This is a genomic window from Nostoc sp. WHI, from assembly GCF_015714725.1.
Classification (GTDB): Bacteria; Cyanobacteriota; Cyanobacteriia; order Cyanobacteriales; family Nostocaceae; genus Nostoc.
In genome coordinates, this window is record NZ_WBKM01000118.1 from 12,501 (window position 1) to 70,171 (window position 57,671).

The 57,671-nt window shown below is 41.8% G+C and carries 50 protein-coding genes, 3 tRNA genes, 2 pseudogenes and 1 other annotated feature (2 of these 56 cut by a window edge); of the genes and pseudogenes, 26 read left to right on the forward strand and 29 right to left on the reverse strand.

All coding sequences use genetic code 11. The annotated features are described in order from the left end of the window. The 6 genes from F8S12_RS11525 to F8S12_RS11550 form a co-directional block, all read left to right on the forward strand. Positions 1–419, forward strand: partial view of a Uma2 family endonuclease gene (locus F8S12_RS11525; RefSeq protein ID WP_230967954.1) — the 3' portion only. The gene continues 301 nt to the left of window position 1, outside the view; only the last 419 of its 720 coding nucleotides appear in the window; its start codon lies off the left edge, out of view; its stop codon occupies positions 417–419. A gap of 129 nt (positions 420–548) precedes the next feature. Beyond that, entirely contained in the window at positions 549–1,043 is a 495-nt protein-coding gene (locus tag F8S12_RS11530; RefSeq protein ID WP_196516419.1) for a DUF6174 domain-containing protein, read from the forward strand. Positions 1,044–1,393: 350 nt separating this feature from the next. Next, positions 1,394–1,930 carry a hypothetical protein gene (locus tag F8S12_RS11535; RefSeq protein ID WP_196516420.1) on the forward strand — a complete coding sequence of 179 codons (537 nt, stop codon included), beginning with the start codon at positions 1,394–1,396 and terminating at the stop codon, positions 1,928–1,930. A 99-nt stretch (positions 1,931–2,029) separates the two neighbouring features. Then, complete coding sequence (locus F8S12_RS11540; RefSeq protein ID WP_196516421.1) at positions 2,030–2,344, forward strand: hypothetical protein; 315 nt, start codon at positions 2,030–2,032, stop codon at positions 2,342–2,344. Next, on the forward strand, positions 2,334–2,702 hold the full coding sequence (locus tag F8S12_RS11545; protein ID WP_196516422.1) for a pentapeptide repeat-containing protein: 369 nt from the start codon (positions 2,334–2,336) through the stop codon (positions 2,700–2,702). Before F8S12_RS11540 ends, F8S12_RS11545 begins: the two co-directional genes overlap by 11 nt. Before the next feature lie 81 nt (positions 2,703–2,783). Further along, positions 2,784–2,930, forward strand: a complete 147-nt coding sequence (locus F8S12_RS11550) for a hypothetical protein (protein ID WP_196516423.1) — start codon at positions 2,784–2,786, stop codon at positions 2,928–2,930. Positions 2,931–3,122: 192 nt separating this feature from the next. On the opposite strand, the gene F8S12_RS11555 is transcribed toward F8S12_RS11550, so the two are convergent. The 10 genes and pseudogenes from F8S12_RS11555 to rplS all read right to left on the reverse strand — a co-directional run bounded on the left by F8S12_RS11555 (position 3,123) and on the right by rplS (position 8,776). Further along, the gene (locus tag F8S12_RS11555; RefSeq protein ID WP_196516424.1) at positions 3,123–3,671 is read right to left on the reverse strand and encodes an HNH endonuclease; all 549 of its coding nucleotides are present in this window, start codon (positions 3,669–3,671) and stop codon (positions 3,123–3,125) included. A gap of 81 nt (positions 3,672–3,752) precedes the next feature. Beyond that, positions 3,753–3,962 (reverse strand): hypothetical protein, encoded by a 210-nt coding sequence (locus F8S12_RS11560; protein ID WP_196516425.1) that lies wholly within the window; start codon positions 3,960–3,962, stop codon positions 3,753–3,755. A gap of 199 nt (positions 3,963–4,161) precedes the next feature. After that, the gene (rplL, locus tag F8S12_RS11565; RefSeq protein WP_196516426.1) at positions 4,162–4,551 is read right to left on the reverse strand and encodes a 50S ribosomal protein L7/L12; all 390 of its coding nucleotides are present in this window, start codon (positions 4,549–4,551) and stop codon (positions 4,162–4,164) included. 399 nt (positions 4,552–4,950) lie between these two features. Further along, positions 4,951–5,496: pseudogene (gene rplJ, locus F8S12_RS11575) on the reverse strand (50S ribosomal protein L10); the annotation flags it as partial. 61 nt (positions 5,497–5,557) lie between these two features. After that, positions 5,558–5,726: a sequence feature (ribosomal protein L10 leader region), on the reverse strand. A gap of 47 nt (positions 5,727–5,773) precedes the next feature. Then, the gene (gene rplA / locus F8S12_RS11580) at positions 5,774–6,487 is read right to left on the reverse strand and encodes a 50S ribosomal protein L1 (RefSeq protein ID WP_196516427.1); all 714 of its coding nucleotides are present in this window, start codon (positions 6,485–6,487) and stop codon (positions 5,774–5,776) included. Between the two features lie 116 nt (positions 6,488–6,603). Continuing rightward, on the reverse strand, positions 6,604–7,029 hold the full coding sequence (gene rplK, locus F8S12_RS11585; protein WP_196516428.1) for a 50S ribosomal protein L11: 426 nt from the start codon (positions 7,027–7,029) through the stop codon (positions 6,604–6,606). 6 nt (positions 7,030–7,035) lie between these two features. Further along, positions 7,036–7,680: a transcription termination/antitermination protein NusG gene (nusG, locus tag F8S12_RS11590; RefSeq protein WP_196516429.1), complete on the reverse strand. Its 645-nt coding sequence runs from the start codon at positions 7,678–7,680 to the stop codon at positions 7,036–7,038. Next, positions 7,680–7,901 carry a preprotein translocase subunit SecE gene (secE, locus tag F8S12_RS11595; protein WP_196516430.1) on the reverse strand — a complete coding sequence of 74 codons (222 nt, stop codon included), beginning with the start codon at positions 7,899–7,901 and terminating at the stop codon, positions 7,680–7,682. The genes nusG and secE overlap by 1 nt, the downstream gene beginning before the upstream one ends. A gap of 285 nt (positions 7,902–8,186) precedes the next feature. Continuing rightward, positions 8,187–8,259: transfer RNA gene (locus tag F8S12_RS11600), tRNA-Trp, on the reverse strand. Positions 8,260–8,413: 154 nt separating this feature from the next. Continuing rightward, the gene (gene rplS / locus F8S12_RS11605) at positions 8,414–8,776 is read right to left on the reverse strand and encodes a 50S ribosomal protein L19 (protein ID WP_196516431.1); all 363 of its coding nucleotides are present in this window, start codon (positions 8,774–8,776) and stop codon (positions 8,414–8,416) included. A 151-nt stretch (positions 8,777–8,927) separates the two neighbouring features. Between rplS and F8S12_RS11610 the strand changes: the two genes are divergently transcribed. Further along, on the forward strand, positions 8,928–9,872 hold the full coding sequence (locus F8S12_RS11610; protein WP_196516432.1) for a glycosyltransferase family 2 protein: 945 nt from the start codon (positions 8,928–8,930) through the stop codon (positions 9,870–9,872). 106 nt (positions 9,873–9,978) lie between these two features. On the opposite strand, the gene F8S12_RS11615 is transcribed toward F8S12_RS11610, so the two are convergent. Then, on the reverse strand, positions 9,979–13,044 hold the full coding sequence (locus F8S12_RS11615; RefSeq protein ID WP_196516433.1) for an ExeM/NucH family extracellular endonuclease: 3,066 nt from the start codon (positions 13,042–13,044) through the stop codon (positions 9,979–9,981). A gap of 532 nt (positions 13,045–13,576) precedes the next feature. Between F8S12_RS11615 and F8S12_RS11620 the strand changes: the two genes are divergently transcribed. Next, complete coding sequence (locus F8S12_RS11620; RefSeq protein WP_196516434.1) at positions 13,577–15,265, forward strand: S-layer homology domain-containing protein; 1,689 nt, start codon at positions 13,577–13,579, stop codon at positions 15,263–15,265. Between the two features lie 6 nt (positions 15,266–15,271). Here the strand turns inward: F8S12_RS11620 and F8S12_RS11625 are convergent, their stop codons facing one another. Beyond that, positions 15,272–15,715 (reverse strand): VOC family protein, encoded by a 444-nt coding sequence (locus tag F8S12_RS11625; RefSeq protein WP_196516435.1) that lies wholly within the window; start codon positions 15,713–15,715, stop codon positions 15,272–15,274. Positions 15,716–15,834: 119 nt separating this feature from the next. On the opposite strand from F8S12_RS11625, the gene F8S12_RS11630 reads away from it, so the two are divergent. Further along, positions 15,835–16,593: an MBL fold metallo-hydrolase gene (locus F8S12_RS11630; protein WP_196516436.1), complete on the forward strand. Its 759-nt coding sequence runs from the start codon at positions 15,835–15,837 to the stop codon at positions 16,591–16,593. 166 nt (positions 16,594–16,759) lie between these two features. Here the strand turns inward: F8S12_RS11630 and F8S12_RS11635 are convergent, their stop codons facing one another. Next, positions 16,760–17,089, reverse strand: coding sequence for a hypothetical protein (locus tag F8S12_RS11635; protein WP_196516437.1), 330 nt, complete (start codon positions 17,087–17,089; stop codon positions 16,760–16,762). A 146-nt stretch (positions 17,090–17,235) separates the two neighbouring features. Here F8S12_RS11635 and F8S12_RS11640 point away from each other — a divergent pair, with 146 nt between their 5' ends. The 4 genes from F8S12_RS11640 to F8S12_RS11655 all read left to right on the forward strand — a co-directional run bounded on the left by F8S12_RS11640 (position 17,236) and on the right by F8S12_RS11655 (position 23,806). Continuing rightward, positions 17,236–18,153, forward strand: a complete 918-nt coding sequence (locus F8S12_RS11640) for a histone deacetylase family protein (RefSeq protein WP_196516438.1) — start codon at positions 17,236–17,238, stop codon at positions 18,151–18,153. A gap of 50 nt (positions 18,154–18,203) precedes the next feature. Next, entirely contained in the window at positions 18,204–18,575 is a 372-nt protein-coding gene (locus tag F8S12_RS11645; RefSeq protein WP_196516439.1) for a hypothetical protein, read from the forward strand. A gap of 220 nt (positions 18,576–18,795) precedes the next feature. Further along, complete coding sequence (locus tag F8S12_RS11650; protein WP_196516440.1) at positions 18,796–23,295, forward strand: translation initiation factor IF-2 N-terminal domain-containing protein; 4,500 nt, start codon at positions 18,796–18,798, stop codon at positions 23,293–23,295. A 304-nt stretch (positions 23,296–23,599) separates the two neighbouring features. Further along, entirely contained in the window at positions 23,600–23,806 is a 207-nt protein-coding gene (locus F8S12_RS11655; protein WP_196516441.1) for a hypothetical protein, read from the forward strand. A gap of 185 nt (positions 23,807–23,991) precedes the next feature. Here F8S12_RS11655 and F8S12_RS11660 read toward each other — a convergent pair. The 3 genes and pseudogenes from F8S12_RS11660 to F8S12_RS11670 form a co-directional block, all read right to left on the reverse strand. Continuing rightward, positions 23,992–24,244, reverse strand: a pseudogene (locus F8S12_RS11660) (transposase); the annotation flags it as partial. 71 nt (positions 24,245–24,315) lie between these two features. After that, positions 24,316–25,713 carry a hypothetical protein gene (locus F8S12_RS11665; protein ID WP_196516442.1) on the reverse strand — a complete coding sequence of 466 codons (1,398 nt, stop codon included), beginning with the start codon at positions 25,711–25,713 and terminating at the stop codon, positions 24,316–24,318. A 23-nt stretch (positions 25,714–25,736) separates the two neighbouring features. Further along, positions 25,737–26,006, reverse strand: coding sequence for a hypothetical protein (locus F8S12_RS11670; protein WP_196516443.1), 270 nt, complete (start codon positions 26,004–26,006; stop codon positions 25,737–25,739). 366 nt (positions 26,007–26,372) lie between these two features. Here F8S12_RS11670 and F8S12_RS11675 point away from each other — a divergent pair, with 366 nt between their 5' ends. From F8S12_RS11675 to F8S12_RS11705, 6 genes are all read left to right on the forward strand, one after another. After that, a complete protein-coding gene (locus tag F8S12_RS11675; protein ID WP_196516444.1) occupies positions 26,373–28,205 on the forward strand; it encodes a hypothetical protein in 1,833 nt (610 codons plus the stop codon). Positions 28,206–28,393: 188 nt separating this feature from the next. Continuing rightward, a complete protein-coding gene (gshA, locus tag F8S12_RS11680; RefSeq protein ID WP_196516445.1) occupies positions 28,394–29,533 on the forward strand; it encodes a glutamate--cysteine ligase in 1,140 nt (379 codons plus the stop codon). Between the two features lie 435 nt (positions 29,534–29,968). Beyond that, positions 29,969–30,430 carry a tRNA (cytidine(34)-2'-O)-methyltransferase gene (locus F8S12_RS11685; protein ID WP_196516446.1) on the forward strand — a complete coding sequence of 154 codons (462 nt, stop codon included), beginning with the start codon at positions 29,969–29,971 and terminating at the stop codon, positions 30,428–30,430. A gap of 825 nt (positions 30,431–31,255) precedes the next feature. Next, a complete protein-coding gene (locus tag F8S12_RS11695) occupies positions 31,256–33,517 on the forward strand; it encodes a peptidoglycan DD-metalloendopeptidase family protein (protein WP_331001386.1) in 2,262 nt (753 codons plus the stop codon). A gap of 164 nt (positions 33,518–33,681) precedes the next feature. Beyond that, positions 33,682–33,755: transfer RNA gene (locus F8S12_RS11700), tRNA-Met, on the forward strand. A gap of 241 nt (positions 33,756–33,996) precedes the next feature. Continuing rightward, positions 33,997–34,284 (forward strand): hypothetical protein, encoded by a 288-nt coding sequence (locus F8S12_RS11705; protein WP_196516449.1) that lies wholly within the window; start codon positions 33,997–33,999, stop codon positions 34,282–34,284. Between the two features lie 107 nt (positions 34,285–34,391). On the opposite strand, the gene F8S12_RS11710 is transcribed toward F8S12_RS11705, so the two are convergent. From F8S12_RS11710 to F8S12_RS11725, 4 genes are all read right to left on the reverse strand, one after another. Next, a complete protein-coding gene (locus F8S12_RS11710; protein WP_196516450.1) occupies positions 34,392–34,994 on the reverse strand; it encodes a hypothetical protein in 603 nt (200 codons plus the stop codon). A 438-nt stretch (positions 34,995–35,432) separates the two neighbouring features. After that, positions 35,433–36,236, reverse strand: a complete 804-nt coding sequence (locus tag F8S12_RS11715) for a TIGR01548 family HAD-type hydrolase (protein ID WP_196516451.1) — start codon at positions 36,234–36,236, stop codon at positions 35,433–35,435. A 40-nt stretch (positions 36,237–36,276) separates the two neighbouring features. Continuing rightward, a complete protein-coding gene (locus tag F8S12_RS11720) occupies positions 36,277–36,747 on the reverse strand; it encodes a DUF29 domain-containing protein (RefSeq protein WP_196516452.1) in 471 nt (156 codons plus the stop codon). Between the two features lie 126 nt (positions 36,748–36,873). Further along, a complete protein-coding gene (locus F8S12_RS11725) occupies positions 36,874–37,347 on the reverse strand; it encodes a DUF29 domain-containing protein (RefSeq protein ID WP_196516453.1) in 474 nt (157 codons plus the stop codon). 138 nt (positions 37,348–37,485) lie between these two features. On the opposite strand from F8S12_RS11725, the gene F8S12_RS11730 reads away from it, so the two are divergent. Then, complete coding sequence (locus F8S12_RS11730) at positions 37,486–37,785, forward strand: 30S ribosomal protein PSRP-3 (RefSeq protein ID WP_196516454.1); 300 nt, start codon at positions 37,486–37,488, stop codon at positions 37,783–37,785. A gap of 9 nt (positions 37,786–37,794) precedes the next feature. On the opposite strand, the gene F8S12_RS11735 is transcribed toward F8S12_RS11730, so the two are convergent. From F8S12_RS11735 to F8S12_RS11755, 5 genes are all read right to left on the reverse strand, one after another. Next, on the reverse strand, positions 37,795–39,588 hold the full coding sequence (locus F8S12_RS11735; RefSeq protein WP_196516455.1) for a serine/threonine-protein kinase: 1,794 nt from the start codon (positions 39,586–39,588) through the stop codon (positions 37,795–37,797). A 206-nt stretch (positions 39,589–39,794) separates the two neighbouring features. Then, positions 39,795–39,868, reverse strand: a tRNA-Pro gene (locus F8S12_RS11740). A 51-nt stretch (positions 39,869–39,919) separates the two neighbouring features. After that, entirely contained in the window at positions 39,920–40,285 is a 366-nt protein-coding gene (locus F8S12_RS11745) for a DUF1818 family protein (protein ID WP_196516456.1), read from the reverse strand. A 56-nt stretch (positions 40,286–40,341) separates the two neighbouring features. Continuing rightward, the gene (locus F8S12_RS11750) at positions 40,342–40,989 is read right to left on the reverse strand and encodes a hypothetical protein (RefSeq protein WP_230967956.1); all 648 of its coding nucleotides are present in this window, start codon (positions 40,987–40,989) and stop codon (positions 40,342–40,344) included. A 119-nt stretch (positions 40,990–41,108) separates the two neighbouring features. Then, positions 41,109–41,345, reverse strand: coding sequence for a DNA-directed RNA polymerase subunit omega (locus F8S12_RS11755; RefSeq protein WP_196516457.1), 237 nt, complete (start codon positions 41,343–41,345; stop codon positions 41,109–41,111). Between the two features lie 195 nt (positions 41,346–41,540). Between F8S12_RS11755 and F8S12_RS11760 the strand changes: the two genes are divergently transcribed. Continuing rightward, positions 41,541–42,401 carry a poly-gamma-glutamate hydrolase family protein gene (locus F8S12_RS11760; RefSeq protein ID WP_196516458.1) on the forward strand — a complete coding sequence of 287 codons (861 nt, stop codon included), beginning with the start codon at positions 41,541–41,543 and terminating at the stop codon, positions 42,399–42,401. A gap of 204 nt (positions 42,402–42,605) precedes the next feature. Here F8S12_RS11760 and F8S12_RS11765 read toward each other — a convergent pair whose 3' ends face one another. Further along, a complete protein-coding gene (locus tag F8S12_RS11765) occupies positions 42,606–43,055 on the reverse strand; it encodes a hypothetical protein (protein ID WP_196516459.1) in 450 nt (149 codons plus the stop codon). Between the two features lie 202 nt (positions 43,056–43,257). Next, complete coding sequence (locus tag F8S12_RS11770) at positions 43,258–44,487, reverse strand: aminotransferase-like domain-containing protein (protein WP_230967957.1); 1,230 nt, start codon at positions 44,485–44,487, stop codon at positions 43,258–43,260. A gap of 704 nt (positions 44,488–45,191) precedes the next feature. On the opposite strand from F8S12_RS11770, the gene F8S12_RS11775 reads away from it, so the two are divergent. Together F8S12_RS11775 and F8S12_RS11780 are read left to right on the forward strand one after the other, a co-directional pair. Further along, positions 45,192–47,186, forward strand: coding sequence for a serine/threonine phosphatase (locus F8S12_RS11775; protein ID WP_196516460.1), 1,995 nt, complete (start codon positions 45,192–45,194; stop codon positions 47,184–47,186). A gap of 80 nt (positions 47,187–47,266) precedes the next feature. Then, on the forward strand, positions 47,267–48,550 hold the full coding sequence (locus F8S12_RS11780; protein WP_196516461.1) for a protein kinase domain-containing protein: 1,284 nt from the start codon (positions 47,267–47,269) through the stop codon (positions 48,548–48,550). A 41-nt stretch (positions 48,551–48,591) separates the two neighbouring features. Here F8S12_RS11780 and F8S12_RS11785 read toward each other — a convergent pair whose 3' ends face one another. Next, entirely contained in the window at positions 48,592–48,810 is a 219-nt protein-coding gene (locus F8S12_RS11785; RefSeq protein WP_196516462.1) for a DUF4327 family protein, read from the reverse strand. Between the two features lie 891 nt (positions 48,811–49,701). Here F8S12_RS11785 and F8S12_RS11790 point away from each other — a divergent pair. Genes F8S12_RS11790 through F8S12_RS11800 form a run of 3 tightly spaced genes read left to right on the forward strand, consistent with a single transcriptional unit; the run spans position 49,702 to position 55,534 of the window. Continuing rightward, positions 49,702–50,100 carry a tetratricopeptide repeat protein gene (locus tag F8S12_RS11790; RefSeq protein ID WP_196516463.1) on the forward strand — a complete coding sequence of 133 codons (399 nt, stop codon included), beginning with the start codon at positions 49,702–49,704 and terminating at the stop codon, positions 50,098–50,100. Positions 50,101–50,129: 29 nt separating this feature from the next. Next, positions 50,130–53,864 (forward strand): class I SAM-dependent methyltransferase, encoded by a 3,735-nt coding sequence (locus F8S12_RS11795; protein WP_196516464.1) that lies wholly within the window; start codon positions 50,130–50,132, stop codon positions 53,862–53,864. After that, positions 53,861–55,534 (forward strand): O-linked N-acetylglucosamine transferase, SPINDLY family protein, encoded by a 1,674-nt coding sequence (locus tag F8S12_RS11800; RefSeq protein WP_196516465.1) that lies wholly within the window; start codon positions 53,861–53,863, stop codon positions 55,532–55,534. The genes F8S12_RS11795 and F8S12_RS11800 overlap by 4 nt, the downstream gene beginning before the upstream one ends. 80 nt (positions 55,535–55,614) lie before the next feature. On the opposite strand, the gene F8S12_RS11805 is transcribed toward F8S12_RS11800, so the two are convergent. Beyond that, a protein-coding gene (locus F8S12_RS11805; protein ID WP_196516466.1) for an O-linked N-acetylglucosamine transferase, SPINDLY family protein crosses the window boundary here: on the reverse strand, positions 55,615–57,671 show its 3' portion. Its footprint extends 163 nt past the window's final position; the window shows 2,057 of its 2,220 coding nt (coding positions 164–2,220); its start codon lies off the right edge, out of view; it ends in the stop codon at positions 55,615–55,617.

Below are 57,671 nucleotides of genomic sequence, written 5' to 3' on the forward strand. Positions count from 1 at the left end.
TAAAGCGAACTTATCCGCCAGGAAAATGGTTTTTCTATGAGCAGATTTTGCAGATTCCTATCTACATAATTTTTAACCCAGATGGCGGTTTGTTAGAATTTTATCAACTAGAAAATGAACGCTATGAGTTAAAGCAACCCGACGAAAATGGTTGTCATTGGGTTGAATTAATGAGTTTGTTTTTGGGAACTTGGCAAGGTACAAAAGAAGCCAGAAGTGGTTATTGGTTGCGTTGGTGGGATACGGCTGGTAATTTGTTACCTTGGGCTGTGGAACAAATTGCACAAGAACGTCAACAAAAAGAACGATTGATTGCTTATTTACAATCTCAGGGTGTTGATCCAAATAATTTACCCTACAAATATTGGGTGGTGCTGATGAGGTTTGTTTGGATCAAGCGATCGCATCTTTTATTCTAGGAAATGCTCTGAGGATTTTGCTATTCGCCTTCATCTATCCATTAAGTGAGTTTAACCAAAAGATAAAGTTTATTTAAATAAGTAAATCCATTAATATATTTAAGGGTTTTGAAATTATAATGGATTGAAATGCGTTTACCTATCATTATCAGTGCCAGTTTGCTGCTATCTGTAAGTCTGAATCTACCAGTAATGTCCCAATCTTCCATAGAGATAGCACAGTCGCCAGAAAATAATAATTTGAATTCCAGACGATTAAAATTTAATCGCAATTTGTGGAATCAGCAAAATATTTCCAACTATCGCTATACCTTTAGCAACGGTTGCTTTTGTATACCAGATGCTAGAGGGCCAGTAGTTATTGAAGTACGTAACGGTCAAACAACTTCTATCACTTCTGTGGCTACCGGTCAACCAGTTGATCCACAATACTTCCAAAAATACAGTACAATTCCCAAGCTTTTTAACCTGATTCAGGACGCTATTGCCCGTCAAGCGTCCAGCTTGAGTGTACGTTATGCTCCTAGCCTTGGCTATCCAACCCAAATCGATATCGATTACAGTAGTCAGATAGCTGATGAAGAACTATATCTCACAATTGAGAATTTTGAGGAAATTCAATAGAGACTAAACCAATTATCAAGGAATAACAATACAAATAGGGTTAAAGGACTAAATCTTGCTCTGGATTTGGTGCTTTAATCCAGATTAACTAATTTTAGCTGGTGCGATCGCTTTAATTATTGAGTATGCAAATATGCAAGTGTGCGGTAAAATCGATGCTTATAACAAGAGTTAATCTCTAATCTGATCAGATATTTTTAATCAAAACTTGTTACAAATCGAAGGATTTTCCTCGCATAGGAAAAGATAATTGTAGAAAAATTCAAGATAAAGTTAAAAATGTCAGTGACCCGGAAAACAGATCGGATTAGTTGAATAACTACCGAAAGTCTGACAGGAAAACCATACTAATGAGAATTTGGGCTACTATTGCTGTGCTAGTTTCTTCTTGGCTAATATCTGGGGTCATAGCTTCTGAGCCGATGAATGGTACTTCTGTTTTGGTAGAAAATATCATATCGTCTCCTGCGCCAACGAATGCGAAACAGATTACTGTCATTAACGCTGAGTTCGGGTTGAAAAGAGTTGACTCTAAAGGTAATATTACCATTTTCCAGACAACAAGAGTGCCACTTCAGGAAGGAAACGCCTACGGATGGCGGATTAAACTCAAAGACTACCAAAGTGAAGTGAAATGGCGCGAAGTTTTGCGTTTACCAAAACCTCCAGAAACTTGGGGTACAGCTAACGGGGAAGATTTTTCAATATCAGCAGACGGCACTACATCTGTGACGCGGCGCACAGAGTCGCCTCAAAACGGTGTGATTGAGAATTTTTGGACGATCGCTCCTGGCGATCCGGTTGGCAAGCATAAAATAGAGGTATATATTGATGACCGTTTGATAGGAACTTTCGAGTTTGAGTTGATTCCAGTCAAGCAGATATGAAAAGGCTTAGGCAGTGGGGACTGGGGGACAAGGAATGCCCAATGTCCAAACTAAGGAGTATCTTAGAGATAGAAGTTTGATTCTTGTTGGGTGGCGATCGTGAATACAGAGGAATTCCTGCGATTGATCGGAAAACAGCGCCCATGTCCTCAGATATTGCCAAAAGCGCTGCAAGCAATGTGGTATGACAAGAAAGGTGATTGGAGCAAAGCTCATGAAATAGTTCAAAATGCCAGCGATGCCGACAGTGCCAGGGTTCATGCTTACCTACACCGCAAAGAAGGAGATTTGAGCAATGCCCATTATTGGTATCAACGCAGTGGTCAGCTAGAGTTTGCAGGAGAGCTAAATCAGGAATGGGAACAAATAACTTCTGTATTGCTGAAGAAGGTCAACGCGACACATGAATGCTGATGAATTGAAACGGCGTTTTGCCGCAGGGGAAAGATATTTTCCAGCAGTCAACTTAAGTAGGGACAAGCTGATTGGAGCCTATTTGCCTGGAATCAATTTATGGGGATCTGACCTGAGTGAAGCTAACCTAGCTAAAGCTAAACTCTGGGGAGCAGATTTGAGTAGAGCTAACTTAGCCAAAGCGAACTTGACTAGAGCGAATTTGAGCGGTGTTAACCTGAATGAAGCGAATCTGCGGGGAGCTAAACTTAACTATGCCAAGTTATATGGAGCAAATCTGACTGGTGCTTACTACGATGAAAGCACTCGCTTTTCTAGAGGTTTTGACCCCATTAGTAACAATATGCGGAAAGTGTGAAGGTGATTGGGGACTGGGTTTCTAATAGTTAACCTGTTCGCTACGTTCACCACCATATTCACTACAACTAAGCAGTATCTTATGAATATTACGAGCAGTAGTGATGAAGATGTACCTATTTTTTCTCATATTAGTGATGGCAATGAATCTGAGAAAAGCAGATTTCCGTTTGATAGAAAGCGATCTGACATCAATCAACATCGTCAAAGCACGACGGTCGAATCCTAGTAACTACAATGCCTATGCTTGATTAATTCGACTGGGATTAATGCCGTTGCGATCGCTTATTTCAGTGTACCTTGCCTCAGCTTATTGCCAGGTTTGTAATTTCCTTGCTGTTTACCTTTTGTTGATTTGAGAAAATTTTGCATTATACAGTAATCCTAAAATCAGTTGTGAAATTAAGAATTATTGCTTTTTTTACTCAGCATTCAGCACTGTTTCAGTAAGGCGTTGTGCATTCCAAAATTGTTCTGCAAATGCAACTGCTGGGTGAATTGGGGATTTAGGCTTAGTTTTAAGTACCATTCCAGCTTCATGAACTAGGCGATCGCCTTTAGTTGAGTTGCACTTCTCGCACGCAGTCACTACGTTATCCCAACGGTGCTGTCCACCTTTGGAACGGGGAATTACATGGTCAAGGGTTAGACGCTTGGTGCTGCCGCAGTATTGGCAGGTATGATTATCTCGTTTCAAAACTTCACGTCGATTCACTGGAGGTACTTTCCAGTGCCGTTCTGGATTACCCACCGTCAAGCGGATATGTTCAGGCACTTGTAGTACGATACTAGGAGAACGGACTTCCCAATGCTTTGTAGTGCCAAAATTTAAAGATTCTGCCTGACCCGTAATTAACAGTACTATTGCTCGTTTGATGTTGACGCGTGCTAGTGGTAAGTAGTTCTTGGAAAACACTACTACCGAATTTTGTAGTATATGTGGTTGCAGACTTGGTGGTTGAGCTTGCATCTAAAAAAACTCCTTAAAAATAACTCCCACCTCTGGTTCTCAGGAGCGGGGGTCAAGCAGTTGAAGTTGATACTTTTTCCACTATATCGGTGTTGCGATCGCTCTACACCTCCCGCTCTGGATTAATTGCTCTGGATTCAGCCAAAGCGCTAACCCTGTCAAAATGCTTTCGTCAACAGATTTACTGTCTAAAAAACTATATGTTCCCTCAAAACCAAACAGCACAATTGCTCTGCCTGAAACCCAGCAATGCACTGCACTATTTAAGTTTAAGAATAATCTGCGGCTCATCGAATTTTTGTAGTACTTGTAGTTAATAGTATTTTTTATATTACACTTATAGTATATATTTGTCCAGTAGCTTGAGGAGATTAGCGTAGCTGGATTGCACCTTTAGTTTTAAGGGAAAGCTTAAAAGGCAACTGATTTGATATAAAAAAAAGAGCCTGACTTAGGCTCTTTAATAAAACAACTACTAATGTAATTGTGACTACTTCACAGTCACCTTACCGCCAGCTTCTTCGATCCGCTTTTTAGCATCTTCAGCAGCATCCTTAGCAATACCTTCCTTAACTGCCTTGGGTGCAGCTTCCACCAAGTCTTTTGCTTCTTTGAGACCAAGACCAGTCAATTCCCGTACAATTTTCAGCACAGCAATCTTCTTATCAGCTTGAACTGATTCTAGAATCACATCAAACTCGGTTTGCTCAACTGCTTCCTCAGCAGGAGCAGCAGCACCAGGAGCCATCATCATCATACCGCCAGCTGGTGCAGCAGCACTCACGCCAAAGGCTTCTTCAATTTGCTTAACTAATTCAGCTGCTTCCAGTAAAGACAGAGCTTTTAGTTGTTCTAAAATTTGATCGGTTGCAGTAGACATTGATATAACTCCTGTAATTTTGATTATTTATTTGTCATAGGTCATTGGTCTTTAACTATAGACTTTTGACTCTTGACTGATGAACCGCTAAGTCTATTCAGTAGCGGTTTCGGTGCTGCCATCTTGTACAGCAACAGTTTCAGCGCTGCCATCTTGTACAGCAACAGTTTCAGCGCTGCCATCTTGTACAGCAACAGTTTCAGCGCTGCCATCTTGTACAGCAACAGTTTCAGCGCTGCCATCTTGTACAGCAACAGTTTCAGCGCTGCCATCTTGTACAGCAACAGTTTCAGCGCTGCCATCTTGTACAGCAACAGTTTCAGCGCTGCCATCTTGTACAGCAACAGTTTCAGCGCTGCCATCTTGTACAGCAACAGTTTCAGCGCCACTATCTTGTACAGCAACAGTTTCAGTGCTGCCATCTTGCTTTTGGTCGGCCACAGCCTGGAAAGCACGAGCCAGTGAACCAGGAACTTCGTTAATACCCACAGCAATCTTGGTAGCCAAAGCATTGATAGCTCCAGCAATTTGCGCTATGAGTTGTTCCTTGGATGGCAAGTCTCCCAAAGCCTTAACATCCGGTTCTTTGAGCAAGCGACCTTCCATGACACCACCACGAAGTTCTGTCTTCTTGGTAGCTTTCTGGAAGTCTTGATATGCCTTAATTGCCGATGAAAAATCTTCTTTAACCAGCAAAAAGGCTGAAGAACCCTTGAGTAATTCCGACATGGGTTGCCATTTTTTATCACCTTCAATGGCAATACCCATCAGAGTATTTTTAGTCACCTTACAAACAGTGCCACTCGGACGCAGCCGCCGCCGCAAGTCAGTAATTTCTGCAACGGTTAGCCCCTGATACTCTATTACCAGTGCCAAAGTTGACTCACTCAAAGTTTCTTTGAGATCAGCTACTATCTCTTTTTTATTTTCTAGTGTTCTACCCATTCCAGTCTCACCTCCTTAAAAAATAGGCGATTTCCCTACTTGTGCGTTTTTTCTAAACCTGAATCAAAACAACAAACCCCAGCTGATTTAGCCGGGGTTGGGTAGTAAAACTCTTGATGCCATAGTTATCACACTTTTACGCATGGTAATTTTGACAATTAGAATTTTCACCTCGGCAGGATATTTAAGCTATTAGCACCTGCTGTCTCCGGCTTTGCTTATTCAATTTCTCAGGGGGACTAAGGTAATTATTTTATTCCCTAATCCCTACTGGCTTTTACGCTGCTTCGCTCAGTTTCAAATCTCGTAGGGCGCTGACATCAACTTTAATCGATGGCCCCATTGTGGCAGCGATATAAAATGTGCGCCAATAACGACCTTTAGCTCCTGAAGGACGGTTACGATCAATTGTCTCCTGCAATGCCTTCAGGTTGACTAACAAATCTTCAGGCGAGAAGGTTGCCTTACCAAACATAACATGGACAATACCAGTTCGATCAGCTCGAAACTCTAATTTACCAGCTTTGAATTCTGCGATCGCACCTGCTAAATCAAATGTCACGGTTCCACCCTTGGGCGATGGCATCAAACCACGCGGCCCAAGCAACTTACCCAGCTTTGCCACCTGTGGCATCACATCGGGTGTGGCAATCAGCTTGTCAAAATCCATCCTACCTTTCTGGATTTCGTCAATCAGTTCTTCTGAACCTACTATATCAGCACCAGCGTTGCTTGCTTCGTTTACTTTTTCGCCTCTAGCTATCACCGCCACCCGAACGATTTGTCCTGTACCTTTGGGCAGTGCTACCGTTGTCCGTAACTGTTGGTCTGTATACTTGGGGTCAATTCCCAATCGGATATGGGCTTCAGCGGCTTCGGCAAATTTAGCTGTTGCTGTGTCTTTCAGAAGGGCTAAAGCCTCTAGGGGTTGATAGTCCTTGTCTTCTACTTTTGCTTGCAGCGTCTGCAAACGACGCGATATTTTTGGCATTTTTTTCTCCTGGGGTAATTCCGAAGCTTCGCCTCTCCCCCGATAATTTTTTAGTTATGAGTACTGAGTTATGAGTGCTGAGTAAAGAGTGCCAAGTAATTATCCTGGACTCTTGACTAATCTGTGATTGTTACACCCATATTCTTAGCTGTTCCTCCCACAATCTTCATTGCCGCGTCTATGTCGTTAGCATTGAGATCGGGCAGTTTCGTTTGGGCTATTTCTTGCAATTGTGCTTTGGTAATTGACCCAACCTTCTTTTTGTTAGGTTCGTTCGATCCTCGTTCGATTTTCGCCGCCTTGCGAATCAGTTCTGATGCTGGTGGCGTCTTGAGTATGAATGTAAAACTCCGGTCTTCAAAAACCGAAATTTCTACAGGTATCACCATTCCAGCTTGATCTGCTGTTTTGGCGTTGTACTCTTTGCAGAACATCATGATATTGACGCCGTGTTGACCCAATGCGGGGCCCACTGGCGGTGCTGGATTGGCTTTTCCAGCATTCAGGGCCAGTTTGATGACCGCTACTATTTTCTTCGCCATTTGTATTTAGCTCTGTTTCTCTACCTGATTAAATTCCAATTCTACTGGTGTATCCCTGCCGAAAATTGAGAGCAAGGCTTTGAGCTTACTCCGTTCTGGAGAGACTTCAATCACTTCGCCTTCAAAGTCTTTAAATGGACCAGAAAGCACCATGATCTTATCACCAGTAGCCATGTCAATTTTGAGAACCGGCTCCTGTTCGCTGGTTTGTTTGAATATTCGTTCGACTTCTGAAGAACTCAGTGGTATGGGGTGCACATGACCTCGACCCTTACTGCTGCTACCACGTTTTTGTTCTGAACCAACAAAATTAATTACATGGGAGGTGTTTCGTACCACCTGCCAAGTATCATCATCCATCATCATCCGTACCAGCACATAGCCAGGGAAAACCTTTTCTTCTGTATGCTGGCGACTGCCATCTTTGCGGATTTTTACCGATGGCGTCTGTGGAATTTCTACCTGGATAATTTTGTCAGCTACATCAAAAGTTTGAATGCGTTGCTCTAAGTTAGTTTTTACACGCTTTTCACAGCCTGAGGCTACTTGCACTGCATACCAGCGTGCTTCTTTTGACGCTGCTTCTGCTGTTTCTGCTGCTTCCTCCGACTGCAACATTGAGTTGCGTGGTTCATCTGTTGCAAAAGTCATCAGAATACCTGTTTTGCTGCCCAAGCAAACAATCCATCGACCAAGTATATCAAAGATGCGGAAAGTGCCACCATTAACAACACAGCGGCGGATTCGCTCACTATCTGCTTCCGACTGGGCCAAACTACTTTGTCAAGTTCTTCTTTGGTTCCCTGTATGAAGTTGCCGAAGCTAAATCCATTTGTGGTTTCTGGCAATTCTGCTTCACTTTTTTTGGCCACGGCCGTTTACCCCCCGTTTATAACTCAATTTTGGATTTTGGATTTTGGATTTTAGATTTACCTTATGCCTTAAGGCAAAGGCGTTTAATTTTAGATTTTGGTTTGTCGATTTTAAATTTCTTCTCAATCCAAAATCCAAAATTCATTCAGGTTTGCAGCTTCGACTCTATTTCACTTACTCAAGCAAAACAACTGCAAATACAATAAGTTTACCCGAAATTATTAGCGCTAACTGCTATATTAGCAGCTGCGTAATTATTTCGGGCTTTGTTTTTTGCTCTTGAGCGCGCCCTGGAGGACTTGAACCCCCGACATCAGGTTTTGGAGACCTGCGTTCTACCAACTGAACTAAGAGCGCACAAGCTGTTTTTGATTTAGTTATTGCGCTGAACTAAATTTCAGTTTAACGCAATATGCGATTTCTATCATACCTCAATTTTGTTTAGAGAACAAGTCTAGCGGCAGATGCCGCTTGAGGCTTGAGATTTCTCCCATACTTTTGAACGACGAATCTACAAAGGGCGGTCAAACCGTTGCTTAATTCGGGTTGCCTTACCGACGCGATCGCGGAGATAATACAACTTAGCACGGCGGACTTTACCGCGACGTAATACCTTGATACTGTCAATCCGGGGAGAATGCAATAAAAACACCCGCTCTACGCCTACACCTTGAAAAACCTTACGGACTGTAATAGTTTCGTTGATGCCGCCATTGCGTCTGGCAATTACTACTCCCTCGTAGGGTTGTACGCGGGATTTTTCGCCTTCCTTGATTTTCACTCCCACTTTTACTGTGTCGCCCACGTAAATTTCGGGCAGATTCGATTTTATCTGTTCTGCTTCAATTGAGCGGATAATCTCTTGAGCGTTCATAGTCTTTCTGTCTACTTAAAAAACTCACAATCATCAATTGTAAATCGATAATCCTATTTCAGTCTACTTGTTAGGATTGATAATTTTACCGATACAACAGCCTAAAGATCAAAGCTATATTGCAGAATGCTGTACCACAGGGGTGAAATTTATGAAATTTAGCGTTGTCATCACTACCTATAATCGCTTGAACTTGCTGCAAAGAGCAATTGATTCGGCTCGTAACCAAACAATTGAGTGTGAGGTGATTGTTGCCGACGACTGTTCATCTGATAATACCCAAATATATCTCAAAAGCTTAGGGGACAACGTTGTTTACCATCGTAACGAGGTGAACCTTGGTCATGCGGCAACGGTAAATGCTGGAGTTGCCAAAGCTAGCGGTGACTGGATTAAGTTTTTAGATGATGATGACTATTTGGCTCCCAACTGCATAGAAGAGATGACTAAGGCGATCGCCCTTCGTCCAAATGCTGTAATCTGCTCTTGTGTCGCGGCTCAGGTGGATAGTAATGAAGTTGAACTCAGTCGCACCCCACAAGTTGGCCCTGGTTTAGCTTTTTATATCCCCCAAGCCGATATTCACTACGGTATGCTCTTAGAGGTTGTACCTTTTGGTACACCTGTACAAGTAGCTTGTCAGCGTGACGCTTTCCTGCAAACTGGTGGTTGGGACTCTACACTTGATGCTAACTGTGATGACATCGATTCGTGGATTCGGATTGCCCAGTTTGGCGATGCCATTTTCTTGAATCAGTGTCTTGCTTATCGGACTATCTGGCCCGGTGCGTATAATCAAAAGTTTTCTTTTTCTCGGCGGTTAGCTACAAATATTTTGATGAAGGAGAAAATTTACGCCTTGGTAGATGACCAACATCGCTCCAAGATTCCTGTCTTTCAGGATATAAAAAATTACCTGAAACTCCATTGGATTTTAGTAGCGTTGAAGCAAAAAAATATCAAGAGTTTTCTTTCAATGATAGATCCGTCTATACTTTCTCCTCGCTCTTGGAAGTTTTTAGTAACTGCTGGATTATCACGCCGTTCTCAGGGGAACAATTCTCAGATTCGTAAACTTATATTGATTGAGTCCTAGCTTTTAAGTGTTGGCGATGGTTTTACGGATTACGCAAAGGGACTTTTATCGAATGTTGTTTTGCAAAAAAAAGGCGGATATTACCCGCCCTTTTTTATGCTTTAAATTAGGCTGCGATGAAATCGCTCGTCGTAATTGTGTTTGCTAGAACGCCGTTTAGGGTCGCCAGTAGCTCGTTTGTTTCTGTGATGCGGATGAGGGTGTTTTTGCCATTTCCCTGGATCGACAGTTGACCGAATATCAGACCACCCGACAGAGCAATTAAATCTGTGCCGTTATTGAAGTCCTGAATCGTATCTGAGCCTTCGCCTGCTGCCAACACGAAGCGATCGCTACCATTACCGCCAAGTAGGATATCCTGACCTTGACCGCCATTTAGCAGGTCATTGCCATTAGCACCACTGAGGCTATCGTTGCTGACCCCACCCAGCAAAATGTCGTTGCCGTTGCCACCGTTGAGGGTATCGTTGCCATTGCCACCGCTAAGGGTGTCGTTCTCATTGTTACCGTTGAGGATGTCTCTACCAGAAGTGCCAGTGAGTGCATCCTTGCCAGTGCCGCCGTCAAATACGCTGAGGTTACTCGCTAATTGGGCACCGATTACAACCGGATCGTGATCTGAGGAGCGATAAGGCGTTGGCTCATAGAGTCCAGGGGGGTTAAATTCCTGGTTGTAATCCAGGATTCTGGGTTCGTCGGCGTTGATATGCCATTCGGTTGCTCCCGTCACCTGGGCACTGAGGCTGGAAGTGCTTAGGGCATGATCCAGTCGTCCAGACTGCCCATCAAAGATAAAGGAGTAGGGGTCTTCGACATATTTGCCGAGTTCATCTAATAGTCCGCCATTTCGCAACACATCAATCGGATCTTCTTCACCATAAGCATTCAGATCCCCCAGGACTAATACATCGCTGTCGCCTGTGGTGGTCTTAAGCTCATTAACAAAGCCAAGCAAGGCTTCTGCCTGCTGAACCCGCGTGAAGTTAAAAGCACCTTGTCCATCGCCCTGGTCTACGTCTAACCCTGTGCCTGTACCAGCCTTTGACTTGAAATGGTTAATTACAGGGGTAAAGGTTTCGCCGTTGGAATTCAGGGCAAAGGTTTGAGCGACGGGTTGGCGATTGTAAACAGTGTCAGGATCGCTGAGGGAAGCACCAACTGGGGTCACTATTCCTGGCTTGTAGATGAAGGCAACTTTAATCTCGTCAGTTCCTACTCCTGTAGCAGGATCACGAATGTAGTCATAGATTTCTGCACCCAAAGATGTATTCAGCCGATCTACCAGTTCTGCGATCGCAGAATTAGCACCATCGCCATCATTTTCGATTTCAATCAGACCCACCACATCGGCATCGAGGGCAGAGATTGCGCTGACAATCTTGGCACTTTGTCGCTCAAACTCTGCTACATTGTCTGCTCCCCGCGAGGTCGGGAAGCCGCCACCCAAGCCGTCGCCATTGAAGTAATTCAGTACGTTAAAGCTAGCAACCTTAACGTTGCCGCCCACCTCATCGGGCGCAGCCGTCCGGGGATTAGAATCGATAAAATTGGGTGTTGCGGTGGGTTGGAGTCGGTAGCTGCCAAATCCGAAGCCCAGTACACCTGTAAGAGATGCAACCGTGCTACCTGCGCGCAGCGTGCCGTCATTTAAGAAGGGAACCGTTACGGGATTTTGGGTGTTGCTGCCATCGTCGAGCAGAATCTGACGCAAGTCGTTTGCGTTTTGTTGTGCTGTCACCGCAGCAACGTTGTTTTCGTCGTTCTCGGTTCCAGTAGTCGGAATATCGGTGGGGTCAATGAAGTTTGTGGGGTTAAACAACCGTCCCTCTGAAGATAGCAACACCTCACCAAACCGACCCAGGTTAAAGGTTTCAGTTACCGTCAAGGTTTCGGGGAATGTGACTAACATTCCCTCATAGCGCTCCAGAACGGTTGTTGCAGTCACAGGTAGATCAAGCACTGTAGGGGCAATTAAGCCTGAACCCACGATGCTCAGTCCACTAATATTGCTGATCTGAGTTTGAGTAAAGCTCTCTCCAACGGTTCCGGTCAGCCGCACGGTTTGACCCACACTTACGTCTGTACTGTTAGGCGCAAAGATAAATATTCCGTCTGAGGTTGCAGTATTGCCATCTCCAACTGCTTCCTGTACAAAAAATCCATTCAGCCCACTGCTACCCTGAAAGTCGCCAACAACTACTGCCTCAATTGCCACTGTCTGCCCGACGAAAGGACTGATTGCACCACTTCCCTGAATTTCGTAAACCTCTCTGAGAGCAACATCGTTGTCAAGGATATTGACGTTGAGGTTAGGAATAGGCGTAAGTGTGTTGGAGTATGTCGGATCAGCACTGCTGGTGATCGTATGGGTAATTACTCCCGTGTGAGGAGATCCTTCGGCATCGAAGTCATTTACTGCTCTGACGGTAATCGTCCTGGAAGTAGCATTTGTCAAGCTTAGGGTGACGGAGTTAAAGAAGTTTATTCCATCCGTACTCACTTGAGTTTCTGCATCTGCGGCGATCGCTACATTTACTGCACCTGTAGGTGTGGTCGTGAGGGCGATCGTGTAGGTATCAGTTGTCTCATTCTGCTCATCCACATCAGTACTGTTGCCAGATTGAACGATGATTACTCCCGCTCCCGCTCCAGTTCCCGGATTAACGGTGTGGTTTCCTAATCCGCCAAAGGTGTCAACAGCAAAGCCGTTCCACTGCACACTCGGATCAAACGCATCGTTGGGATTGCTATCGCCAGTGGTGATACTACTGTTGCGGCGCAAGGTGTTGTCTGCTGTGCTAATTAGACCAGTTCCCCACTCAGTACCGGGGTCAAAGCCAATCTGACCGATTGAATCAAGGAGCATCCCACTAGCGCCGCCTTGCCGTAGCACGATCGCATCATCTCCGTTAAACCAGGCCGCACCGCTTGTTTGGTCTGCCTGCGCCAAAATTGGTGCGCTGGCGCTGCTTTGAGCTAGCACGAACACATCCCCATTTGCCACCGTGCCTGTTAAAGGAATGGTTAATCCTGCCGTGGTGCTGCCATTGAAGTAAAACTGAACCACATAATTTCCAGCAGTTAAATCGATCGTTGCACCAGTGCTGTTGTAAATCTCTAGGGCTTTATTGTTGCTGCTGCCCTCAATGTATTCCGAAAAAAATAATGCCATTGAAATCTCCGTAAAAGTCGCGAATTTAATGTTAGTTGATCAGGTGGACTGAGGCGATCACCCTTCAGTATGAATATCACTCATAAACTCAGTAGAGTTTATGCGCTAAAAACTCTAGTGGTTTTAGGCGATCGCTGGACTAGCAGGTGAATGTTTATTAATTCAAAAGCTTTAATAAGTTGTGGCTAGCAGATCCAATTTGGAAGTTTATCATAGCGACATTAAGGGATTAATATCCTTGGTTTAAACAATACCTTCGCCACAATGCCCTCACTCTAGAAAAGTGGGGCTAATACTTTTTGGTTAAGCAGAAAAGCTATTTGTTGAGGCAAGCTGCTCTTGAGCGGGAAGAGAAAGAATTACTGAACAACAACCCTCTTTTTTCTCCAGCCTAAAGAGCCGATCCGAAAAGTATTGGGGCTATTCCTAACTCAGTACTAATTAGATGTTAGTTTCATCCACGCCAAGGGATTAATAATTCAAGGGATATCAAATATCCCTTTGAGTTTTTAGACGAATGGTTAAATGTGAGATGAAATACATCAATCAAAGTTACTCGGCTCATTTAAGCAAATTTGTGATTGCTGCAACCTCTGTGGCAATGTTCTCGCCAATAGCTTCTGCCTATGCAGCTTTAGGCTTCTCCACCACCATCGCACAAATACCTAGTAATTCCACTGAGCAACAACTTTTAGCTGACAACGAAGTAAAAATACGGAATCGCACCACTATCCAACGGCAAACTGTTACTACAGAAAGCCGCACTCAGGCAAAAGCGAAAAAAACAGGTTTTAGCCTTGCCATTTGGGAACCATCCGGTAGTTTGTCAGAGGTGATTGCTCGCGTTTCTGTCAAGAGTAAACGTAGCAAAAGCTATTTAAAAGAGCGGTTTTTGGGTGATTACAAGTACAAAATTAAGCAAAAAGCAAAATTTGCTAAGGGCTTAAAAGCTGGCGATCGCATTGTCGTGCGATTATATGATATTCAAAACCGCTTTCTTGGCTACAGCGAATTTGAATGTTTGTCGGCAAATACCACAGTTAACCTGATTTTGTCAGCCAAATCTACAGAATATCAAGTTGTTCGTACTGTTTATGGTGTTGATGCTGACCAAAACGGCACTATTGATCGAGGTACTACCACTTACGACTACTTCACCCAGTCCAGCAGCGACCAAAGGGTTAGTTTCCTTAGTAGTTCCCAAACCTTCCAAGCTAGTCAGTTCCAAGTAGAGGAATTGTCAACAGTTGCAGCAACCAGCGTTTATCCCCTCTCTTTTACCCAAGGTGAATTCGCTGTGGTGCGTCAGTCGTCCATTAGCGTTTTTAGTTCCGACTTAGCAGAGGCTTTGCAAGCTACTCCTGGCAGCTTGGTACAGGTGACCGAAGTTAGCGATAACTCTAGCTATGATATCAGCCAACTGCTAATGAATTATCGCCAAGTTGGGATGTCTCGCGCTCTCCAGGTTGGTTTTTCTGATGTTTCCACAGACTACTGGGCCAAAGATTTTATTACCGAATTGGCAGCGATGGAAATTCTCGAAGGTTTTCCTGATGGGACTTTCCGCCCAGATGCACCAGTAACTCGTGCCCAATTTGCGGCAATGCTACGGAAAGCTTTTACAAAGGGGAAAATTCGCCAAGCGATCGCCTTTAAAGATGTCTCAACTCAATTCTGGGCTTATAATGCCATCAGAGAAGTTTATCAAATGGGCTTTTTAAACGCTGTTATTGCCAAGGATTTCAACCCCAGTCAAAGCCTGTCTCGCCTTGATATTCTGGTAGCATTAGCGCAGGGATTAAATTATCAAACCAGTGGTTCCACGGATACAATTTTATCTGTTTACAGTGATGCGACTACTATTCGTCGTGAACATCGCAGTCTAATTGCTGCCTTGACACAACGCGGTATAGTCGTCAACTATCCCAATGTGAACATGCTAAGTGCTGAACGGGTAGCAACCAGGTCTGAAGTGTCTGCTTTGTTATACCAAGCCCTTTCTAGTACCGAAGAGGTAGCAAACATCTCCTCGCAATATGTCGTTGGAGAATCACAACAAGTTGCAGTTGAGGAGCAAACTGAAACTTCGACAGAGGGCGTCAAACCCCGTCGCAATTGCAACCAAGGAATTGGTAATGGTGCTGAGGGCTGTGACCCTGGCAATTCCCGTCCCCACGGTGGCAGTAACGATGAAGGCGGACGTACTCCTGGTAACAAGTAAGACGATTTAAGTTGTAGAGACGCGATTAGTTGCGTCTCTAGCTTGATTAACTGTAAAACTAATTTCCTGACCAGATGAAATCTCTAGCGTATGACCATCTGGGTCTTGAAGGTAAGCCCAGTAACCAACGGGCGGTTCCCAGTCATTTGGCCCAGCCAGCAGTAGCCCTTCTTGGCGTGCCTCATCGCACAGGCGAGTAACTTCCTCACGATTCTGATAAGCTACACCTAGATGGGATTGGGGTAACAGTGCGCCTTGTACTTTAGCTGCTTTAATTAGGACAATCACAAAAGGTCTGGTTAGGTCACTAATCCAAGCAACATCTACTTGAGTCGTTTGATCAGTGCGACGATGTACGACTGTCATCTGGGCATACTTTGCATAAAACGAGATACTTGCATCGACATTAGTAACTGCAAGTGCAATATGAGTAAAACCGAGATCAGACATTAAAAGAACTCCGTGTGTAGACTTGAGCGGACGAATGTAGGTATTGGACTCAGTGCTTACCAAGAAAGCTGACACGATTGATAATGAAGATAGACGTTATCTTCACAAAATTTAAATTTATGTTTTTAACTTGGTTAGACAGCAACTCCTGGCTGCTGGAAATCGGTAGTAAAAGTATACTAATTGACCCTTGGCTAGTTGGTTCGTTAATTTTCAGCAATTTGGATTGGTTGTTTAAAGGTTCGCGATCGCAAAATCGCCCAATACCAGATAATATTGATCTGATCCTCCTGTCTCAGGGTTTAGAAGACCATACTCACCCACCAACGCTTAAATTACTTGATCACAGCATCAAGGTTGTAGCTTCTCCCAATGCTGCCAAGGTAGTACAGCAGTTAGGTTACACCCAGGTAACAACTCTGGCTCATGGTGAAACTTTCACTTTAAATAATCAAGTTGAAATCAAAGCTTTTCCCGGCTCTCCCATTGGCCCCACTTTAGTGGAAAATAGTTATCTCCTCAAAGAATTGGAGAGTGGTTTAACAGTATACTACGAGCCTCACGGGTATCATTCTCCACAACTTAATCAGGCTGCCCCAGTTGATGTGGTGATTACACCATTTGTTGACTTAACGCTGCCTTTGCTTGGGTCGATTATTAAAGGACAAAATAGCGCTTTGGAAGTGGTAAAGTCGTTACAGCCTCAAGTAATATTACCTACAGCCGCCGGTGGAGATGTGGCGTTTGAGGGATTGCTGATGAAATTTATTCAGACGAAAGGAAGTGCTGAGGAATTTCGTTCGTTATTAGAGAAAAATAATCTTTCGACGCGGGTACTTGAGCCGAAACCAGGCGATCGCTTTGAACTACCATTTTAGTGTTCTGTGGAAAATCTTACCAAAAGTAATGAATTATCTAAAGGTTTAAAACAATTGGTAATTAAATTAGTTGGAGTTTAAATTTCCAATAGATAAATACCACCAATTTTACAACTTTGTGACCAGCTTAAACCTATTTCCTTAATTACGAATTACGAATTACGAATTACGAATTATTTGAATCTCCCTGATTACCTCGAATCAAATAGCGTACTTCTTCGAGGAGGATATTAAACCTCTGATCATTTTCTACTTGTCGTTGTTTGAGTAACTCCGTATCCCTTTGACTTTGAGATGCTACTTGCAACAAAGCTTGAACAGTCACTCTCAAGCCATCTACACTATCTCGGACTTCAGCTATACTATCTCGGACTTCAGTTAGACTATCTCGTAGTTCAGTTACACTACCTCGGACTTCAACTACACTATCTCGTATCTCGGACACACTTGAAGCTAACTCATCAAGCATTCCGTCTGTCCAACGTTCAACTGCCATTGTGATTTTGTGTTTTGTTAAATTTATTTTTCTCACTACTTTTTATTTTACCAATCGGCAGGTTAAAAAAGTAATACCATGAGTTTTTGGCTGGGCGATCGCAAATAAGTGTATTTGGCATCAGACTATGGTTCACAATTAATAACATGGACTTGCCAATTATCTACCACGCAGATTACGTTGCCCCATTGCCTGAAGGACATCGTTTTCCGATGTCTAAGTTCCGACAACTCTACGAATTACTGTTAGCTGATAGTGTAGCTAATAAAGAACAATTTCATACCCCCGAACGTCCACCGCTAGAGTTGATAGAGTTAGTCCACACCCCAAACTATGTTAAAGCTTATTGCGAAGGAACCCTAGACTCCAAAGCACAGCGTCGCATTGGTTTGCCTTGGAGTCCAGCATTAGTGAATCGCACTTGTGTAGCGGTAGGTGGTACGATACTCACTGCTAAACTGGCACTAAGTCAAGGTTTAGCTTGTAATACGGCTGGTGGAACTCATCATGCCTTTCCCAGTTATGGATCTGGTTTTTGTATTTTCAACGATTTAGCGATCGCTTGCCGCGTTTTACAAAAAATTGGACTCGTCCAAAAAATCCTAATTGTAGATTTGGATGTACATCAAGGAGACGGCACCGCTTTTATTTTCCAAGACGACGATAGTGTTTTTACTTTTTCCATGCACTGCGAAGTCAATTTCCCTGGTACTAAACAAAACAGTGATTTGGATGTTCCTTTGCCGGTGGGAATGGAGGATGACGCTTATTTACAAACTTTATCGAATTACTTAGCAGATTTATTATCTGAAGTCAAGCCAGATTTAGTATTTTATGATGCAGGTGTTGACCCTCATATAGGCGATCGCTTAGGAAAATTAGCCTTAACCGATGCTGGCATTTTTCGCCGGGAAATGCAGGTTTTGAGTACCTGTATGAGCAGAGGTTATCCTGTAGCTTGCGTCATTGGCGGCGGTTATGCTGATGATATGAAATCCCTAGTTTGGCGACACTCTCTGCTGCATCGCGCCGCCAGTGAAATTTATCAGCAGTACAAACTTTGATGCAGCCGCTTGAGTTTTTTTGATTAATTGATTCTTTGGAAGTTCTTTAGATGAGCAAATTTAGAGAAGCAATAGCAGCAATAATATTGAGTTCATTGTTAGGAATTCCCTTCGTTATATTATCGCTGTGGTATCAGAATCCTCCTGGTTGTGAGCGATTCTGCTTCAGTAAACCATGTCCTCTAAATGCGTGTATGGGTGGAAATTCCTTAACGGCTGGGTTCCCATTCCCAATACTGCATGACGATAATGCTGGCTCACCTGTACACGGCTGGGGAAGAATCGGGGTTGAAGATTTCCAGAATATAAATCTTGGAGTATTTTTATTAGATGCCTTGTTTTACGGTGTCATAATAATCATGCTTGTGGTAATAGCAAAAAGCGTTTTTAGATTCCTAAAACGTTCTAGACGGTTGGGCTAACACTGCCCCAGATTCGTACAAACACTTATAATGAATATCATTATATTGAATCAGGATTGTTATAAATATAGGAATTACACGAAATTTTGAAAAACGAACTGCATTTGCATATCGGACGCAAAATGTCAAAGCCTTTCGTATATTCGTATAGAAGAAGAGTTTAAAGAGTTATTGCGTAAGTTATAAAATAAAAAAACTTTGTGTGTAAAGGCAGTACTGGATGAACAAAGTCAAACTCAGAATCTACGAACTAGCAAAAGAATTAAATTTGGATAGCAAGAAGCTATTAGCAATTTGTCAGCAACTCAACATTGCAGTCAAAAGCCATAACAGCAGTATCTCAGAATCCGAAGCAGAACGCATTCGTGTAGAGGCAAAGAAACTAACAGTAAAATCCTCGAAAATTAAAACAAACTCTGAAGATTGGGGCTATGTATTTATAGCTTCAGCAATTGATAGTTTTATCCGCCATCTTGAAGGTAAAACTGCCCTAGAAGCATATCCCGAATTTAGAGAGCGACGCGATCGCGCCAATGAGTTAATGTATGAATGTGTAGGTAAAAAGCCTTCTCTATTTTATGTACATCGCAAGGGTGCGGGGAAAGAGCCAAGAGAAGAAATTTGGGATTTGACAATAGCAACAGACTGCGATGATTTTCAATTACCCACAATACTTGACAAGCTCAGAAAAACATTAGGATTTAGAGCGGCTGTACAAAAAGATGGACGCGGCGGTTTAAAAATACTATCGGCTCAGTTGCTACAGCCCTCACGGGGACACGCCGATAGCTATGCTGTACCTTGTCGCTTACGTTTGCTCCCTAATCATCAGCATCATCTCGACATTCCGCCGAAGATATTGGCACGTATAGCAGCAGCGCCAGTTTGTGGCGATCATGTGCCTACAGAAGAGCAGCTGAAAGCTTGGAAAGCGTTTTTGCAAATTGAAGAAAAAATCGCAAAAGCGCGTCAATTTTGTGTGCGTTATGTAAGTCATAACTATAACTTTAAAAGGCGGATCAGTTTTGAAATTGATGTAGCCTCAGCCACCCTTGACGGCTTTTATCAAAATTCCCTCGACGTGGAAAACTTTTGGGAGCGAGCAAGACGGACAAAAAACGAAGATTTAAAACTTTTTGAAACTGCTCCCATCGGAAAAAATTGGATTAGCGGCCGCCAACTAGGGACTGTTGAAGATGTTGACCCCAACCGTTGTATTATCAGTCTCAGACTAGAACGCGACTTAGCTGAATATATGGCAGCAGAGCGTTATCAATTACCAGCTACCGGATTCTTGTGTTTTGAGGCAGTTGGTGACATTCAGCAGATTCAGCGCAAGAAAAAAGCTTTGGAAGATTTGAATAATGGTTACACCCAAAATCCATATTTGGGAAACTTTTTGTTCGATGCTTCTCAGGCTAGACAAATCAAAACAACTATCGAACTTCAACCACAAGATTTGTTACTATCTTCTGCTAATCCTGGTCAAAAAGCAGCAGTAGAAAAGGTACTTGCCGCCAAGGATCTTGTTCTTATCCAAGGGCCACCGGGTACTGGTAAAACTACCGTAATTGCCGAGATTTGCTATCAAATTGCCCTTCGCGGTGGACGCACGTTAATTGCATCTCAAGCCAATTTAGCAGTAGATAACGCCCTAAGTCGATTAGTTCATAACCCAGTAATTCGGGCTGTACGCAAGGGGAGAGCCGAGAAAGTTGGGGAAGAAGGACAGCCATTTTTAGAAGACCAAGTGATTGGCAGATGGCTAGAAAATACTGCGGCTGACTGCGAAAATAATCTTACTAAACGGCTCGAAAATATTCAAATTTTCAGTCAATTAGTGGCATCATCACCAAGATTTACAGCTTACTTCCAAGCAGAGGAAGAATTTAATCAGCAACAAAATAAATTCACTAAAAATAAGATAAAAGTAGAGGAAAACTTTAAAAATCAAGAGAAATCTTATAATGAAACTGTAGCAAAACAAAATGAGGTTGAATCCCTAATTGCGGGTATGGGAAACATACTAAATACTGCACCAAATATCAATTGGGAAGCTCCAGAAGTTACAAATTTTTTGCCACTTCTTAAGCCCTACACAGAAGGAAACAGTTTAGTAGAAGAATTTTTAGCAAATATTCGTAAAGCTACTCAATATACTGATGAACTTGGCTTGGTGCGGCCGACGCTTGGTGCTTTTGGTTTAGCGGCTTGGTTGCGTGAAACTGTAGCAACAGAAATTTCTGAGTTTAAAACTGCTTTTAGTTATGCTCAAAATGCAACTGAAATCATGTCGGAAGTTGCAGCGCAGGTACAGGTTGTTAAACAGAATTTCGCCTTATTAAATCAGCTACAACCAGAATATCAGCAATATCTTACCAAACTGCAAAATCTACAGCAAACAATCCAGATATGGCAAAACCGCCAACGGGAAATTGATTATATTATCTCAGCAGTCAAGGAATGGAAATCTACAGCACATTCCCATCTGTATCAAACCTTGAAAGAATGTCATCAATCAGGTTTACCATTAACAGAGAATTTAGTAGATTTACCACTAGGTTTGTTGATGTTTGCTAATACATTAAAGCTAACAATAGTCCCAAATAATTATAATATAAACTTACCAGACTGGGAGCTATTGGCAAAAGCGATCGCTTATGAAATAGAAGGAGGTTTTACTGATAGGCGGGGTAAACAGCATAATTTTAGCTATTTTTTACAACAAAATTTTAGTCAGATTCCAATGGTGCTATCTAAAAGCGATACCTCCGGCGGGCTTTGCGATCGCACCCGATGGCAAGAAATCTATCAACAGTTTAACAATTATCAATTACTCACCCCAAAACAGCGAAAATTACTAGTTGAAAATACCCAGGTTTTTTTAATTAGAATGCAAAAAACCTATGGTGCATCATGGGAATGGAATAACATAGATTCTACTCTTACCCAAATTACACAAGAATTGTTAGATACTATTCTTATAAATGCACGTCAATGCGTTTTAAAAGTAAAAACCGAAACTGAACAACAGCTTCAGAATTTACAACAACTATTAAATGAACTTCAGAAAAATGAAATTAGTCAACAGCAAATATCTATTACTCAAGCTGAGGTAGAAAAAGCACAGCAAGACGCTAATTTGCAACTTGGAAGAGTTATTAATATTTTGCAAGAACTTAATCAACAAAATATACCTGCTCAATTACGCATTCTAACTGAACAATATCTTGCAACACAATCAAATATTTGGGAGCAACCCCAAGAATTCTCAAAGCAAGTGCATTCTTGGGGAAGTTGCATCAGTCAACTTGAAACCTTAATTTCATCATTAGAACCTTTTGCTGTGCTGGAGATAATTAGAAATTCTCTGCATGAGCATTTATCAAAACTAAAACAAGAAACTGAAACTTCTCTACAGCAGCTTCAGAAATTACAAATTAATCTCCGCGAAATAGAACATAAATCACAACCACAACCCTCAGAAAACTTAACAGAGCAAAGAAACTGGTGGTTGACAGAATGGCAAACAATACCGGATAAATTTAAACCAGGAAATTCTGCTGCTGACTTGTTTAATTTAGAGTTATTACGCAGTATGAATACTAATTTTGAGTCTTGGCAACAGCAACTCCAAAAAGACGAAGTTTATCTCAATAAATATCAGAATTTTGTTCAAGATTGGATTGGAAAACTAAGAAATCCAACTGAACGCGATAGCGACGATTTAAGGCGTATATATCTAGATAATGCCAACGTCGTCGGTATCACCTGTGTTCAAGCTGCGAGTAGGGGTTTTTCGGAAGAATTCAAATCTTTTGATGTCGTCATCATTGATGAAGTGAGTAAATGTACTCCTCCAGAGTTACTAATCCCAGCTTTGAAAGGCAAAAAGTTAGTCATGGTAGGCGATCATCGGCAATTACCACCTATGCTTGATACTAGCACTTTAGAAGAAGTTGCTCAAACAATTGGCAATACACGAGACGAACTACAATTCTTAGAAGAATCGCTGTTTAAAAGTCAGTTTGAATCTGCTGATGAAAGCATCAAACAAATGCTAACTACACAATATCGAATGCACCCATTTATTATGGGAGCAATCAACCAGTTTTATGACGGCAAACTAGAATCTGGTATTTTGGAGCCGGACACAAAACGTGCACATCATCTAGCAGGTGAAATCATCCAAGAATCTCACCACATTCTCTGGGTAAAAACGCCTATTGAGAATCAGTTTTTAGAGCAACGAAAGGGAACTTCTTACTTTAATACTCAAGAAATTGATGCGATTGAACGTCTGTGTCAGCAGTTTGAGAATATTTGGGCTTCTAAAGTTGCCAATGGGGAACCAAAAAAAGAAATTGCCGTAATTACGTTTTATGGCGCTCAATTAAGAAAAATCGATGAACGTCTGCAATCTGAACTTTTCCCTTCGCTAGAAATTCGTACTGGTACAGTAGATAGATTTCAAGGTATGGAAAGACCTGTTGTAATTGTAAGTATGGTTCGCAACAACAGTAAAGGAGATGTGGGATTTGCTAAGAAGCCAGAACGGGTAAATGTTGCATTCTCTCGCGCTCAAGAACTCCTGATAATTGTGGGTTGTCATAATTTATTTACCCATCAATCAGGTCAAGTCGGAAGTATGTACTCAGAAGTTTCAAATATTGTAAGTCTTCATGGAGGTTTCGTTGATGTTTCTCGCCTCTTCTACTAAACCTCTTGATGACAATTTTAAGAATTGTATAAGTAGGTATGCAAAAATATTTATGTGATTGCGTACTCCTGTGGAGACGCTACACTCGCAATGACGATGTATATTTAATTTTGCATTACTACTTAGAAGAGATTGAGGCTATCTATTAGGCAAATTAGCCCTTGCCCTTACCCATAATGCCATTCCCTCTTTCTTCTTTAACCGAGAAGTATTTAGATACCATACATTTCTGGAAAAGAGATTGTGGCATGTGTAGTCTAGAGCAAATATCACTTGATGCTCAATTTAGCTCAAGGGGGGTCTAATGATTGATCGCTTAGTGAATCTAATTTTTATCGATTCCTTTGCCCTAGCAATTAACCTGGCGTTTGGTACACTGCTTCGCACTAAAATCTGCAATTATTCATGGGATGGATTTGCAGATGAGCTTTCAACACCAGCAAGCAGTATTAGTTCTTCTGAATTGCCACCATCTTTGGAGGAAGTAGATATAAACACTCCTATTTCATAAAGCCTGCCTGCTATTGTTGTCGAATTACTTTAGTTGACGTTTTGCGTGATTTGCAAAGATTATTAAAATTTAATCTTTGCAAATCAAAAAAATCTGAGAATTGGATTACCTTAAGGCTCTCAACCAGCAAAACACCCATGTTCACACAGGGTTAGCGCGTCTCAAACCCTATTGACAAATCGATTCTATGAGAGTGTTGAGTTAGAGAAAGCCGCCGCCAAAACAGAAACCATATACTGATCATTCATCGCGGCTCGCCGTGACTTTTGGCGAATACTGCGGCGGAAAGATGATTCTCGCCCTAAGGCATTCAGGGCAATGCGACGTAGCTTTAGAATTATTCTGTGGACTGTGCAGAGAACGAATTCGACATTCATCCTCATTGAAAGTGACATCTAATGTCCAATGAACAGAATTTTCAATACCCCAATGCTCGCGCTAACCCTGGCTCATCTCCCTCCCTAAAAATAGTACCTGCGCCACCGTTCGCGTGGCGCAAGCTAATAGCATTACTCTTGCATTCCTGCATACAGCAGTCGTACAAATAAACGCACACCATCATCATTCTTCAATATAGAATATGATGGAGCTTCACTGTTACCAATCGCACGCAAATCTGACAGCAATTCTGGATGGAATTGACAAGTAAAAGAGCGTCGGATTTTCTTAGTTTCAAAGTCTTTATAATTAATACAGGTAGCCGAACATTCCGTAACTATTTCACCATTTTCCTCTGCTGTTGAACAAAGAATTTCTACAGCATCGGGTAGTTGTATCAACCATGACAAAGTACTACCAGCGATGATGTGCCGATAAGGAACAATGGCATCATGTATCATCCGGTAAGCCCAATTAGCAAACAGTATCGCTTCTTCGTTGACTTCATCCGAGTGGAACATCGAAATCGATACTTGACGCTCGTATTGAATCGTTGTGTCAATCACGCCTTCGTGAGTATCAGCCGTTACATCATGAGCATGAATAATTTCCCAAGGAATACTTAAGGCATCGCCATCAGGAGACTGATAAGGCAACAACACACTCGCGCCTACTTCCTTTGATTCGTTGCGCGTCACGGCAAAATGTTCATCATTCCAGCCAGTAGCAACTATGCGTCCATCGCGCTTTTTGATTTGGAGTGTCTTGCCCATCGCTTGGATGCGTTCTGCAACTTCTTGCAGTGATTTGAGAGTTCTACCGTCTTTGTCACGTTCTAGAGATGTCGTGCTAAGAACTTTCTTGACTGCTCGCCGAATCAGTCGGATATGACATTCAGCAGCCAGTTGATGCCCTACACAAATAAAGATTGCGGCAGCACTACTAGGCGATCGCGAAATCAGTAACTTTTCCACTAATCCAAACATATCTTCTCGCGGGCAAGCCGGACTTGTCCAAGTGGATGCATCGTAAGTCGAAGGATCGCCGCCTTCCACTACCACCGCATAACCAGAAGTAATTGCCGGAATCACTATCTCTGGATCGATGACTCCAGTTGACCAAACAGGCAACAATACTGAGTCCATATCCGCGACTTTCTGAGCAATGTAGGCAATGTTTTTCGAGGCTCTAACATCTTCACCGGCAGCGTTAACACCTACATGTTCCCAAGGTTCGATGATGGTTATAGAATTGCGTAACAAATTAGAGTGCAACAGCAGAAACTCTAAATCTGACCGTGAATTAATGACTTTTTCTAAAGGCGAAGCATGTCCCCATTCAAAAATGCCATCGGCGGCAAACAATTCTTTTTGGTCAAGCGGATTTTCCGAATTTCTATCTGCTAAGAAACGACCTAATAAAATATGTGCCGATTCAAAATCTGATCTGCCTGAATGCAAGTAGCCGGGAGTTAATCGCCAGTCGGCTATGGTGGTTTTATTGTTGTTAAATTTGATAGCTTCTACCATGTGTCCTCAACAATAGATTTATATTATATGATATGGTCATCTTCATTCCTAAAAGTAGTACCTGTGCCACACTTTGCATATCGCCTAACGATCGCCTCGGTTGCTGCAATAATTTCCATATCTTGCTCCCAAATTTCCGACATGAAAAAGACAAGGATAGCTACGATATTTCTCTCTACTATAGGTATCCCAAAGCCAGCTTTAGCTCCAAAAGCTTTAGCAATTTGATTACGTAAAAAATAGGATTCGGATTGAGCAGAGACATCGGCAATCCCAGGGTTAGCGCGTCTCAAGGCATCTTATTTGCCTGTAATTTTCAAGTAGCCATCACCAAAGCTAACATTTTTCGTCGTAAAACTTAGGTTTTAAGTCACTTCTAGTATTGAGAATATAGGCAATATAGCAATCCTATTTGATTTGTGAAAATTGAAAGCCTTAGATTCCCGACTTTTTAAATAAGTTGGGAATTTTATTGTTGGTGGGCAATACTACTCCAAATAAGCAAAGCAGCAGAAATTGAAGATGTTTTTTCTTCCCAGCATCGGGGTTCCATAATGATAGCATCAAACAAATGTGGTATCTTAGAGCCTGACACCAAACGCGCACATAATCTCGGAAGTTTATTTAAAACATCGTGCGTCTACATGGAGGTTTCATTGATGTTTCTCGCCTATTCAGCTAAACCTATTGATGACAATCTCAAAAATTTGGTAGACGAAATAGAAGCGCAAAGCCTTAGTTTATCAGTTTTAGCAGCGCGTCAATTTCGCTATAGCTTGCGTCAAACTCCTGTAGAAGTAAATATCAAAGAACCCCGCCAGTTTAACGTACTCGAAGAATTTATTATCCGCGCTGCTATTGAATTTCAACCTCCGCCAACAGAGGATGAATTAGCATCTGTACTTGGGCTTGATTCTATATTTATCCAAACTACTACTGCAACTCTTCGGACATTACAAACTCTATCAGCAACATCGCCAATTACAGTCACTCCTGAAGGTCGTTTATTCTATGAGAAAGGCTCTGTACCACAGCCACCATATCTTGTACAGCTTAATGCTATTACAGACCCTTTAAGCGACAAAATCACCTTTCAATCTGAATCCTTAAACGAGACAGTGATAAATTTGCCAGACTTGGCAGACTTTATAACTATTGATCATACAATTATTGATATTTCTTTGTTACCGCTTGAGGAAATACAAAAAAGTATTCAAGCTTCAGGTTTAGCACTTCATGTCCCAGAAGAGGGAAAAATTGTCACTTCCTATAAGGTATTAGCTTCGACTCAAAAAATTTGGAGAAAGATATCGTTTTTTGTTATCTTTGATTCCCTTGAGGATAAGTTGAGCATCCAAATAAGAAATGGAAAGCAAATTTTAGAGTCAGCATCAAATTGGTTAGAAGTGCTACACGCTGAAGGCAAAATATCTTTGCAAGCATTATGTAAATTGTCAACTGAAACCATCAATTTTCAACGTGAAGTCGTTCTCAAGGAAAAAAATGCTGAAATAGAAGCTAGACTCGAAAAGGTTCGCCAAAAGGCGCTAGAAACTGCCACAAAAACCAGTCAAAAACTAGATAATTCTACAGTGCTAGGTGAAGCTATACAGTTACGCAATGGACAAATTAGCCAAGCTTTTTCAGAAGTTTTAAATTCGGCTAAACGTCAGGTTTTGATTTATTCTCCTTGGGTGAATCAGGCAGTTGTCAATGACACATTTCTAACTCTGTTACAGAAATTAGCTAATCGCGGAGTTTGGATTTTAATTGGACATGGAATTTCGCGGCAACAAGAAGACGAAGATAAACCAATTCCACCAGAAGTAGAGAAAAAACTTCGAGCGATAAAAACACCTGATGGTTTACCATCTGTACAGGTTTTTTGGTTGGGAGATTCCCATGTTAAAGAAGTAATAGTTGATCAGGAAATCCATCTTTGTGGTTCTCATAACTGGCTATCTTATCGCGGCGATTACCTACCACGAGGTGAGTCAGTTTATAAAGTTACAATTCCCCATCAAGTCCAGGAAGCTTATGAATTTCTCGCTAATCGCTTCCAAAATCAGGCTCAAAAATTATGGCAAAATGCTCTAGAAAACCGCGATTATAAACTGGCTGTAGAGTCTTTATGTGTGTGGGGTGCGCTATGTATGGAAGACATTGCACTCCAAAAGATAGAGCAAAACAACTGGCTGGAACTTCTGCCTATATGGTTGAGTGTGGCACTTCAGGGGTTAAAGTCCAAGAATATACAACCTGATTCAGTAATTTTTAAGACAGCACTTTCGTTGCTGAATCAAGTTTCTATTGAAGAAGCTTTTATTGAGCCATTGCAAGAGGGATGGCGTAAAGTTATGGGCGCGATCGCAATTAACAATCCTCAAATTGCTTCAAACTTACTTAGTGATGAAGTGTGGGCGCAGTTTCTACGTCTCAATATTGTTCAAAAGAGTGATTCACCTGCTGATTTTATTCTGTATCGCCCTTAACCCATACTAGGATATTTTGCATACTTCAATAGTAATAATTTTTTGGAGGACAACTAATAAATCTGTCGTCCTGATTTCGCGTGAGTTGGCAATTAAATGATTCTTAACCTTTGATTGACTTAAAGATAGATCCAGAGATTCGTCTTATTCGATACAATTTATAGGTAGAGAGAGCCGAGGAGAACAAGGTGGTTTTATTAAAAGGCTTTGAGATTGAGATGTACACTGGCACGCCTCAAGGTGAAATCGTCGGTCTCTCAGACAAAATTGTTGCAGCTTTGGATGGATTTATGCGGGAGCCAGACAGCCGCAACGTGGAATACATAACCCAACCATCCCCTGATTACGAGAATTTATTGTGTGCTTTGCTGCGTCCCCGGCGGGAGTTGCGAAACTACCTCGATCGCTTGGGCAATTACACCCTGATACCGGGGAGTACTTTGTCTTTGGGTGGGAGCGATCGCTTTCTCCGTTCCGATCCAGCTAACCCCTATCATGACTACATTGAAAATACTTACAGTACGAAAGTAGTCACCGCTAGCGTACATATTAATATAGGCATCAGCGACCCGGAAGTATTAATGCGGGCGTGTCGGGTGATCCGGATGGAAGCACCTTTATTTCTTGCCCTCAGTGCCTCATCTCCTTTCCTGGATGGCAAAGCTACTGGTTATCACTCCACTCGTTGGGGAGTCTTCCCGCAAACGCCTACCCATGTGCCCCTATTTGCTAGCCACGCCGATCATATTCAGTGGGTGGAAAATCAACTCGCTGCTGGAACAATGCAAAACGTGCGGCATTTATGGACATCAGTACGACCAAATGGCGATCGCCGTCCCTATGACTTAAATCGGCTAGAACTGCGAATTTGCGATTTAGTCACAGATCCCATTGCCTTACTAGCCATTGCTGCCTTATTAGAAGCGCGTTTGTTGCAAATAATCGAAAATCCCAGCATCGATCCATTAACTCAAAGTACCTTCTCTCCTGAAGAACTTGTCACCCTGACTGCTGAAAACGAAACTGCTGCTGCTGTTGGTAGTCTTGATGCTCAACTGAGGCATTGGCAAGATGGCAGAAGCATTGTAGCTAGAGATTGGATTGCTCAAATGTACCAAGATGTTTGGGCGATCGCCAAACAACGAGGCTTTAGCTGTTTCCTTTCCCCTTTGCAGAAAATCCTCCGCGAAGGCAATGAAGCTCAACAGTGGTTGCAGTTACACACAGTTGGTTTTGACAGCCAGCGCGTTATCACTCAAGCTATTGTTGCCACCCAAGAACGCGAAATCGAACTCGAAAACAAATTGTGTTCGTCCCTGCTGGCTTAACTCAAGAGGCAGGGAGTAGGGAGTAGGGAGTAGGGAGTAGGGAGTAGGGAGTAGGGAGTAGGGAGTAGGGAGTAGGGAGTAGGGAGTAGGGAGTAGGGGGGACGGGAGGTAAAAAGGGGAAAGACTTACTGCAACTTCTAGCTTGCTTTCTTGCCCACGTCCTCTGTCTTCAGACAAATGGTAAATTTTCTGGGAGATACCACTAACCCTAAAGGACACTAGCACTTAACCTTCTCTATATAAAACTTAATATTTCCTAATTTTAACCAAACATCCTCTCAGGCATTGCTCTGGGAGGGTTTGTACTTTGTTTTAAAAATCTAATCAATAGCCAGTATTTTATTATTATTAACAAAACCTATGAATAGCCTCTACCTTTTGGTAGATTCTACATTTGCGATAATTTTTTTATACAATACGTAAATTATACGGACAATGACTCAGGTAGTTTTAGTTAACCCGCAAATTCCTCCGAATACAGGTAATATTGCTCGTACTTGTGCAGCTACGGGTACAGAGTTACATTTAGTCGGGCCTTTAGGATTTGAAATTAGCGATCGCTACCTCAAAAGAGCTGGATTAGATTACTGGCCTTATGTAAAACTACACTATCACGAATCGCTAGAAGCCTTTAAAACCTTACATCAGGAGCGTGGAGGCAGATGGTTAGGTTTTACAGTCGGTGGAAAGTTGAATTACGCCAGCTTTCAGTTTCAAGCCGATGATTGGCTGCTCTTTGGTAGTGAAACCACTGGCTTACCACCAACAATTCTGTCAGATTGTGATGCTACCCTTTATATTCCGATGAGCCAACCTGGAGTTCGCAGCTTGAATCTGTCAGTGAGTGTGGCAATTGGTTTATTTGAAACCCGTCGTCAGTTAGGCTATTTACAATAATTGTTTACCTTGATATTCACAAGTATATTTACTTATGCTATATTCAAGTATCTATTAGACAAATGATTTGTGGCGGCAAAAACTTTCTTAGTTACCGTAAGAATGTGTAAAGCAATATACCTAAAAATGGGTTTATTTGCAAATTGTAGTGGAAGATACTTACAAGCAATGGAAGGTTATTATAAGAAATCTGTATATAAGACTTGGGATATTGCCAAATTTGAATGATAAATATTGATGAATTGGAAGCATCCTAAATTGGGGAACCAAAGGGCTAAAACCCAGTTGTGCTTGATATTTGAGCTATTTTGGCTCAATGAACGCTAGAGAGCAGCTAAAAAGCAACCGATAGTTCATACGGTTGTTTTTTAGGGAATAATCAACGTAAAGTCTCGTGTTGAGAAGACGGATTCGGTAGAAATATCTTGAAGATATCTACAGCAGGGGGCATCACTTTTACAGAAGTCGCAGCAATTTAATTCTCAGCAGCGACTATGGACTTGGCAAATAATTTGTCCAGTCCCCGCGATTGACGCAAGACAGGCGCGGACAATGGTAAAAAGTAAAACGTCCTAAGTGGTGTTAGGAGTGGTTCTGAGAAGTAAACACAGCAAACTTTAAGTTTTGCTAATACGTGTGAACTTGTCTAAATCAGAGAAGCAGGTTAATCTTGCGTAAGCATCTCTGGTGAATGTGATCTTGATCTATCGTTCGTTGTGATCTAAACCATTGACTAGTATCCAACTGAAAAATCGAGGTCAGTTAAGCGCTAGTGATCATAGGAGGTCGTCTTTGAAACGAGCATTGAAAAAGAGAGTAAAAGCTGTGTTGAACAATAACCCCAGCAGCGATGATGCCCCGGTAGAACTGCTAAATGTGATAAATCCAAAAATTAACCGCCGGGTGCGGACAAAAGCCGCGATGATTGGCTTGGCAATCTCTATGGGAGCAACCAGCCTTTTGGTGACTCGACAAAGCGATCAAGCCCAAGCAGCAGTGCCTGTAGGTAGCCAAAAGGCAACTTCAACGATTCCTGCTGCTAACATTGAGGTGAAATTTGCCTCCACAAAGCTGGAGTCCCAAGCAATCTCATCAGCGAGCGTGCCGGAAAATCCTGTGATCGTGGAACCAACCGCAGTCTCACAAGTGCCTGGGCTTGAAGCTAAATGGCAAGTTGCGGCCAATGGAATGTCTTTGCCAGTTCCTGCATCAGCAACGTTTTCCCAGGCAACACCAGTTTATAAAAATTCCACCTACCTGAAGCCTCAAATAGCACAGGGATTGAGCAATACCTTAGCTGAGACTAGTTTTCCAACAGTCAACAAGCTATCTAACTCTAGTGCTGATGGTATTGAGGGCAGTACAGAGGATGCATCGGTGAGTGTCCTACCACAAACAGTGGCAACATCTGGCGCAGCCAACAGTGAAATAAATGCACAACTTAAGGCGCAACAAGAGTTCGCACTGAATCGTTTACAAGAAAAATCGAATCGTTTAAGAAAGAGTCTGGCACAGTTGCGGTCTGGGGAAACCAAAAATTTATCACAAGCTGATATAGCTTTGGTGCAGCCAACAACTGTAGTTGAGAAGACTGCATTAGCCCAGTCGGACACTTCTGACGATGCAACCCAAGCAAACCTGATATCGAGGTTAAAACAGAAGACACAGACGAGTGTAGTTGTCCCAGCTACACCAACATTGATCGCGTCTTCGACTCGAATAGCCTACGAAGTTAAGCCTGGAGATACATTAGCAGCGATCGCCAGCAGATACAAGACTTCAGTATCAGAACTAGCTAGGGCAAATAACCTCAGCAACCCAAATGAACTGCAAATTAGTCAAAAACTAATTATTCCTGCCGCTCAAGTTGAGGCAAGTGTAGCTACTAAGCCTACTTTCGTAGAGTCCAGTAATACTCCAAAGTTGGCCAGCTACCCTGTGAACATTGGTAGTGCCAACTCGTATCTACCTGCTCCACAATCACCAACTATTGCCGACAACAGCAGCATTACCGTCCCTACACCGGTAATTGCGAACAAGCAGATTCAGGCAAATAGTACGACCGACTTAGAAATAGCTCCCACCCCTGCTACCTCCTATGCCGTAGGTGGTGACACCCCAGTGCCAAAAGTTTTTGGCGAAATGCAGCCGCCTAAAACACCAGCAAATAGGGTAGCAAGGGCAAACAATAACAATAATGACCGTTTGCGGGGCTTACAAGCAGAAATCCAGAGGTTACAGCAGAAATATCGCGCTCAACAGTCTGGGAACTTAGTTGTGCCAGCAGCTACCGAAACTAATAATGCTGCGATGCTCACTCCTGTTTCTAGCCCCAATAATTTCACTGTACCTAACCCCGCAGTTCGACCAAATAGTGTAGCGATACAAATTCCAGTTCCTACACCTATGAGAGCTAACTTTAGCGCTCAACCAATTAAGTCCCAATTCCGTGCTACTCTCCCGGCTAACGATCCAGTAAACCCAGATTTCTTGCCCAGTCTAGGATCTGCTAGTCAATGGACTCCCTCTAGCAATCCATCTGGAACAAGGGTTACAACGCCTTCTGGAAGAGTAAATAGCTCTGATTCATTAGGAAAGATGCGGGGAAGGACAGTTTCTCCACAGGTACTACCGCCTTTGGCAGCAGTGGATCAATATTTGCCCAGGCAGATTGACGAACTTACACCTCCTCCATCTTCTTCATCCATAGCTTACACCTGGCCAGCAAAGGGTACTCTCACCTCTGGCTATGGCTGGCGCTGGGGTAGAATGCACAAAGGAATTGACGTTGCTAACTCCACTGGCACCCCAGTTGTCGCCTCAGCTGAGGGTACGATAGAAAAAGCTGGCTGGAATAAAAGTGGTTACGGCATCCTTGTCCAAATCCGCCATCCTGATGGCAGCACGACCCGCTATGCTCATAACAGCAAACTTCTGGTGCAAGCTGGTCAGCAGGTAAATCAGGGAGACACAATTGCTTTAATGGGTAGCACTGGTCACAGCACTGGCCCACACACCCACTTTGAAATCCACCCATCAGGTAAGGGTGCCGTTAATCCAATAGCTATGTTGCCGGAGCGCGTGTAATTATTGGCTGTCTGTAACTAAATCATTGCTTTGTTAGTTGAGGGAGTTTACCTCCCTCATTTGCTTTCTATTAACTCAACAGGTATGAAAGCTGGAAAAAATTGCAAAAGGGCTAGCCTTAAGCAAATTTCTATGCTAAAGTAGTAAATGACTTGAAGATATATGGCTCAGTAGCTCAGTTGGTTAGAGCGCGGGACTCATAAGCCTGAGGTCGTTGGTTCAATTCCAACCTGAGCCACTTTAAAAGTAAGACTACATAAGGGTTTCAGCTTCTAGTCATCAGTAGTACTAGGGAGCTGAATTTGTGTATAAGGCTCTTTTGACTATAAAATGACTATGCTTATTCAACAGCGTGATAGTCATGAAAGTTGGAATTGAAGCCTTGGAAGGTCGTTTAAGATTAAGATTTCCTAGAGTTTTATTCAATGGTAATCAGAAATACTTATCTTTGAATTTAGCTGATTAAAAAGTTTTTAAGCATGAAATACGGCAACCTCATTATAGCTACTTTATTATCCATTACTTCATCTGCAATACCTCCAGCTTTAGCCCAAGATTCCCTAATGGATAGAGAGTTTAGACGAAGACAAAGAGACTATGAGCAGCTAAATACCCAAAACCAGATAAGATACCTTGAGTTTCAAAATGATGCTGCTAAACAAGCTGAACAACAAAAACAGTTAATTTTAATTGGAGTTGGTGTATTAATAGTAGGAGGTTTAGGTGGGGTATGGTTCTACAATAGGAAATTTAAATCACCATCCTAAGTTCTAATGATAAGTTCCCAAATGCGATCGCTCACTAATTTGATAGCTAACTGCATCTGGGAAATAATTTCTTACCTTATTGAGTTGTATTACTTGTGATAGCTTTTTTATGAGCTAGTGGTTCTAATCTCTTGCGTTTTTTTTAAATGGTAGTCCCAGCCATCACTATTCGGGTTATTATTTTCTTGCTTAATTTGGTACATTGTGAAATCAGAAACATCCCAAGTTACCCCTTCATGAAGAAAACTTTCATAACTTGGAGGATCTATTGGATAACCTCTTTTTGCTAACTCCTGTATATCTTTGTTATCAATTCTAGCCGTAGCTTCATATTGACTAGAACCTGGGTAAGGAGAAGATGGCTCAGAGTAAATACGAAACAGAGAACACTTGATTTTTTGTGCTGGTAAAAATGAATTTCCTGATCTTAGTATTAGCTCAAGATCCACATCTTCATATTCTTTATGTTGTGTATTTGACTGCATAAACATTTCTAAGTTTTCTATGTATTTTTTTTCAGTAACTTTATTATGTGAAAAAGTTACTTGTACTTTAGAGCCATCTGGATTTTCCCATGTCAAAACTGTAGGGATATAGTTTGCCCAATCTTCATGATTGTCATCATCTGGATCACCAAATATTTTCTTAACATCCGCCTCCCACATACCTAGATGAATCTCATCAAAAGCCTCTCTGCTAACATTAGCCATAGAAATTTTTACTCCATAGTGCAGGACAATTAACCAGACTCTTAGAGAGATAAGAGCCTAATGATGCTTGGTTTTAGTAACCTGCCCAAGTAACTCTGTGGCTGTAGTTTCCTTAGATACCACAACACGTCAACTTTATTGACCCAAGAGTTATTTATTACTTACAAGCTATATCAACTTTACCTAATGAAAATATTAGTGTCAATGATTACTCAATATCATAAAATTATAAAACAGGTGTTGACTATTACCTGACTATGAAATAAGATACCTGGAGCTGAGATGCTTATATAGTTGGCTTTATTTTGGGACTCATAAGCCTGAGGTCGTTGGTTCAATTCCAACCTGAGCCACTTTAAAATTTATAAATAGACCTCTTGCAAATGTTATCGGCCAGTCATTCATGCACCCATAGTTTGATTGATCTTAGAACCTCGATTAGGTAGATGAAGTTAGCAATTCTTGAATCTGTCTTGGGGTCAATTCCTGGACATTACGCAAAACTATCGATGCTCCTGCTGCTATTAGTGTCTCACCATAGGCATCACTACGCGCTGCTGTTTCTTGCACATGGGGCGGTAAAACTCCTACACCAATCCAAATACGAGAATAATCTAGATTCCGTGCTTTCTTGACGGTATACATATCTGCTACTGTATCTCCCACATACACGATCGCTGATTTTTGCTCAATTCCATTTTCTAACTGACGAACTGTAGCAAAAAGTCCAGTGGGGTCAGGTTTTCCTGGGGCATCTTCCATTGCAATCAACACCGGAGATTCCAAACCCAGGCGTTTTTCTAATACATAGTTAGCAGAAGCACGAGTCGCACCACTAAAAAATCCCCAAGCAATCCCCCCTTTAGTAAGTTGCTTTAAATAGCTAGGTTGCAATAATAAAGGTTCATTACAGATATACCCAGTAAAATTATTTGGGTCTGGGCCTCGGTAACGCGATTGAAAAAAAGCAACGATCGCATTGTAATCTAGTTGCAGTTGTTCGCGGGTCTGTTCTTGGGTTTCAAAGTAGCGATAAATTAATTCCTGCGAGGCTTCCCAATCATTATTCCACACACCTTCAGATTTCAGTTGGTCAATATCTAATGATGTTGGACGATATGCTTGGGTAGTAAAATATTCTACGGTATCTGCGATCGCTCGGCGATAGGAACCGCTAACATCGCGCACAACGCCATCAATATCGAAAATAACGATCGCTTTTACAGAAGTTTGTTGAGTCATGAGGTAGGAAGCAAAAGAGTTTTACATCATCATAATGCGCTCATGACTCCGGCAAAAAATCAGAGTCAAGGACTTGCTCTAGTGTAAAGGGAGATTGTTCAGGGAAGGTAGCGATCGCTAATCCAGTTTCAATTACAGTCAGTCGTCTAGCCGTTTGATAGCTTTCGTCAAAAACCTGATCAAAGTGAGGTTTCAAGCTCGGACTTTCCTTAAGTGCCTTTTGGACTCGCCTACGGTGTTCTAAAATTGTATACTGCCAACTTTTTGAGCGTCTTTCAGTTTGAATCTGGTATTTGAGCAAATGCATCAGCAACACTTCCAGATTGCTTTCCAATGCCCGCTTTTCACTTCTGCCCATCGTTTCGATTTCTTCAATCAGATTCTCTAAGTCCAGTTGTGTGAAATTCTTTTGCTTGAGCAGTTCTGCTGTGGTTTGAATCCACAGATAAAAGTCTTGCTCATATAAATCTAAACCAGCTGTTGTTTGAGATTGGGGCAGTTGGGCAGTCATAAGCATCTGTAGTTAGCGCCGACTAAACTTTATGGTAGTTCACGACGGCAAAAATAAGCCACCGATCTTAAATGTCTAAAACCCTTGCAGTATATGAATTACGAATTACGAATTACGAATTACGAATTATGTTGATTCTGGTAAAAAATCAGGGTCGAGGGCTTGCTCTGGCGTGAAAGGAGATTCTTCAGGAAAGATAACTACATCCAATTCAGTTTCATCGGCTGCCAACAATCTAGCATCGTCATAACACAGTCCAAAAACCTCAGAGAAATAGGGTTTGAGGCTAGGACTTTCTTCTAGAGCTTGTCTGAGGCGTTTGCGATGCTCCCGAATTGTTGCTCGCCAACTACCAGAGCGCTTCTCGGACTGATATTTATACTTTAATAGATGCATTAGCACCACTTCCAAATTGCTTCTCAGTGCTTTCTTTTCACTCCTGCCCATTGTTTCGATTTCATCAATCAAATTCTCTAAGTCCAGTTCTGTGAGCCGACCTTGTTTTAGCAGTTCTGCCGTGGTTTGAATCCACAGGTAAAAGTCTTGCTGATACAAATCTGAACCAGATGTTGTTTGAGATTGGGGCAGCTGGGCAGTCATAAACATCTTTAGTTAGCACTGACTAGACTTTATAGTAGTCCATTCTCAATTACTGTTTAGTCATTTGGTAAGGTATTGCGTTAGAATAAGCGATCGCTATCATAATTAAGTAATGCCCGGAAATTCCCGGAGGTGTGATTGACCAAGTTTATTTTGAAAATTTTGTGGTTAGACGAGAACGTTGCTCTAGCAGTCGATCAAATTGTAGGTAAAGGCACAAGTCCTTTAACGAAGTACTTTTTCTGGCCCAGAAATGATGCCTGGGAAGAGTTAAAAAAGGAACTAGAGGCCAAACATTGGATTGCTGATCTGGATCGTGTCGAGTTGCTTAATAAAGCGACCGAAGTAATTAACTACTGGCAAGAGGAAGGTAGAAACCGTCCAATGGCAGAAGCTCAATTGAAATTTCCTGAAGTTGCCTTCACAGGTAGCGCTTGATATTCACAATTAGCTCTTCTGCTGTTCTACAAGCTGCCACAGTTTGATAGTCTTGTCCTTGCTGCCACTTGCAATCAATTGTGTAACTTTGCTTATAGCAATGGTAGATACTGAGTCTACATGACCAGAGAGAGTAACAATCTCTTCTCCTGTGCTTACCCTCCAGAGCTTAACTGTTTTGTCGCAACTTGCACTTAGGAGGGTTTCGCTATCGTCAGTAAAAGCCACAGCCACCACAGACCAGGAATGGCTTAAAAGTGTGCTGATTAGCTGACCAGTGTTTACCTCCCACAATTTAATGGTGTTATCATCACTACCTGTCGCCAAAATTTGACCATCGGGACTAAAAGCGACTGTCAAAACCGCCCATGCATGACCCGAAAGGGTGCTTAACAAGCTATAGCATGGGCGGTTTTTAAATTCTCTATGCAAATCATCTGCAAATGTAGGTATTTGCCACAGGCGAATTGTTCTGTCATAACTAGCGCTGGCTAGAATCTGTCCTTGGGGACTAAACGCCACTGAATTTACCTGTAATTGGTGTCCAATTATGGTGCAAATTTCTGCGCCAGTATTTACATCCCAAAGTTTGATTGTCTTATCCCAGCTACCACTAGCGAGAATCTGCCCATTAGGACTAAAAGCTACTGATTTTACAATATGTGAGTGTCCCAAGAGGGTGCAGACTTCTTCTAATGTCTCAATCTGCCACAATTTGATAGTTTTATCGTCGCTAGCAGTTGCCAGAATTTGACCATTTGGACTGAAGGCGACTGATGTCACAGGTTGGAAATGTCCCAATAGGCTAGTTAAAAATTTTTTGGTATTTAGATTCCACAATTTAATGTTTTTGTCATCCCCACCACTGGCTAAGGTGTTACCGTCAGGGCTGATGGCAATGGTATTCACACTACTCAATACACCGGAATGTCCAGTTAAAGTATGCAAGCATTGCCACAGAGGATTTGGTAATTTAAAATTTTGAGTTTTACATTCCATACCCATTGCTTGCATAACTTCATTAGCTGACTGAAAGCGGCGGCTAACAGCATTTTGCAGCAACTTGTCGAGGATTAGTGCTAGACGTAGACGCCTTGCGTCTTGTCGCCAGACATCGCTTACTTTGGTGGTAATATACTGTCGCCAAGCCCAGCAATCATTAGCAATATCAAATAAATCAAAGGGAGGAATCTGGGTAAGTAGGTAAATGCAAGTTACACCCAGACTGTAAAGGTCACTAGCAAAAACTGCTTTTCCCCTCGCTTGTTCTGGTGCCGCATATTCTGGACTACCAAGGCTGATTTCATCTGTTAGCCAATCAATTTCTGTGACGATTTTTGCAGTGGTAAAATCGACTATGACTAAATCCCCTTTCTTTGTAATTGGGGATCTACGGATGATATTGTGGGGTTTAATATCGCGGTGGATAATGTTGCGATCGCTAATAAACTGTAAAACTGGCAACAAATCCTCTAAAAGTTGCCAAATCTGAGTTTCATTAAAAGCGCCTTCTTCCTCAACCACCTGAGCCAAATTAGTGCCTGCAATAAACTCCTGCACCCAATAAAAGTATCCATCCTCCTGGAAATATGCCAGTAAAGTGGAAATTTGCGGATGTTTGGCTAATTGTTCTAGCTGTTGTGCTTTTTGCTGACAGGCTTTAAGTGATTCGTTTTGCAGTAAGAATTGTTGCACTACACAAGGAACTGGAGAAAATTGACCCTCATCTACAGCGAGGAAGGTTTTGCACAATTCCCCTTCATCAGTCAGCTTGAGTAAACGATAACGTTCTTGGATCAGCAAAATTTCCCTGCCAGCATTACAGGGTGGGCAGGATTACCCACCAGATAATTTTATTTGTTGTAGTGAAGCTTTGGACGGATAGCTGTAATTTCGTAATGATCTCGTGCAAGGAATTTGGTAGCGTTTGGTATAGGCGATCGAGAAATATCCTCACTAGAAAGCCTGCAAATCTTTTCAAAAGACTAGCAGGCATGGCTTATCATCAATCGGAGCGGCGGGATTCGAACCCACGACCTCCACTACCCCAAAGTGGCGCGCTACCAAGCTGCGCTACGCCCCGGTCAAGAACCTATATTATATTACAAAACGCTAGGATAATCAAGAGACAAAGTTAAAAAACTTTGAGCATTGCAGTAGCTTGCAGTAAATCTGGAACCGCAGAAGCATCCCACTGACCTTCTACACATCGCCCTGTATTTAAGATAAAGCGCAGACTGTAAGCATGAGGATAGCCTTCTACCTCCATCCATAATAAATCGCTTTCAGCTTCACAGGCAATTTTTTCCTCTTCCATCAATTCAGTTGCGAGTTGCTTTATGGTATCTGCTAGCTGTGCTAAGAGACGACAAAAATCATTCAACTCGGCTTCGGTTAACTCAATTGCCCAATCATCTGTACCCACTAAACCTTTAAATTCATCTACATCGGGATTCCAGCCAATACGCCAACCAGATCCGCTTTTGACAACGCGTTCCATAAAAAGTTAGGAGGCAGGGGGCAGGAGTTATTGATTTACAACTTATAACTCCGCGATTACTTAAGTAATTCAGCACCTCCTCGTTGGGGTGGTTGTGGGGTGGTGGATGTAGTTGGACTGGGTGTGGTGTTGGGGTTAGGGGATAAGGTATTTTTGGAAGGAGGATTAAATATATTTACTAAGACTTGTATTAAATCGTTTCGCTGGTTGCGGGTGAGACGTGCGATCGCATCTCGATCACTTTCCAGAGGATTATTCCGTAGCGTATCATTCCCTGGATAGCTAGTATCATACATAATTTCGTTTGCACCCAGGTAATCAGCTAAAGTCAGCTTCCAATCCAAGCGATAAATTGGAGCACGTCCTTTGGTATAAATGTGATATGTAATTAGGCGATTTACCAAGGTGTTGTTTTCGGCAACTTTACCATTTTCTTTGCTGATATACTTATTTTCCCGTGGGAAATCTGGTAATTGCTGATATACTAGCTGCCAAACATCGCTAGGAGTAATTCTTTGAGCGTAGACCCTTGGTGTTGGCGCAGCGATCGCTCTTTGGATAGTAAATAAATTTGTATATATTGGTTTGTCCACGCTTGAACCCAAAACAATCACACTCATTACTATTAAAGCAAGCATTAGTGGTGAGTGCTGAGTTCCGAGTTTGGAGAGGATTAATCTAGATAGAAGTTTTTTCTTTTTCATAGAACGATATTTTGAAATGAGAGTGCTATCACACTGCATTTTTACTTATCGGGAAGTTGAAGTTGAGGCTTCCCGCGCTCCAACTTCAGTGACTCAGCACTCTCAACTCAGTACTGTTTTTAAATTTCCCCAATAATTTCTGGCTGAGTCAATTCATCCGACATTTCGATAATTGCCCTTAACACTGGCTTCATCATCGCATCTTCGTTATTTTCAAAGTCTTCATAACGCCGACGTTTTGCACGATTTGCCACCTGAACCGTAATGCGGTAACGATTTGAGGCTGCACTAATTAGCTCCTCAGAACGGTGCATAATCTGAGACTGAGTTGTCTCGAACTTAGAACGCTTTAGCATAATCAGTGGTTCTTAGGGTCATTCTCCAGTGTAGCAGTACTGATAGATATGCTGCTATCTGTTTCGTTGCCAGCAACCTTTATCAAGAGAGAGGTTGAGAGTGTTTTAGTCATTACAAGCTACTTATAATATAGGACTATGATTTAATTTTTGAAAAAACTCTGTAGGAATTATACTGAGATATTGAGGAAAATAATGCCTATATACACAGCTAGCGGGCAAAAAAGAGCTTCAGGTACAAAGGAACACTGTTCTGCTGATCCACAAAAGCTAGCAACCATTGGTTGTGCTCTTGGTCACCAAGTTCGTGTGAGGCTTACTGCTAATGAATACGCGCTTTATACTGTTAAGCAAACGCCTCAAGAGAACCCAGACAATATCGTCCGCATGACAGACACAGGATGGTCACGTTTAGCAGCAGTCTCATTCCCATGCAATGCTACAGTAGATTCTCAAGTAGTTCACCCGACATATACTGATGCATACGCAGAAGCCAATAGCGAGTTTGTCGAGCGTTTAACAGACAACGGCACTCATGTTGGACTCGTTGCGATCGCTCCCCACGGTGGCAAGATTGAAGAGGGAACTGACTTACAAGCAGAGCGTGTGGCTTCTGTGCTTGCTGCTAAAGGTGTATCTTCTTGGTGTTGCAAAGGTTGGAAACAAGGCGGCGATGCTTATGATCGGTGGCACATCACATCTACAGATATTCACGAAGCTTCATTTCCCTTACTGAGTAAAATTATTAATCGTGAATTTAGCTATGCAGTAGCTTTTCATGGCTTCTCTCAAAATAAGATCCTGATTGGTGGCGGTGCTAACCTCGCACTCAAGCTAGAAATCCAACAGGCAATTCAGAATGCTATTGTCGGTAGCGGCATCAGTGTAGAGATTGCTACTCCAAAGAGTCCATTCGATGGCGATAATCCTAACAATATTGTCAACCGATTGGCTAATGGCAATGGTATCCAAATTGAGCAGTCTAAAAAAGCGCGAACAAATTATTGGCAGCAAATTGCTGATGCTGTTGCGTCTGTCTATAACTCCAAAATTTAATCGATTTGTCACATAATTGTAAAAGTCAATCAATAGACCTCTTGCATAAATAATTTTTTGTCTCACGCAAAGGCGCAAAGGCGCAAAGAAGAAAGCGAAAAGAAGGACTTTTGCAAGAGGTCTAATGTACATTGCTTCTTTAGGCTTAAGCAGCTGCGATAAATGAAACAATGTACATTGACCTTTGAAGCTAGTATCTATGTTCTAGTTGTTAAAAGCATCTTTGATGCTATCAACAGTGCGTTCAACAGCATTCTTTGTTTTGTCTACTGCTTCTTTAGTCCGAGACGCATCTTCATTTGCTCTTTTCTCAATTCGAGCGGCATCTCTCTTTGCTTTTCGCTCAACAAAACTACCATTGTTATCTGTTGCTTGGTCAACTTTATTGGCATTTTTGTTTGCAGTTTGCTTGACTTTATCTGCCGTATCATCGATAAAATTTTTGGCTCGTCCAGCATCTTTGCTAGCTTTCTCTTGAACTTGATCGCCTGCATCTGCCGATGCAATCAAGTTGACAGTAGGATCAGCCATTGCTGAGGTGTTTGAGAAAAACGCACCTTGCCAAACAAAAGCGATCGCTAATAGACAAAACAGGGTTGTAGTCATCCAACGTTTTACAGTCGAAAGCCCTTTTGTCAAGTAATTCAGTTTCATAGAGTACAATCTTCATGAGATTTAGCATACTATTTTTACTTCATCTAGCCTATTTACCATATCCTTCCCTAGATAGAGGTTCTTCCGCCATAAGTTGTTAAACAAATTCACTATTTTGACAGATTAAACTTTGGTAAAGATTTTTCCCTGGTAATCAAGGAGCGAATTAAACGGTTCACAGATTTTGGACATATTCTTGAGGTCATCGCTGCCATGCGCGCAACACTGCTCCCAGAGTAGCGATTCCCTCCACAATCTTCTGAGTTGGCTGAAAGCTAAAAGCAAGCCTGATGGCATCATCCCCTTGTCCGTTGGCGTAGCAGCGTGTCCCTGGCAGAAAGCTGACACCGTGTTCACTGGCAGCAATTAGGAGGGCTTTGGCGCTGATGTCTGGCGGTAATTTACACCAGACATAAAAGCCCCCCTCTGGTCGCAGAGTGACTATATCACTGGGAAACTCCTGAGCGATCGCTTCTAACAACAAATTACACTTATGCTGATAACAGGCGATTAGCTCCTGAATGTGATAATCTAATTTGCCTGTTGCACAGTAGCGGGCGACTACATGGCTGATCAATGGTCCGACTGGCCCCTCGCTTTTAAACATTGCCAACCGCTCAATAATCGCTGGATCGCCACAAGCCCAGCCCAGCCGGATACCAGGCGCAATAATTTTCGAGAAGGTATTCACATATAATACCCACCCCTCTTGGTCTAGGGTCGCCAGGGGAGGTACAGTTTCTCCTTGGAAACGCAAATCGCTGTAAGCATCGTCTTCTACCACTAGGACGCCATACTCAGCCGCCAGTGCTACTAGCTTTTGGCGACGAAATAACGGCATAGTAGCGCCTGTGGGATTGTGAAAGGTGGGGATAGTATAAATAAACCGAGGTCTGATGCCCTGTTTCTTCAAGTCGCTCAATGTTACTTCTAACGCATCTACATCCATCCCCAACTCATCCACAGGAATGGTAATCAGACGTGCACCAGCGTTGACGAATCTGCCAACTGCTCCCAGATAGGTTGGTGCTTCCACAATCACCACGTCACCGGGTTCGATAAATACATCTGGTAACAAGCCAAGAATCTGACTAGAACCGTAGCCAATGATCACCCGATCGCGATCGGCAGCGATTCCTTTAGCCTGCAAGCGGAGGATAATTTGCTCATACAATTGACCTGAAGGTGGGCCGTAGTTGAGGGCGATCGGAGCCTCTTCTGCCAGCACAGCAGCACTTGCAGTAGCCAAGTCAGTGTGGGGAAAGAGAATCGGGTCAGCTAGTCCGTAGGCAAAGCTGACGGTGATGATTTTGGTTAACTCTGTGCCATAGGTTGGTGGTGCAAGGTTTCTAGCTCGTTCAGCGAACAAATCAGCAATTTGGTGGGTATGGGTGATGGGAACCATAAGTAATTTAAAAACTTCTTTATTCATTTGCTAGTCGCCCAGAATCCAGAATCCAGCATAGATTCTGACTTCTTTCTGTACAGATGCGATGAATCGCGTCTGTACTTCTGAATTCTTTCTCATAACATTATGATAAGCATCGTGAATATTGATTAATAAAACGGAATTATTTAGAGTGAAATTGATTAACTTTAAGTGCCAGCAGCTAATTCTGAGTTTAGGCTTGTCTGCTACTGATTATTGCCTATGAAGAGTGCTGAGTTCCGTTAGCGATAGCGGGGCGTTTAGCCCGTGCTGAGTGCTGAGTGAAAAGACCGCCCACACTCTTGCTGGTATCAACCTTCTCTTTATAAGAAGATTCCGCGCCACTTGCGGGCGGGGCTTTTACCGTAGTGCTGAGTGCTGAGTACTTCTTAAATTTACTTAGCACTGAGTTGATCAAAAATGGTTTAGCGCTAAACCTCCGCAATTGCCAGACTCTGTGGCATTGGACATTAGTTAATAATCAATAGTTCTTCTTGCCCTGCTTCTCCATTCCGCAATTTGTCAGGAATTGGCTGCCAATATCTGAAATATTTATCTAATATACGTCACAATTAATACTGCCACCAAAATTGACTGATAAAACTACAATCTAATGTAGGTCTACTAAAATCAGGGGCAGCCAATTGTGGCACCTGGAATCTTAGTGGCTAAAAGCACCTTGGAACGGGAATTAAGGAACTTCCACTATGCTGATTTGCCCTCAGTGTAAATTTGAAAACCCCAATACAAACAAATTCTGTCAGAACTGTGGCACATCGCTAACTCACAAGGTCTGTCCTGAATGTAGTACCGATGTAGCTGTGAATGTACAACATTGTCATAACTGTGGCACAGAATGCGGAACAGTGTTTTGGGCAATTATTGCTAAAGAACCGACTAGGGACTTAGAAGTAGGGCAAGATCAGGAAGATGGAGGAGACGATGGGGAAAATTTTACCTTGTCCTCCTTGCCTCCCTCATCTCCTCTACCCCCTAGTTCTCAAATTGCATTAGGCTCCTATTTAGACTCTCAGCAACGCTATAAATTGTTAGATGCGTTACCTACTCTGGAAAAAATTACTGAGGTAGAGGCGAGAGTTTTAGACTGCCGACCATATCAAATATCGCCTCTTGAGGCAATAGTAGTAAGTCAAGAATCAGATGTAGTAACGTCATCAGTGGAAGCAAGTGAAATTCCTAGCCTTGCTAAACTTTATATTACTTTACAATCAGAAGGTCAGCGAGGGATACCGCCAATTCACGATGCTTGGCAGCAGGATGATCTACAGGTAGTACTAATTGAAGACCGTTCCGATTGGCAGCATTTACTCGACCTGTGGAAAGAAGAAACAACGAGTTCGTTAAAAATTTTACACTGGTGTTATCAAATGACCCAACTTTGGGCATTATTAGAATCAGTGAATTGTCATCAAAGCCTCTTAGATTTGTCAAATTTGCGATTGGATGAAGACCAAACGCTGGCGCTACAAAGGTTGTATATAAAATCATGGAATTGTCAGTCCGCCACCGAGTCGCCAGAAGATGCACCAGCCCAAACATCTGTGATTCCAGAGCAACCATTAACCATCCAAGCTTTGGGGCGGGTTTGGCAAGCGCTATTTAGACAGTCTCAGCGCACTCAATTTGGCTCTGTAGTGCAGATGTTGGGGGATTTAGAGGTAGGCAAGATTCAGACGATCGCACAGTTGCGATCGCGTTTGGAAGAAATTTCTATTGAACTGGAAGCACTAGGAACCGCAAATTTGCCTCCAATAACGGAGGAACATATCGCTGTGCCTACTATTCCCCAATCAGATGAGCCAGAAGATATCATCAGCAAAACTGATGATATGCCAACTGTTGTGCTAGCGATGCAGTTAAGTAGCTTGGAAGATGCAGGACGCACAGATGTGGGGCGTCAACGTCATCATAACGAAGACTACTTTGGCATTGAAACAAAAATTAACAAGCTGGAGTTGCCCAAAAGTCGAGTGCTGCAAGGGCATGGTTTGTATATTCTCTGTGATGGTATGGGTGGACACGCTGGCGGCGAGATCGCCAGTGAGTTAGCAGTCAACACCCTACGGCAATACTTTCAAGAACACTGGATTGCAAACCAACTGCCAACAGAAGACAGGATTCGTGAGGCAGTGTATTTAGCCAATGAAGCAATTTACAAGCTCAATCAACAAGATGCCCGTTCTGGAGTGGGGCGTATGGGTACAACTCTAGTCATGCTCTTAATTCAAGATACTCAAGCAGTAGTTGCTCATGTGGGAGATAGCCGTCTCTATCGCTTGACGCGCAAGCGGGGACTGGAACAAGTTACAGAGGATCACGAAGTCGGGCAACGGGAAATTACACGAGGAGTAGAAGCAACCATAGCTTACGCTCGCCCTGATGCCTACCAACTCACCCAAGCTTTGGGGCCTCGTGACGAAAATGCGATTAATCCCGATGTGGACTTTTTCGACATCAATGAAGATACCCTTCTGCTGTTGGCATCGGACGGTCTATCAGATAATGATTTACTAGAAACTCATTGGCAAACTCACTTAGAACCTTTACTTAGTTCTGGCGCTAACTTAGAACGGGGCGTTACAGACTTAATTGACTTAGCAAACCAACACAATGGTCACGACAACATTACTGCTATACTTGTTCGGGCAAAAGTGCGGCCAAATCTCGAAAGTCAAAAATAAATGGCGACTGGGGATCGGGGAAATAATTTCTCTAATCCCTAATCCCTACTCCCTGTTCCTCTTAGCTTTTAGGTTGTATTGTGGTTAGTCTGACTTTGTTAGAACCGCAACAGAAAACGCCCCTCCAGCAGTGGTGCTTTGAGAACTCCTCCATAATTCGGATTGGTCGAGCGGTAGATAATCACGTTGTTTTAACTGATAGTTTAGTTTCCCGGCATCATCTAGAACTCAGACAAGTCGGTTCTGCCAGTGATGGCGGTGCTTGGCAGCTAATTAGTCAAGGTACAAATGGGACTTTTCTCAACGGTATCCTTGTGATTCAGAGTCCGTTACCAGATAATTCTCTTTTACAACTGGCACAGGGAGGCCCAATACTGCAATTCCAAATTCAGGAGGTAACAGCACTAGAAACTGGATTGCGATCGCAGCAAAAAATGCAAGGGGTAGAAGAAAACGCTGCTGCAACACTCTACTCAGCCCCAGTTAGAGGAAATTCATCCTCCACTTGCACGCACGCAGGCAACCCCCCGAACAATCTGTTTTGCATCCACTGCGGTCAACCTCTCTCAGTACAACAGAGAATTCGCCATTATCAGGTGTTGCGAACTCTCGGACAAGGAGGTATGGGTACTACTTATCTCGCTTGGGATGCGGCTGGTCAGGTTGCGGGTATCTCACAACTGCTGGTGTTGAAACAAATGAATGCTGATATGGTGAAAATTGCCAAAGCTCAAGAATTATTTGAGCGCGAGGCGTATACTCTCAAATCCCTTAACTATCCTGGAATTCCCAAGTATTACGATTTTTTTGTAGAAGACGGAAAAAAATACCTGGCAATGGAACTAATCCACGGACAAGATTTGGAGAAACGTGTCTACAGCACTGGGCCGGTTACGCCAAGTCAAGCGATCGCTTGGATGATCCAAACCTGCGATATCTTAGACTATCTTCATAGCCAAAGCCTGCCACTAATTCACCGCGATATTAAACCCGCCAACTTAATGGTGCGAAGTTCTTCAAATCACATAGTAGTGCTGGATTTTGGCGCAGTTAAAGAAATTGGCACAATGCCCGGTACTCGAATTGGTGCAGAAGGTTACTGCGCTCCTGAACAAGAACGAGGACAACCTTTAACTCAATCTGATTTGTATGCAATTGGGCCAACGCTGATTTTTCTGCTCACAGGCGAAAACCCCTTCAAGTATTACCGCCAACGAGGGCGAAACTTCAGGTTTGATGTGGCAAAGGTTCCCACCATTAGTTCCCAATTAAGAGATGTTATTGACCGCGTTACAGAACCATTGCCACGCGATCGCTACCAAACTGCAAAGGAATTAGCTGCGGCGTTAGCTGCTTGCCAATAAAGGTACTTGGACTAGGAACTCTAAAAGAACATTTCCAATACTTATTGTTCATCCCAAGTTTCTACAGCTAGCAATTCACTAACTGGGTCTTGCATACTAAAGCCAAAGTCTAGCAGTTCCTTTTTCCAGTGCTGCCATTCATTACCATAGAGCAAAGCGATTTTCCAGATGCTATCGCTTGGCTTGATAATGTTCGATTCTATGAGTGATTGCACGTTACGTTGCAATTTCACCATTGGGTGAATCACTTTTTGAGTCATAACCTCGATTCAATTCAGATGTTTGTTGGTAAATGCTTAATTAAAACTGCTTTCCATTCTGCAATTGTTGCCGGATCGTAGAGTGGTGTAATTTGGTAAAGCTAGTCTTAACTTTCTAACTATACCATAACAAACCCTACTAAGTTACTCTTAATTTCGGTTTTGTACGGTAATTACCACCACAAAACTTTAATTACAACAAGCAGTCCTCATATTTCTTACAGAAATTAGGCAAGGGTTGAGCAGGAAGGATTAAGGTATTAGCGGGTAAGGGATATTTCTATTTTCCTTTTTCCTCTATACCTTTACCCTTTTTCCACAAGAGTACAACAGTACCTTTGGTAAGATATCTGTTGTGGAGGCCGAGCAAAATAATTAGTCATCCGGGAAGTTGCACTAAGTAGTGTAACTGAGGACGACTGGGAAAATTTTATTTGTTTTAGTCACGAAAAATATGTGTGCTTGTCAAAGAACCCATAGGAAAGGGGCTAGTTTGAACGTTTTTGATTTACAGTGAAATTTGCAATTGAGTAGAAATGTCTACTGTTTTTGTTTATTTAAACGTTATTAAGAATATCGCAAACATCTGGACATTAGGCAGAATTATCGCAAATCTTTATATAATTTTAATGTTTCGTCCAGTGAATAAGACCTGGATGGTTGGCTGTGTCTATGCACAGGAGAAGGTTTTGCTTTGAAGCATAGGGGCGATGCCTACGGCGGTAAACTACGCATGGGTATACCATAAACTTCTCTCATCTTCAGAGTCAGGATTTGAAGTTTGTGTAAAAAGTTTCTAGCGAAGATGTTAGTTTCTGTTGAGCAGGTGGGTATCCTCAGAACGGGAGGCTTGCTAATACCTAAGTATTTATTACAGCAAGTGTGTGAGGCATGGCTGGTGCAGACGAAGAATACTTAATTACCCGCAAAAAGCAGATTGGGCGGCGACAAAAGATTGTTACGATAGTATCGTTGTTCTCGTTTTTTGGTTCTACAGTATTTGCAGTCATTCCGGCAATACAACAGGCTAGTCAACCTAAGCCAGCAATTGCGTCTTCTTCTGCTGAGTCAGTACTACAGCAACAAGTGCGGGGCTACGAGCTGGTTTTACAACGGGAACCAGAAAACCAACTAGCTTTAGAGAAACTGTCTCTGGTGCGGTTGAAATTGAAAGATGCTAAGGGTGCGATCGCACTTTTGGAGAAGCTGGTGAAGTTGCACCCTGATCGGCAAGATTACAAAGTTGTTTTAGAGCAGATTAAGAAACGAGAGGGTGAGAGCGATCAATAGAGTAGACAACTAAAAAGAAGAATACGAATATGAATGATAAAATTGCCGATTCTGAGCTTAACAGTTTGATTCCTCCAGAAATTAAAAACGATGAATTTTATACAGCTATTCAAAAGATTGCTAAAGAAGAAGATATAAAAACAGTTCTAGAAATTGGTTCATCTTCAGGGCAAGGAAGTACCGAAGCATTTGTAACAGGGCTTCGTGAAAACCCTAATAAGCCAATATTGTTTTGCATGGAAGTTTCAAAAGTTAGATTCGCTGAGTTAAAAAATAATTATAAAAATGAATATTTTGTAAAATGCTATAATATGTCTTCTGTTCCTGTAAAAAAATTTCCTAATGAAAAGGAAATTATTGATTTTTATAATAGCCATCATACTAATCTAAATCTTTATCCTCTGGAGCGTGTGCTTAGTTGGCTGCGACAAGATATTGAGTATGTAAATAATTCTGGAGTATCTGATAACGGAATTCAAAAAATTAAAGATGAAAACAACATTGATTGTTTTGATTTAGTTTTAATTGACGGTTCAGAATTTACTGGTCAAGCTGAATTAGATGAAATATATGGGGCAAAATTTATTTGTCTAGATGATATTACTACGTTTAAAAACTATCAAAATTTCAATCGCCTGTTGAGTGATTCTGACTATATCCTCATTATGTCAAACCAAAATATACGTAATGGTTATGCGATATTTCAACGAAGAACAGTAAGCCCAATCAGCTATCAAAATATCCATGATGCCGTCGAATGTATTGAAGGATTCATGGTTACTGGGCAAGAAGAATTCCTTTTTAATAAGGTGATATCTCTTCCTGAAGATGCTGTTATAGTTGAGATTGGTTCTTTTAAAGGTCGCTCGACAGTTGCTATGGCATATGCTTGCATAGGAACCAAACGTAAAATTTATTCTATTGATACATGGGATGGTAATGATGCTGACTTTTCTGAACGACAATTCTTTGAAGTTTGGCAGCAAAATATTCAATTAAACGGTCTTGAGCAATATGTAATACCACTACGTGGCTACTCTCATGATGTATTAAAGCGTTGGGATAAATTGACAAATAGTAAAGCTATTGATTTTATTTTTATTGATGGCTCTCATCAGTATTTAGATGTTTTAAAAGATTTTGAACTATCGTTTTCATTGGTAAAAAACGGCGGCTGGATAGCATTTCATGATGTTGTACCCACTTGGCCTGGGCCAGAACGTGTATGGCATAACATTGCTAAACTACGTCTTGTCAACCATGAGTATTCCTCAACGCTAGCGTGTGGTCAAAAAAATTTGGCTGCTATCACCTCTACCTCAACGCTAGAATTACCAATTGACTTTTTTACTATTGTTCTGAATGGGCAACCGTTTATCCGCTACCACATTGAGATATTCAAACAACTTCCTTTCAAATGGCATTGGCACATTGTCGAAGGTGTAGCTGAATTAAAGCACGATACTGGATGGAGTCTGAAGCTGGGTGGATATATAAACAATGAAATCCATCATCATGGTCGCAGCAATGACAGTACGACAGAATATTTGGATGAATTGACACAGCAATATCCCGACAATATCACAGTTTATCGTAAGCCAGATGGTGTGTTTTGGGATGGCAAACGGGAAATGGTTAATGAGCCATTGTTAAACATAAATGAAGAATGTTTACTATGGCAAATAGATGCAGATGAATTATGGACAGTCGAGCATATTTTAACTGCACGACAGCTGTTTATTGAGAATCCTGATAAAACTGCCGCTTTCTATTGGTGCTGGTATTTTGTAGGAGAAAGAATAATTATCAGTACTCGTAATTGTTACGCCCAAAATCCCAGACAAGAGTGGTTGCGAACCTGGAGATACAAGCCAGGTTCAGTGTGGGTAGCACATGAACCACCCAGACTAGAAGAACCTTTACCAAATGGTCAATGGCGGGATGTTGCAGCAGTAAACCCTTTTCTGCATCATGAGACTGAAGGGCATGGTTTAGTTTTCCAACATTTTGCTTATGTAACACCAGAGCAATTACGTTTTAAAGACCAATATTATGGCTATAGGAATGCTGTTTCACAATGGAAAGCTTTGCAGGAGACAACTAAATTTCCAGTTCTGCTACGCGAATATTTTTCGTGGGTAAGAGATGAAACAATGGTGGATACCGTTGAATCATGCGGTATAGTACCAATTGCACAAAGAGAACTCAGCAACAATGGTTGGCGGTTCTTACAACCAGATGAAGTACAGCAAAAAGTTGCACAGATTAGGAAAGAAACACCAATAATTCTGGTTGACGGTGTGTTTTTCCAACTTTACCAAACTGGTATTGCGCGTGTCTGGAAATCTTTATTAGAAGAATGGGTAAACATAGGGTTTGCTAGGCGTATCGTTGTACTTGACCGGGCTGGAACTGCTCCCAAAATTCCCGGTATTAGATATCGCAGCATTCCACAATATGACTATAACAATACTGATGCTGACCGAGAAATGCTACAGCAAGTTTGCGATGAAGAAGGGACAGATTTATTTATATCTTCCTACTATACAACGCCGACTACAACACCTTCTGTGTTCATGGCTTATGACATGATTCCAGAAATTATGGGATGGGATATGAATAATCCCATGTGGCGAGAGAAGCATCATAGTATTCAACATGCATCTGCTTATATAGCAATTTCAGAGTATACGGCGCATGACTTGGCACGCTGTTTTACTATACCTCTAGAGTCTATTACTGTTGCTCATTGCGGAGTTAGTAGTACTTTTTCACCAGACAAATCCGAAGAGGTTAATGCTTTTAAATCAAAATACGGGATTACAAAACCATACTTTATTTTAGTTGGTGGTGGAAGTGGTTATAAAAATAGTATTTTGTTCTTTCAAGCTTTTTCGCAACTTGCCAGTAGCTATGGATTTGATATTGTCTTTACAGGAAGCGGTGGTGTATTAGCATCTGAATTTAGAATCTACACATCAGATAGTGTCGTTCATATGTTGCAACTCAGCGATGAAGAGTTAGCAACAGCTTACTCTGGTGCTGTGGCACTGGTTTATCCTTCTAAGTATGAAGGTTTTGGAATGCCTCTGATTGAAGCAATGGCTTGTGGTTGTCCTGTTATCACCTGTTCTAATGCCTCAATTCCAGAAGTAGCAGGAGACGCAGCAATATATGTGAATGATGATGATGTGGATGAACTTGCAAATGCGCTCTGTGAGGTACAAAAGCCTAGTATTCGTAAGTTATTAATTACTGCGGGTTTGGCACAGGCGAAAAAGTTTTCTTGGTCAAAAATGGCGCAAACTGTAAGTTATGCCTTGATTAATGCTACTCTCCTGTCTTTAAATCTTAATGAGATTAATTTAATTATTTTCCCAGATTGGTCGCGACCAGAAGAGTTAGTCGGTTTAGAATTGCAACGAGTGATGAAGACGATCGCCACTGATCCTAATAGTGAAAAAATCACTCTACTTATCGATACTGGTAACATTCCTGGTGAAGATGCAGAACTGTTTTTATCTAGTGTGGTTATGAATCTTTTGGTAGAGGAAGATTTAGATGTTACCGAAAGATTAGAAATTTCTCTAGTGGAAAACTTGGCTGATATTCAGTGGGAAGCTTTGCTACCTCGCATCCATGCAAGAATTGTTTTGGAATACGAAGATAAAAACGCGCTGAGTCAAGCAAAAGCAGAAACTATCACATCTTACGAAATAGAAGTTTTTAGCGAAGCAAAAGCTGAACAGTTTTTTTTTGCTTGAGCAATAAATTCTTTTTTGACGGAAGATGGAAGGAAGCGATCGCGCAGTATCAAAAACTCCTAGAAATTCAATCAGGTGATGCAGATATTTATTGGAACTTAAGCCATTGCTACAGACAGTTAAACCTTCTAAATGAATATTTTAGTACTCTCCAGCAAGGAATTAAGCTCTATCCTACAGATGAAAGACTCCATTTTTCATTAATCATCGATTTGCGGCAGAATGGACGTATTCAAGAAGCAATTTTAAGTGCAGATAATGCTGCTAAATGTTTCCCTGATGATTATACTTTTCAAATTCTCAAATATTTAACAGTTCCATCAATATATGAGAATCAAGAGGAAATTAACTTTTATCGCCAACGCTACACTCAAGGATTGCGAGATTTAATTGAGCAAACATCTATTAAAACTACAGAAGAGCAACATAACGCTTTAGCAGGTATAGGTCGCCTCACAAATTTTTACCTATCATATCAAGCACAAAATGATATTGATTTGCAACGCCAATATGGAAACTTAGTGCATGAAATTATGGCTGTTAACTATCCACAATGGGTCGTTCCTTTATCTATGCCTAAGCTTCAGCCTAATAACAAAGTTCGTATTGGTTACGTTTCCCATTACCTGCATTCTTATAGTGGAACACTTTGGTTAACAGGTTGGTTGCGTCAGAGCAATCATGAAAGCTTTGAAATATACTGTTATTACACAGGAAATGAACCAGATCCAATTACCCAACAATTTCAAGAATACAGTGATGTTTTTCATCATATTCCTCATAATTTATCAGCAGTATGTGAACAGATAATTGCTGATAAGTTGCACATTTTAGTTTTCCCCGAAATTGGGATGAATCCGCAAACTATGCAAATGGCAGGTTTGCGGCTTGCTCCTGTACAATGTACGGCTTGGGGACATCCGGTAACAACTGGCTTACCCACAATTGATTACTTTTTATCTAGTGAGTTAATGGAACCTGAAAATGCCCAAGAGCATTATTCAGAAAGATTAATTCGCTTACCTAATATTGGCGTTTCTTATCCTAAACCATATATTCCACCAGTTATTAAAACACGCTCGGATTTTGGGCTAGGAGATGATGCGGTTATCTATTTATGCTGCCAAGCTCCTTTTAAATATCTACCGCAATATGATTTTATTTTTGCAGAAATTGCTCATCGCGTTCTGCAAGCTAAATTTGTGTTTTTGCGTGGTACTTTACTTCAGCCACGCCTGAAGCGTGCTTTTGCTGCTATCGGTTTGAACAGCAAGGATTATTGTGTATTTCTCAGTATTCCAGAACGACTAGACTATCTAATGATTAACTTACTTTCAGACGTTTATCTAGATACATTTACCTGGTCTGGTGGTAATACTACCTTAGAAGCGATCGCTTGTAATCTCCCCATTGTTACCTGTCCGGGAAAATTTATGCGGGGTCGTCACTCTGACAGCTTCCTGAAAATGCTAGGAGTGACAGATACCATTGCTGAAAATGAAGCAGAATACATCAAGATTGCTGTTAAATTAGGACTAGACCCGACTTGGCGAGGCACTATTGCCGAAACAATGAGCCAAAATCACGATCGTCTCTTTGATGATAAAGCTTGTGTCGCAGGTTTAGAAGCCTTCTATAAAGAAGTTTGTAGTCAGCACTTCAATGCTTAAAAATATATTTTTAATGTTTGTAGTAAGCGGCTCTAGCCTTATTAATATTTAATTTGAGGGATCAATCCCTCACTACGAGCTTATTTTACCTCAATATATCTCTGCCACATCTGCTCGTAAGCTTTCTCCATTTCACGGGTGAACTGCTTGCCATTCCACAACGGTGCTGTTTGCCGCGATGCTTTCAGCTTCAAAGCCACCTGCTGGCGTAAAGCTTCATCTTTCCCCAAACGCACACCCCACTCTATATACTCTTCATCATTCCAGGCAATGCCTTCTGTGATCCCAGCATTTATCATCATGGTGTAGCTATTACGAGCCGCAAACTGTTCACCAACTCTCGTCACCAAGGGGATACCCATCCACAATGTTTCTAGAGTTGTTGTCGCTCCGTTGTAAGGAAATGTATCTAATACAATATCAGCAATCCCTAAATTAGCACGATGAACTGCCTCTGAATGAACTATTGGTAAAAATCGTAACCGAGAACAATCTACACCTTCTTTTTCGGCAATTTGGTAAAAGAAGCGTTTAATTGTTTCCTGCTCACCAAGTCCTTTAATCAAAAAGTAGCTGTTAGGCACTTGTTTGATAATTTGCATTTGCCACTTTGTCGTTTCTGGATGGCGTTTATATCCTCTTTGGGCGCTGAGATATACAACGGCATCCATAGGGATATCCAAGTCATCACGACGGAGAGTTGGTATACCAACTTCAAAACCATCTACTGCTATGTAAGTTTGAGGTAATCGCCAGATTTTCTCTGTGTAGTAATTTTGTGCATCATTTGGTAGAACATAAGGATCTGCGATAAAGTAATCAATTGCAGGTATGCCTGATGCATCCCACCCCAGCCAAGTAACTTGAATTGGGGCTGGCTTGAATGCCATCACTTCACAAGTAATATCTAGAGTGACACTATCAAGGTCAATTAAAATATCAATTTCATCTTGATATATCTGGTCAGCAATTTCTAGACCATTCATACCTAATTTGTGAGCTTTTCCTGCCTGAGTTAGATACCATTCTTGGAGATAGTCATTTCCTAATGCGTAGTTAACAAAATAAGTATGAATATCAAATTTATCTCGATCATGATGTTCAAATAACCAGCGAGCTAGCCACCCAACAGAATGGCTCCTTAAAGCGTAAGATACATAACCAATTTTTAATTTTTTTGGATGGAGTATTAAAGATTGATTATTAATAATTTTATGAACATAGTTTTTCCCTTCTGATTCAGCAAGATTTTTAATATAATTATTAAAAATCTCAGCTACCTGATTTTGAATAGCTCGAAATTCAGCAGGAGCATCTTTAATGTGAGGTATCGCAAAAGATGGCGAAAGCAACCGTAATATTCTTCCTTCTTCTAAAGGAATTCGTTCAGCTTTAATAAACTGTTGAAATACAGCTTCTAATTCTTGACAAGTTGTACATATCTCTTGCCAATATCCCCCTGCTGACATTAGACCCCTTAACAGCAAATGCAGTGCAAAAATTTTATCAGCCAAGCCTTCTGATAAGGAATAACACAACCTAGCTGTCTCTATACCTTGAGAATAATTACGAGCATCTTGATAAAAAATCGCTAAGTGCCGCAAAATTTCTACATTATCTGGTTCTAATCGTAAATGCAGTTCCAGCAGAGATGCTGCTAGTAAAGGCCGCCGTAAAGTATGGCCAATTTCCAGAGCAGGAGTAAGCAGTATACAGAAGCATTGATGAGGATCAGAGAAATAAGGCAGACTAGCTTCTATTAAATTCAGATTGACTGGATGTAAGGGGATAGTATTTAACAGTTCTTTTAAAACTTGTATTAATAATTCGAGGTCAATCTCTATATTTTCTTTTATTATTAAGGCTTCAATTAATCCCCACTCATTCAAATCATCAATTTCTTCAAATTTTTGCAACTTGATACAAAGTATAAGAATTTGAAGCAAATTATTTATATAACTAGGATTAATTTCCCGCATGTGCTGGCGAATTAACCAAGCTAGAGAATATTCCGCCAGTGTTTCACGCCTTTCTGCTTCTATTTGCAAAAATTCAAACAGTTCGTTCGTCCAAATTTGTAACTGATCTTCATCTGCCTCTGTCATTGGCAGCATCCAAGTCATCTGAGCTTCTTCTT

Bases quoted from the DNA above. Each gene is read 5' to 3' on its own strand.
- rplS (WP_196516431.1), bottom strand. From the start codon at position 8,776: ATGAACGCTCAAGAGATTATCCGCTCAATTGAAGCAGAACAGATAAAA.
- F8S12_RS11630 (WP_196516436.1), top strand. From the start codon at position 15,835: ATGTTTTTAACTTGGTTAGACAGCAACTCCTGGCTGCTGGAAATCGGT.
- F8S12_RS11745 (WP_196516456.1), bottom strand. From the start codon at position 40,285: ATGGAACGCGTTGTCAAAAGCGGATCTGGTTGGCGTATTGGCTGGAAT.
- F8S12_RS11765 (WP_196516459.1), bottom strand. From the start codon at position 43,055: ATGAAACTGAATTACTTGACAAAAGGGCTTTCGACTGTAAAACGTTGG.
- F8S12_RS11750 (WP_230967956.1), bottom strand. From the start codon at position 40,989: ATGAAAAAGAAAAAACTTCTATCTAGATTAATCCTCTCCAAACTCGGA.
- F8S12_RS11785 (WP_196516462.1), bottom strand. From the start codon at position 48,810: ATGACTCAAAAAGTGATTCACCCAATGGTGAAATTGCAACGTAACGTG.
- F8S12_RS11775 (WP_196516460.1), top strand. From the start codon at position 45,192: ATGCTGATTTGCCCTCAGTGTAAATTTGAAAACCCCAATACAAACAAA.
- F8S12_RS11625 (WP_196516435.1), bottom strand. From the start codon at position 15,715: ATGTCTGATCTCGGTTTTACTCATATTGCACTTGCAGTTACTAATGTC.
- F8S12_RS11770 (WP_230967957.1), bottom strand. From the start codon at position 44,487: ATGAATAAAGAAGTTTTTAAATTACTTATGGTTCCCATCACCCATACC.
- F8S12_RS11620 (WP_196516434.1), top strand. From the start codon at position 13,577: ATGAAATACATCAATCAAAGTTACTCGGCTCATTTAAGCAAATTTGTG.
- F8S12_RS11755 (WP_196516457.1), bottom strand. From the start codon at position 41,345: ATGCTAAAGCGTTCTAAGTTCGAGACAACTCAGTCTCAGATTATGCAC.
- F8S12_RS11650 (WP_196516440.1), top strand. From the start codon at position 18,796: ATGAACAAAGTCAAACTCAGAATCTACGAACTAGCAAAAGAATTAAAT.
- F8S12_RS11795 (WP_196516464.1), top strand. From the start codon at position 50,130: ATGAATGATAAAATTGCCGATTCTGAGCTTAACAGTTTGATTCCTCCA.
- rplK (WP_196516428.1), bottom strand. From the start codon at position 7,029: ATGGCGAAGAAAATAGTAGCGGTCATCAAACTGGCCCTGAATGCTGGA.
- F8S12_RS11645 (WP_196516439.1), top strand. From the start codon at position 18,204: ATGAGCAAATTTAGAGAAGCAATAGCAGCAATAATATTGAGTTCATTG.
- F8S12_RS11610 (WP_196516432.1), top strand. From the start codon at position 8,928: ATGAAATTTAGCGTTGTCATCACTACCTATAATCGCTTGAACTTGCTG.
- F8S12_RS11675 (WP_196516444.1), top strand. From the start codon at position 26,373: ATGTTTCTCGCCTATTCAGCTAAACCTATTGATGACAATCTCAAAAAT.
- F8S12_RS11560 (WP_196516425.1), bottom strand. From the start codon at position 3,962: ATGAGCCGCAGATTATTCTTAAACTTAAATAGTGCAGTGCATTGCTGG.
- F8S12_RS11760 (WP_196516458.1), top strand. From the start codon at position 41,541: ATGCCTATATACACAGCTAGCGGGCAAAAAAGAGCTTCAGGTACAAAG.
- F8S12_RS11555 (WP_196516424.1), bottom strand. From the start codon at position 3,671: ATGCAAGCTCAACCACCAAGTCTGCAACCACATATACTACAAAATTCG.
- F8S12_RS11665 (WP_196516442.1), bottom strand. From the start codon at position 25,713: ATGGTAGAAGCTATCAAATTTAACAACAATAAAACCACCATAGCCGAC.
- F8S12_RS11530 (WP_196516419.1), top strand. From the start codon at position 549: ATGCGTTTACCTATCATTATCAGTGCCAGTTTGCTGCTATCTGTAAGT.
- F8S12_RS11635 (WP_196516437.1), bottom strand. From the start codon at position 17,089: ATGGCAGTTGAACGTTGGACAGACGGAATGCTTGATGAGTTAGCTTCA.
- F8S12_RS11710 (WP_196516450.1), bottom strand. From the start codon at position 34,994: ATGGCTAATGTTAGCAGAGAGGCTTTTGATGAGATTCATCTAGGTATG.
- rplL (WP_196516426.1), bottom strand. From the start codon at position 4,551: ATGTCTACTGCAACCGATCAAATTTTAGAACAACTAAAAGCTCTGTCT.
- F8S12_RS11655 (WP_196516441.1), top strand. From the start codon at position 23,600: ATGATTGATCGCTTAGTGAATCTAATTTTTATCGATTCCTTTGCCCTA.
- F8S12_RS11550 (WP_196516423.1), top strand. From the start codon at position 2,784: ATGAATATTACGAGCAGTAGTGATGAAGATGTACCTATTTTTTCTCAT.
- F8S12_RS11705 (WP_196516449.1), top strand. From the start codon at position 33,997: ATGAAATACGGCAACCTCATTATAGCTACTTTATTATCCATTACTTCA.
- F8S12_RS11545 (WP_196516422.1), top strand. From the start codon at position 2,334: ATGAATGCTGATGAATTGAAACGGCGTTTTGCCGCAGGGGAAAGATAT.
- F8S12_RS11715 (WP_196516451.1), bottom strand. From the start codon at position 36,236: ATGACTCAACAAACTTCTGTAAAAGCGATCGTTATTTTCGATATTGAT.
- F8S12_RS11615 (WP_196516433.1), bottom strand. From the start codon at position 13,044: ATGGCATTATTTTTTTCGGAATACATTGAGGGCAGCAGCAACAATAAA.
- F8S12_RS11790 (WP_196516463.1), top strand. From the start codon at position 49,702: ATGGCTGGTGCAGACGAAGAATACTTAATTACCCGCAAAAAGCAGATT.
- rplA (WP_196516427.1), bottom strand. From the start codon at position 6,487: ATGCCAAAAATATCGCGTCGTTTGCAGACGCTGCAAGCAAAAGTAGAA.
- F8S12_RS11725 (WP_196516453.1), bottom strand. From the start codon at position 37,347: ATGACTGCCCAGCTGCCCCAATCTCAAACAACATCTGGTTCAGATTTG.
- F8S12_RS11535 (WP_196516420.1), top strand. From the start codon at position 1,394: ATGAGAATTTGGGCTACTATTGCTGTGCTAGTTTCTTCTTGGCTAATA.
- nusG (WP_196516429.1), bottom strand. From the start codon at position 7,680: ATGACTTTTGCAACAGATGAACCACGCAACTCAATGTTGCAGTCGGAG.
- F8S12_RS11685 (WP_196516446.1), top strand. From the start codon at position 29,969: ATGACTCAGGTAGTTTTAGTTAACCCGCAAATTCCTCCGAATACAGGT.
- F8S12_RS11720 (WP_196516452.1), bottom strand. From the start codon at position 36,747: ATGACTGCCCAACTGCCCCAATCTCAAACAACAGCTGGTTTAGATTTA.
- F8S12_RS11640 (WP_196516438.1), top strand. From the start codon at position 17,236: ATGGACTTGCCAATTATCTACCACGCAGATTACGTTGCCCCATTGCCT.